The sequence below is a fragment of the Nocardiopsis gilva YIM 90087 genome (genome assembly GCF_002263495.1).
Lineage (GTDB): Bacteria > Actinomycetota > Actinomycetes > Streptosporangiales > Streptosporangiaceae > Nocardiopsis_C > Nocardiopsis_C gilva.
Map to the genome: position 1 here is coordinate 4,277,802 of NZ_CP022753.1, position 57,671 is coordinate 4,335,472.

Genomic DNA, 57,671 nt, shown 5'->3' on the forward strand with positions numbered 1-57,671 from the left:
CCCGTCAGGGGGTCGCCGCCCGACGCGGTCTTCGGGAACGCGATGACATCGCGGATGGACTCGCTGTGCGTCAGCAGCGCGATGATCCGGTCCCAACCGAAGGCGATACCGCCGTGCGGCGGCGGGCCGAACTTGAACGCCTCAAGCAGGAAGCCGAACTTCGCCTCGGCCTCGGCCTTGCTGATCCCCAGCACGTCGAAGACCCGCTGCTGGACCTCGCCGCGGTGGATACGGATCGAGCCGCCGCCGATCTCCGAGCCGTTGCACACCATGTCGTAGGCGTAGGCCAGGGCGTTGCCCGGGTCCTTGTGGAAGGTGTCGGCCCACTCGGGCTTCGGACCGGTGAACGGGTGGTGCACCGAGGTCCAGCCGCTGTCGCCGTCCTCCTCGAACATCGGGGCGTCGACGATCCACAGGAAGGACCACTGCGACTCGTCGATGAGACCGAGCCGGTGCCCGATCTCCAGGCGAGCGGCGCCCAGCAGCTCCTGGGAGGGGCGGCGCTCCCCGGCCGCGAAGAAGACCGCGTCGCCCGACGTCGCACCGACGGCGTCGACCAGACCGGCGCGCTCCTCCTCCGAGAGGTTCTTGGCGACCGGGCCGCCGAGCGTGCCGTCCTCCTGGACCAGCACGTAGGCCAGGCCCTTGGCGCCGCGCGCCTTGGCCCACTCCTGCCACCCGTCGAGCTCCTTGCGGGTCTGGGTGGCGCCGCCGGGCATCACCACGGCGCCCACATAGGGCGCCTGGAAGACGCGGAACGGCGTGTGGGTGAAGAACTCGGTGAGCTCGGTGAGCTCCTGGCCGAAGCGCAGGTCGGGCTTGTCCGAGCCGAAGCGGTCCATGGCCTCGAGGAACGGCATGCGCGGCAGCGGCAGGGGGACCTCGTACCCCAGCACCTCGCTCCACAGGCGCGCGATCAGCTCCTCGCCCACCTGGATGACGTCGTCCTGGTCGACGAAGCTCATCTCGATGTCGATCTGGGTGAACTCCGGCTGCCGGTCGGCCCGGAAGTCCTCGTCGCGGAAGCAGCGGGCGATCTGGTAGTAGCGCTCCATCCCGCCGACCATCAGCAGCTGCTTGAACAGCTGCGGCGACTGCGGAAGCGCGTACCAGTGGCCGGGCTGCAGGCGGACGGGGACCAGGAAGTCGCGCGCGCCCTCGGGCGTCGACCGGGTCAGGTTCGGCGTCTCGATGTTGACGAACCCGTGCTTGCGCATGACGTCGTGCACCGCATAGGTGGCCGTGGAGCGCGTGCGCAGCGCAGCGGCCCGTTCCGGACGCCGGATGTCCAGGTAGCGGTAGTGGAGCCGGGCCTCCTCCGAGATGTCCTGCGAGCCGTCCAGCGGGAACGGCAGCGGGGCGGCCTCGCTCAGCACCTCGATCTCGTTGGCGACGACCTCGATCGCGCCCGTGGGGATGTCGGGGTTCTCGTTGCCTTCCGGGCGGACGCGAACCTTGCCGGTCACCTTGATGCAGTACTCGGCACGCAGGTCGTGGGCGAGGTCGTCCTCGCGCACCACGACCTGCACCACACCGGAGGCTTCGCGCAGGTCGAGGAAGACCACGCCGCCGTGGTCGCGGCGGCGCGCCACCCACCCGGCAAGGACGACGGTCTCGTCAGCATGCTCGGCGCGCAGGGCACCGGCGTCATGCGTGCGGATCAACGGGGTTCTCCTTCAACGTTCTCAAGTATCTACTCATCTTGCCTGACGTGCGCGAAGTGCCGGTCCATCGCAGCGGGCGCGGTGATCACACCGATCACGGCGACCGGCCCCGGTGGCGGCCCCGGCCAGGACGGTCCGGGCCGCCGCATCGGACCGATCGCACGCACCACGGTGACCGTTGTCATCGTGTGTCATCGAGGCGATCGCGGACCTGCGACAACAGCCGGCGCCGCCACCCCGGTCCGCGCGGACGCACCGGGCTAGCGGCCGGTGATATCTCGCAGGAACGGGTTGGTGGCGCGCTCGCGGCCGATGGTGGTCTGCGGACCGTGGCCGGGAAGCACCGCGGTGTCCTCGGGGTGGTTCGCGCAGACCTGGTCCAGGCTGTGCAGGATCTCCCCGTGGTCGCCGCCGGGGAAGTCGGTGCGGCCGATCGAGCCGGCGAACAGCAGGTCGCCGGTGAACAGGACGCCGGGGTGGTCGTCGGCGCCCGGAAGGGCGAAGGCCACCGAACCGGGCGTGTGGCCGGGGACGTGCTCGACGCCGATGCGGAGCCCGGCGTACTCCAGCGTCTCGCCGCCCGCCAGCTCCACCAGGTCGTCGGGTTCGCCCGGCGTGGCGTCGCCGAGCAGGCCCGACAGCTGCGCGGCCAGGGCGGCGTCGAGCCCCTTGCCGGGGTCGGTGAGCAGCGCGCGGTCGGCGGAGTGGATGTGGACGGGAACGCCGTAGGCCGCGCCCACCTGCGCCGCCGACCACACGTGATCGAAGTGGCCGTGGGTGAGCAGGACCGCCTCGGGACGCAGGCCGTGCTCGTCCAGCATCTTCTTCAGGCCACTGGCGGCGTCCTGCCCGGGATCGATGACCACGCACCCCGCGTCCTTGGCCGGGGCGGCCACGTAGCAGTTCGCGGCGAGCGGACCGGCGGGGAAGGCGGCGATGAGCACGGCGGGGCTGTCCTCGATTCACTGTCTGCGTGTGCGGATCCCGCGGCCCGCGCGTCGATGGCGGCAAAATGGCGGCAAGGTCGCGTGGATGGGCGGGGAGACGGCGGCCCGGCGGCCGTGTCTCTCCCCTGAGGGTACCGAGGACGGGCGGACGGAGCGACCGGGTATCCGACCGGTGCGGAGCGCCGCCGTGAGCCGGTGGACCTCTGCCGGATCTCCGGGAGGTACCGCTTCATCACCATTCGATCACCGCGCGCCACTTGGCCCTTTGCCAAACGGCCCGACGATGCCATATTGGTCGTCGTCATATCGGCCAGCGTCCCTGAACGAGGTGTCCGGGACGGGCCGACATCCCGGCGCTGCGACCACTGCGTTCCACGCCCCCGGTCGACCCCGCTGAGATGCGATAACAGTAGTCAGACGACGTCGATATCCGACAGTGTGTACGGATATTGTGCATATGCATCGTCGTGTCAGTCCCCGTCGACCGGAGTGCACAACCGGACGCCGGGACCTTCAGGATGTAGGCTGCCGCGACAAACACGACCTGGCGCCGCCGCGTCAGGCACATCACAGCTGGAGGACACGGTGACCACGGACCCCTGGGGCCGCGTAGACGACGACGGCACGGTCTACGTGCGCACGAGCGAGGGCGAACGTGTCGTTGGTTCGTGGCAGGCCGGTGCGCCCGAGGAGGCCCTCGCGTTCTTCCGCCGCAAGTACGAGGCCCTGGTGACCGAGGTCGACCTGCTGGAGAACCGGCTCCGCACCACCGACCTCTCGGCGTCCCAGGCCCTGTCCAGCGTGGAGAAGCTGCGCACCGCCGTGCGGGAGGCCCACGCCGTCGGCGATCTCGACGCGCTGACGCGCAGGCTGGACGTGCTGACCGAGCGCGCTGAGGAGCGCAAGGTCGAGCAGAAGCACGCCCAGGAGGCGGCCCGCAACGAGGCGCGCGACATCAAGGAGCGCATCGTCGCCGAGGCGGAGCGCGTGGCCGCGGAGACCACGCACTGGAAGACCGGCGGCGAGCGGATGCGCCAGCTCATCGACGAGTGGAAGGCCGCGCCCCGCGCCGACCGCCCGACCGAGCAGGCGCTGTGGAAGCGCATGTCGGCGGCGCGCAACGCCTTCTCCAAGCGCCGCAAGGCCTACTTCGCCGGGCTGGACCAGCAGCGCGAGCAGATCCGCCAGGACAAGGAGCAGATCGTCGCCGAGGCCGAGGCGCTGGCCGACTCCACCGACTGGGGCCCCACGGCCGGGCGCTACCGCGACCTGATGCAGCAGTGGAAGTCCGCCGGCCGCGCCGACCGCGCCAGCGAGGACAAGCTGTGGGCACGGTTCAAGGCCGCCCAGGACACGTTCTTCCAGGCGCGCAACGCCGTCTTCGCCGAGCGCGACGCCGAGCTCCAAGTCAATGCCGAGGCCAAGGAGAAGATCCTCGAGGAGGCCCGCCAGGAGATCTCCACGATCTCCGACCCGCGCGAGGCCCGCGCCCGGCTCCGCGCCTTCCAGGAGGCCTGGGAGGAGACGGGGCCGCTGCCCCGCGACGCCCGCGACCGCCTGGAGGGGGCCTTCCGCAAGATCGAGGAGGGCGTCCGCAAGGCCGAGGAGAAGGAGTGGGACCGCACCAACCCCGAGGCTCGCGCCCGCGCCGAAGCCACCATCGCCCAGCTGCGCGACTCCATCGGTGAGCTGGAGACCAAGCTGGAGAAGGCCCGTGCCAGCGGCAACGACCGCAAGATCCGCGAGGTCGAGGACGCCCTGACGGCCCGCCGCTCCTGGCTGGCCGAGGCCGAGAAGACCCTGGAAGAGATGAGCTGAGCCGCCAGGCTCCGCGCGCTCCGCGCGGCCCGGTCCCGTCAGCGGGACCGGGCCGTGTCATGTCCGAATGCCCGCTCCGACCGCACCGCGGTGCCTTCGGATCGGGGGTGCGCGAGAGCGCGGAGCCGTCCCGAACCCGTGGCCCCTCAGGCGCTTGTGCCCCTCATCGCGGACGCGGACCCGTTCGTGCTCTCCCCGGTCATTGCGACGGTCAGCACGACGACGGCCTCCTCCAGCGCCTCCAGGCTGTGCTCGGCGGAGGGGAGGATGAGCAGGTCACCCGTGCGTCCCTCCCAGAAGTCGAGGTCGGCGGTGAGCCGTACCCGGCCGCTGAGGACGTACAGGGTCGCCTCCCCCGGGGTTTCGTGCCCGGACAGGGAGCTGCCGCGCATCAGCGCGACCAGGGTTTGCCGCAGGACGTGTTCATGGCCGCCGTAGAACGTCTCGGCGCTGCGTCCGGCCGATGACCGCGCCGCGGTGTCCAGGTGCTTCCGGGCCAGAGCGTCCAGTGAGAACTTCAACATATTCGGCAGTATCGCTGCCCAGGGGCGACCATATGCCCGACACGCCGCCACCGGTCGCGGTTGGTCCTGCGATCGTGCCACCCCGCCGACCTGGGACGGCGGCAGAACGGCCGCCGATGGCGCGGGTCCCCCGGCCGCGGACCCAGTGCGCGGTGTCCGCGTTCCTGACAGTGGCGGTCCCGCTCAGTTCTTCATCCGGTAGACGTCGTAGACGCCGTCGACCCCGCGCACGGCCCGCAGCACGTGACCGAGGTGGGTGGGGTCGGCCATCTCGAACGTGAACCGGCTCAGCGCCACGCGGTCGCGGCTGGTCTGCACCGTCGCCGACAGGATGTTGACGTGCTGGTCGGACAGGACGCGGGTGATGTCGGACAGCAGGCGCGACCGGTCCAGCGCCTCCACCTGCAGGGCCACCAGGAACATGGAGTCCTCGGTGGGCTTCCACTCCACGTGCACCATGCGGTCGGGGTCCAGGGCACGGGTGTTGACGCAGTCGCGCCGGTGCACCGAGACGCCGTTGCCGCGGGTCACGAACCCGACGATGTCGTCGCCCGGCACGGGCGTACAGCACCTCGACAACCGCACCCACACATCGGAGTCGCCCTCGACGACCACCCCGGGGTTGCCCCCCGGGCGCTGCTTGGGCTTCGACCGGGTGGGCAGGGAGGACTCGGCGATGTCCTCTTCGGCGCTCTCGATCCCGCCGAGGGAGTCCACCAGCTTCTGCACCACGTTCTGCGCGCCGACGTGCCCCTCGCCGACGGCGGCGTACAGCGCGTCGACGTCGCTGTAGCGCAGGTCCCGGGCCAGGGCGATCAGCGCCTCACCGCTGAAGAGCCGCTTGATGGGCAGCTCCTGCTTGCGCATCACCCGGGCGATGGCCTCTTTGCCCTGCTCGATCGCTGCCTCGCGGCGCTCCTTGGTGAACCACTGCCGGATCTTGTTGCGCGCCCGCGCGCTCTTCACGAAGTTGAGCCAGTCGCGGCTCGGCCCGGCGTCGGGTGTCTTGGAGGTGAGGACCTCCACCGTCTCGCCGTTGTGCAGCTCGCTCTCCAGCGCGACGAGCCGCCCGTTGACGCGCGCGCCCACGGTGCGGTGCCCGACCTCGGTGTGCACCGCGTAGGCGAAGTCGACGGGGGTGGCGCCCTGCGGCAGCGCGATGACGTCGCCCTTGGGGGTGAAGACGAAGACCTCCTGCACCGAGAGGTCGAAGCGCAGCGCGTCGAGGAACTCCCCCGGGTCCTTGGTCTCCTGCTGCCAGTCGATGAGCTGGCGCAGCCAGGCCATGTCCCCGGCGCCCTTGGACTTGCCGCTCTCCTTGCCGCCGGTGGTCCGGTCCTCTTTGTACTTCCAGTGCGCGGCGATGCCGTACTCGGCGCGGCGGTGCATCGCGCGGGTGCGGATCTGGAGTTCGACCGGGTTGCCCGAAGGACCGATGACCGTCGTGTGCAGCGACTGGTACATGTTGAACTTCGGCATGGCGATGTAGTCCTTGAACCGCCCGGGGACCGGGTTCCACCGCGCGTGGATGGTGCCCAGTGCCGCGTAGCAGTCGCGGACGCTGTCGACCAGGACCCGCACCGCGACGAGGTCGTAGATCTCCTCGAAGCCGCAGTTGCGGGCGATCATCTTCTGGTAGATGGAGTAGTAGTGCTTGGGGCGGCCGCGCACCGTCGCCTTGATCCTGGCCTCGCGCAGGTCGGCGGAGACAGCCTCGATGACGTCCTGCAGGTAGACGTCGCGCCGCGGGGCGCGCTCGGAGACCAGGCGGGCGATCTCGTCGAAGCGCTTGGGGTACAGGGTGGCGAACGCCAGGTCCTCCAGCTCCCACTTGATGGTGTTCATACCGAGCCGGTGGGCCAGCGGGGCGAAGATCTCCAGCGTCTCGCGCGCCTTCTGCTCGCGCTTGCGCTGCGGGAGGTAGCGCAGGGTGCGCATGTTGTGCAGCCGGTCGCACAGCTTGATGACCAGGACCTTGATGTCGCGGGACATGGCCACGACCATCTTGCGGACGGTCTCGGCCTGGGTGGCCTCGCCGTACTTGACCTTGTCGAGTTTGGTGACGCCGTCGACGAGTTCGGCGATCTCGTCCCCGAAGTCGGCGCGCAGCTGGTTGAGCGTGTAGGAGGTGTCCTCAACGGTGTCGTGCAGCAGCGCGGCGGCGAGCGTGGGCTCCTGCATGCCCAGTTCGGCGAGGATGGTGGCGACGGCGAGCGGGTGGGTGATGTAGGGGTCGCCGCTCTTGCGCTTCTGATCCCGGTGGTGGTGAGCGGCCACGTCATAGGCGCGCTCCAGCAGCCGCACGTCGACCTTGGGGTGGGTCGCGCGTACGGTCTTGATCAGTGGTTCGAGAACCGGGTTCATGGTCACCCCCCGCTGGGCTCCGAGTCGCGCGAGCCGACGGCGTACTCGCACGGTAGACGACGGACCAGGCGGGCCGGGGGAGGCGGGCCGTCCGGTGGGATCACCACCCGGTTCCGCGGCGGAACCGTCCGCGGCCGCAGGGCTGTCCACCTCCGGCCGTCCTGTGGCCGGAGCCGTATGGGTTTCCGGGTCCTGTTGCGCGGTGGGCGCCGCGGATTCCGCGGCGCCCACCGGACACTCTGATCTTCGCGACCGTTCTTCCTGGGGAGATACCGAGGACGCGGGTCGTAGCGCGGGTGTCGGCGAGTCGTGGCCCTCGGGCACCGTCTTGGCCGAAAGTACCTCACGTGGCATGGACATCCCTCCCGCGGCTTGGCCCGGAAGCCCGAAAAGGAAACGGTCGTCGCCTTCGCGGCCCGCCGGGTTGACGTCTGCGTCGTGAACGATCGGCTCACCAGTACCAACGCGCCGTCGTAGCTCGGTTATGCCCGATAGTCTAATGCCCGGTTTGGGGGCGTCTCCGCACGTCGGAGGGCGGACCCGGGCAACCGGGACGCCGGGCCGGGCATGCGGGTTCAGACCACGGTGAGAGCGTGGACGTCCACGTCGGTCAGCTGATCGCGGCCCTGGAGGAATGCGAGCTCCATCAGGACCGAGAATCCCACGACGGTACCACCCGCTCTGCGAACCAACTCCACCGCGGCCCGTCCTGTGCCGCCTGTGGCCAGCACGTCATCGACGATGAGCACGCGGCTACCCGGAGTGATCGCGTCGGCGTGCATTTCAACCGTCGCGGTGCCGTACTCCAGATCATAGGATTCCCGCAGCGTCCGCGCGGGGAGTTTTCCCGCTTTCCGGACCGGAATGAATCCGGCGCCGAGCTCCAGCGCGATCGGGGTCGCCAGGATGAACCCGCGGGCCTCCAGGCCGACGACCGCGTCGACGCCGTCCGTCCCGTACTGCTCGGCCACGGCGGACACCACGGCCCGCAGCGCCTCGGGGGTCGCCAGCAGCGGGGTGATGTCCTTGAACGTGACGCCCGGCTTGGGGAAGTCGGGGATATCGCGGATTCCCGCCGCGATGAGGTCGCTCAGGTCCGCGCGTTGGGTCAGCTGTTCGGCCATGATCGGGGGTCGTCTCACCTTCTGCGGAGGAGTTTCGTGGGAAATGCGCCGCTCAGCGCGATCCTAGGGGTACGCGGGGGAGGTGACCGGACGGGGGACCACCACGTGGGTCCGGAACACGGCGCACCGGCCCCGCAGAGCGGGGCCGGTGCGGTCGCCGACCGGCGTGCGGCGGTCGACCCTAGGGTCGACCGCGGCAGGTCACCGGTGCGTCGTCTCCAGCGGTGGAGTGGTCAGCCCCTGGTGTCGTCGGAGCCGCCGGGGAAGTCGGGGCGGTCCTCGACGGGGGTGTCGTCCTGCGTGCCCTGCCCGGGGGTGACGACATCGCCGATGCCGACCTTGAGCAGCCGGATCCGGGCGCCGGGCGAGATCTCCAGTTCGACCTCGTTCTCCCGGACCTCGACCACGGTGCCGTAGAACCCGGCCTTGGTGAGCACCTCCACCCCCGGCCGCAGGGTGCTCTGCATCTGGTTCTCCTGCTGGCGCCGCTTCTGCTGCGGGCGCAGGATCAGCAGCCAGAAGACGACCGCGATGAGCAGGAACGGGAGGATCATCCCAAGGATGCTGCCGCCGTCCTGCTGGGCGGCCGCTGCGAGAATGTCATGGCCCTGCACGGGGTGTCCTTCCTTACGTCTTTCCTCGTGGCCACCGCCACGCGGGCGTGGGACGCGAACGTCGCGCCCTGGTCAACGGGCGACGCGGGGCACATGTTCCCGGTCGCCCGCGCTCGCCGTTCCCTACGGCGCTCCCGGCCGCGAGGTGGGGGCGGCCTCGCTCCGGTGAGGTCCGCCACTTCAGCTTACGCGCTTCACAGCCGGCAGAAACCTGGAGGTCAGGACGGGTCCGGTGGTTCCACCGGCGCGGCGTCGGAGATCCCGGCACCGAACGCGGCGTCGGGCGGCGGGGTGAGGCCCATGTGCGCCCATGCCTCGGGGGTGGCCACGCGTCCGCGCGGCGTGCGGGCGATCAGTCCGGAGCGCACCAGGAATGGCTCGGCCACGACCTCCACGGTCTCGGGCTCCTCCCCCACCGACACCGCGAGGGTGGACAGCCCGACCGGTCCGCCGCGGAACCGGCGCATCAGGGCGTCGAGCACGGCGCGGTCCAGCCGGTCGAGGCCCTGGTCGTCGACCTCGTAGAGGGTGAGGGCGGCGCGGGCGGTGCCGAGGGTGAGGTGGCCGTCGCCGTGCACCTCGGCGTAGTCGCGCACGCGCCGCAGCAGCCGGTTGGCGATGCGCGGCGTCCCGCGCGAGCGCCCGGCGATCTCGACGGCGGCGTCGTCCTCCAGGTCCACCCCGAGCAGCCCGGCCGATCGGCGCAGGATGTGTTCGAGCTCGTCGGCCCGGTAGAAGTCCATCTGCGCGGTGAACCCGAAGCGGTCGCGCAGCGGGGCGGGCAGCAGCCCGGCCCGGGTGGTGGCGCCGACGAGGGTGAACGGCGCGATGTCGATCGGGATGGCAGTCGCCCCGGGCCCCTTGCCGACGACGACGTCGACGCGGAAGTCCTCCATGGCGACGTACAGCATCTCCTCGGCGGGCCGCGCCATGCGGTGGATCTCGTCGAGGAAGAGCACCTCGCCCTCCTGCAGGGTGGACAGCACCGCCGCGAGGTCGCCGGAGCGCTCGATGGCGGGGCCGGAGGTGATCCGCAGCGGGGCGCCGAGCTCGGCCGCGATGATCATGGCGAGCGTGGTCTTGCCGAGGCCCGGCCCGCCCGACATCAGGATGTGGTCGGGGGCCCGGCCGCGCCGCTGGGCGCCGCGCAGCACCAGGGACAGCTGCTCGCGGACGCGTTCCTGGCCGACGAAGTCCTCCAACCGCTTGGGCCGCAGGGCGCCCTCGACGGCCCGGTCGTCCAGGTCGGCGTCGGGTGAGACCATCTCACGTTCGTGCTCGGTCATGGCGGAGGCGGTTTCCTTTCTCCGGGCTCGAGCCCGCGGTGGTCAGGGGGCGGGGTGGCGCGGTCCACCCCCGGCGGCCGCCGCCCGGGCGGTGGGTCAGGCCCGGCTGAGGCTGCGCAGGGCGCTGCGCAGGAGGACGGCGACGTCGGGGTGTTCGTCGGCCTCGGGGGCGACGGTGTCGGCGGCGGCCTCGGCGTCCTTGGTCGACCAGCCGAGGTTGACCAGCCCCGAGACCACCTGGGGGCGCCACGGCGCGGTCACCGCGAGGCTGGGGGCGGCCGCGCCGTCGCCCGCGACCGGGACACTCGCCGGCACGCCGAGCTTGTCCCGCAGTTCCAACACGATGCGCTGGGCGCCCTTCTTGCCGATGCCCGGCACGCGGGTAAGCGCGGCGGTGTCCTCGGCGGCCACGGCCTGGCGCAGGGCGTCGGGGGTGTGCACGGCGAGCATGGCCATCGCGAGCCGGGGTCCGACGCCGCTGGCGGTCTGGACGCGTTCGAACACGTCGCGCTCGTCGTCGTCGGCGAAGCCGTAGAGGGTGAGGGAGTCCTCGCGGACCACGAGGGAGGTGGCGACCGTCGCGCTGTCGCCCACCCGGAGCGTGGCGAGGGTGGCGGGGGTGCAGTGCACGGTCATCCCGACGCCGCCCACCTCGATGACGGCGGTTTCGATGCTCCGGGCCGCCACGCGGCCGCTGAGGAACGCGATCACGGCTTCCCTCTTCCTCTCTGGTTGCTGCTGGGGTGGTTCCGATGGCGCGGGAGGTGGGCGGGGCCCCGGCCGTCCGTCATCTCCGGACGCGCCGCGCCATCTCGACCTTGCGCGCGAACTCCTGCTGGGCCTTGGCCACCCGGTCCTGGGCGCCGCCCCGCCAGATGTGGCAGATGGCCAGCGCGACCGCGTCGGCGGCGTCGGCGGGCTTGGGCGCGGTGTCGAGGTTGAGCAGCCGCGCCACCATGTGCTGCACCTGGGCCTTCTCGGCGCGGCCGCTGCCGGTCACCGCCGCCTTGACCTCGCTGGGGGTGTGCAGGACAACGGGCAGGCCGCGGCGGGCCGCGCAGGTGATGGCGATGGCGCTGGCCTGGGCGGTGCCCATCACCGTGCTGACGTTGTGCTGGGCGAAGACGCGCTCGACCGCGACCGCGTCGGGGCGGTGCTCGGTCAGCCACGCCTCCATGCCCTCCTCGATTCCCAGGAGCCGGTCGGGCAGGTCGGTGTCGGCCGCGGTGCGGACGACACCCGCGGCGACGAAGCGCAGCGGCCGTCCGATCGCGCCGTCGACGACGCCGACGCCGCACCGGGTGAGCCCCGGGTCGACTCCCAGAACCCGCACGCGGAATCCTCCGTTGTCCTCGAAAGGGTGGTGGCCCTGGACGCAGGGCGCACGCTGTCTCGAAAAAGGGGGCGCAACGGGCATCGAACGCCCGTTCGCAGGCTGAGCCTACCGTCACGTGCGGACAGCGGGAGATCCCGACATGCGCGGGACGACCGCCCCGCGCATGTCCGGAGTGAACGGGACCGCCGCGCGGTCCGCGGTGGACGTCACGGTGTGCTAGAAGCCGCCGCGCTTGCGGATGGCCGAGAGGTCCTCACTGATACGGAAGACGACGATGAGCAGCTCCAGCCCGACGCGGGTGATGAGCACGGCGATCGCGCCGCCCAGGATGGTGCCGAGCAGGCCGAGGAAACCGCTGACGGGCTCGATCGCCATGAAGCCGAAGGAGGTGATGACGCCGCTGAGGGTGAAGATGCCGATGAGCACCAGCCACAGGATGTACAGCAGCTTGATGATCTTGGATGTGACGAACTCCCGGAAGGAGAAGTCGAAGAGCGACCCGAAGAAGCCCTTCTCCGTCGGCATCGGCTGCCCGGGCGCGCCTGGTGGCGGGGGCGGGGTGCCCGGCCCGTAGGGACCGCCTGGCGGTGGGGTGCCGGGGCCGCCGGGCGGTGGCTGCTGCTGGTATCCGTACTGCTGGGAGGGGTCGTAGGGGTACTCGCCGGGGGCATTCATCAGCCTGGTTCCTCACCATTGTTCGGAGGGGGACTGCGGACGCCGCGGCCGATGGACACGGCGGCCGCGATTCAGCGTCGCCCACCATATCGACCGCCGCCCTGCTCACGATGCACGCCCGCCGCGTCACACGCCGTCCTTCTTTCGTTGATCTCGGGGATATCGACCGAATACTCGCCGGTACAAGGTCGATATCCCCGAGATCAACGGGAACGCCGCGGGCCCCGCTGTTTCCAGCGGGGCCCGCGGCGGAAGTGCGCGTAAGGCGCCGTCAGCCGATCTTCTCCATGATCTCGTCCGGGATGTCGGCGTTGGTGAACACGTTCTGTACGTCGTCGGAGTCCTCAAGGGCGTCGACGACGCGCATCACCTTCTTGGCGTCGTCCTCGCCGAGGGGCACCTCCATGCTCGGCAGGAACGAGGTCTCGGCCGACTCGTAGTCGATACCGGCCTCCTGCAGCGCCGTGCGGACGTCCACCAGGTCGGTGGCCTCGCAGACGACCTCGAAGGACTCGCCCAGGTCGTTGACGTCCTCGGCACCCGCCTCCAGCACCGCGAGCGTGACGTCGTCCTCGGTGGTGCCCTCCTTGGAGACGATCACCACACCCTTGCGGCTGAACAGGTAGGACACCGAACCGGCGTCGGCCATCGAGCCGCCGTTGCGGGTGACCGCCACGCGCACCTCGGAGGCCGCGCGGTTGCGGTTGTCGGTGAGGCACTCGACGAGCAGCGCCACGCCGCCGGGGGCGTAGCCCTCGTACATAATGGTTTCCCAGGTGGCCCCGCCGGCCTCCTCACCGGAGCCGCGCTTGCGGGCGCGCTCGATGTTGTCCAGCGGAACCGAGTTCTTCTTCGCCTTCTGGATGGCGTCGAACAGCGTCGGGTTGCCATCCGGGTCGCCACCACCAGTGCGCGCGGCCACCTCGACGTTCTTGACCAGCTTGGCGAAGAGCTTGCCTCGCTTGGCGTCGATGACGGCTTTCTTGTGCTTCGTGGTGGCCCACTTGGAGTGGCCGCTCATGCGTTTCCTTTCACCATGTCGACGAAGAGCCGGTGGATACGCGCGTCCCCGGTGAGTTCGGGATGAAATGAGGTGGCCAGCAGAGCCCCCTGCCGTACCGCGACGATCCTACCGGCCCGTTCTCCGCGGGTGACCTGGCCGATCACGTCGACGTCGGCGCCGACCGACTCGACCCAGGGCGCGCGGATGAACACCGCGTCCAGCGGTCCTCCGTCGACCCCCTCGATCTCGATCGGCGACTCGAAGGACTCGGTCTGCCGGCCGAAGGCGTTGCGCCGCACCGTCATGTCGATCCCGCCGACGGTCTCCTGGTCCGCGGCACCGTCCAGGATGTGGTCGGCCAGCAGGATCATCCCCGCGCACGTGCCGTAGGCGGGCAGCCCCTCGTGGATGCGCTTGCGCATCGGTTCCATCAGCTCGTAGCGCACCGCGAGCTTGGACATCGTGGTCGACTCGCCACCGGGGAGGACCAGGCCGTCGACCTCGTCGAGTTCCTCGGGACGCAGGACCGGGCGCGCGGGAACGCCGAGTCCTTCGAGGACACGCAGGTGTTCGGCGGTGTCGCCCTGGAGGGCGAGGACCCCGATGGTGGGTGTGGCGGACAACGAACTACCTCGCTCGAGATTCGCGGTGCTGGGGCGTGGGCCGGGTCGCGCTGTGTCCGGCTGCCCAATTCACCAGCCTAGGTGCTCTGGCAATCCGGACACGACACGCGGCGGCCGGGCTGAAGGCGCCGATCCGGCCGCCGGATCGTGGACCTGGAGACGCAGACACGACCGGACGCGCCGACCGAAAGCGACCGTCGTCGACGGTCAGCCTCGGTGCGGCGCGCCCGGGTACGCCGACGGGGAAACGACGAAACGACGACCGGCTACCAGCCGCGCCCGGCGTAGCGCTGGGTCTCGTCGAGCTCGTCGAGGTTGATGCCGACCATGGCGTCGCCCAGGCCGCGGGAGACCTTGGCAATGACCTCGGGGTCGTTGTAGTGCAGGGTGGCCTGCACGATGGCGTCGGCGCGCTTGGCCGGGTCGCCCGACTTGAAGATGCCGGAGCCGACGAAGACGCTCTCGGCGCCGAGCTGGCGCATCAGGGCCGCGTCGGCCGGGGTGGCGACGCCGCCGGCGGAGAACAGCGGGACCGGGAGCTTGCCCAGGCGCGCGACCTCCTTGACGATGTCGTACGGCGCGCGCATCTCCTTGGCCGCACCGAAGAGCTCGGCTTCGTCGAGGGTGCCCAGGCGCTTGATCTCGGAGCGGATCGACCGCATGTGCCGGGTGGCCTCGACGACGTTGCCGGTCCCGGCCTCGCCCTTGGAGCGGATCATGGCCGCGCCCTCGGCGATCCGGCGCAGGGCCTCACCGATGTTGGTGGCGCCGCAGACGAACGGAACGGTGAAGGCCCACTTGTCGATGTGGTGGGCCTCGTCGGCCGGGGTGAGCACCTCCGACTCGTCGATGAAGTCGACACCGAGGAACTGCAGGACCTGCGCCTCGACGAAGTGGCCGATGCGGGCCTTGGCCATGACCGGGATGGAGACGGCCTCGACGATGCCGTCGATCATGTCCGGGTCGGACATCCGGGCCACTCCGCCGTCCTTGCGGATGTCGGCGGGGACGCGCTCCAGGGCCATGACCGCGACGGCACCGGCGTCCTCGGCGATCCTGGCCTGCTCCGGAGTGACCACGTCCATGATCACGCCGTTCTTGAGCTGCTCTGCCATGCCGCGCTTGACGCGGGTGGTACCCACGGTGCTCTCGGTCGAGTTCTCAACGGTGTTGGCCACGGTGGCGGACTCCCAAGTTCTTCAGCGGAGAGGGGATTACCCGCCCGCGATGCGTCGAGGTTGGTCCGCATCCGGGCTTCTTCACTCTCCATACTAGATCCTCTCCTCCCCACCTTTCTCAGGACATTTCGGTGCCTTTCGCCTACGCGGCTCGACACTCTGTCCTCCTCCGCTGCCCCGTTGCCGTCCCTCAGTCCCGGCTACCCCAGGCCGGAGGCTCGTCGTCCATCTCGAAGAACTCCGGCATGGGCGCGTGCCCGGCCAGCCGGAAGACGGTGACCAGACGGCTGGAGCGGGCCTCGCGGATGCTCGCGACGCCGTCGTTGTAGAAGCGCCGCGCCAGGTGCACGCGCTTGGCCGCGGCCTCGACCTCGGCCAGCAGGTCGTCACCGGCGGGGTCGCGGACCGCCGCCATTGCCTCGGTGAAACCGGGCTGGTCCACCACCGCGCGCAGCGCCCGCGACAGGTTGCTCTCGGCCATCTCCCGCGCGGCGCGGTCGGTGGCCCGGCGCGCCTTGCCCGCGGCGTCGGCCAACAGCACCGCGGAGGCCGGCTCCAGTTCGGCCGCGGAGGCGAGCTCCAGGACGACGGCGCCGCGTCGTTCCAGCGCGGCGTCCAGGGCCGCCTGCGCCGTCTCCACGCGGGTGTGCAGCCGGTCCAGCCGGCCGGCCCGCCAGGACATGTAGAAGCCCGACAGCACCAGCAGCGCGAAGACCGCGGACACGGCGGCCAGCAGCTCGGCCATCCGCCTATGCCTCCTCTCGCCGTCCCGCCGTCACCGGCCCGACCGCGGCACCGGCCAGGACGGTCTCATAGACCCGCAGCACGTCCTCGGTGACCGTGCGCCAGTCGTATCCGCGCACCGCGGCGCGCGCCGACGCCGACAGGGCGCGGCGGCGCGACGGCGAGTCGAGCAGCTCGGCGGCGCCTCCGGCCAGGGCGGCGGAGTCGCCGACGGCGAACAGGCGGCCCGCCTCGCCGCCGCGCAGGACGTGCCGGAACGCGGGGATGTCGCTGGCCAGGATGGCGGCTCCGGCCGACATCGCCTCGGTGAGCACGATGCCGAAGCTCTCCCCGCCCAGGTTGGGGGCGCAGAACAGGTCGACCGAGTGGTAGGCGCGGACCTTGTCCTCGTCGTCGACGCGTCCGAGCATCTCCACCCGGTCGCGCAGGTCCACCGGGACGCGGCTGAGCGCCTCGCCGGCGTCGCCGGGTCCGGCGACGAGCAGGCGCAGCCCCGCACGTTCGCGCCCCAGGGAGGTGAACGCGTCCAGCAGCACACCCAGTCCCTTGCGCGGCTCGTCCAGGCGGCCCACGAAGCCGATCGCGCCGCCCGCGCCGGGCCAGCCGTCCAGCGGCTCGGCCTTCTCGAAGCGCTGCACCGCGACCCCGTTGGGGATGAGGACCGCGTCGCCGCCGAGGTGCCCGACGAGTGTTTTCCGGGCGGCTTCCGACACGGCGATCCGGCCGCTGATCTTCTCCAGGGCGGTGCGCAGCGCGGCGGCCGACACCGACATCGCGCGCGAGCGGGGGTTGGAGGTGTGGAACGTGGCGACGATCGGGCCGTCGGCCACCCAGCAGGCCAGCAGGGACAGGCTGGGGGCGGCGGGTTCGTGGACGTGCAGGAGGTCGAACTCGCCGTCGCGGATCCAGCGCCGCACGCGGGCCGCGACCCGGAAGCCGAACGCGAGTCGCGCCACCGACCCGTTGTAGGGCACGGGGACGGCGCGTCCGGCGGGGACGATGTGGGCGGGAAGTTCGGTGTCGGAGTCGCACGGGGCCAGGACGGAGACCTCGTGGCCGAGCTCCATGAGGGCTTCGGCGAGGTCGCCCACGTGCTGCTGGACGCCCCCGGGGACGTCCCACGTGTAGGGACAGACCAGGCCTACGCGCATCCCGTCACCGCCTCCGGCCGACGTCGTCATCGCGCGGCGGGGCCGGATCCGCCGACACGTCGGGGGCTGCTTCCACGGTAGTCCCGGAGAGCCCCGCACGCCCGGCAGCCGGGCCGGTGTCGGGCGAGTCGAAGGGAATCGGGTGCGCGCCGGACAGGTCCGCGGTGAACACGCGCTGCAACATGTGCCAGTTCTCCGGGTGCTCGGCGATCGCGCCCTCGAACTCCTCGGCAAGCCGCTGCGTCAGCGCACGGACCTTGGACTCGCGGTTGCCCTCCACGGGCTGGGGGATCTCGTCATGGATGTGGATGAGCATGGCATCGTCCTCGTACCACAGGGACACCGGCAGCAGCGCGGCACCGGTGCGCTCGGCCAGGGCGGCCGGGCCGACGGGCATGCGCGCGGGCTCGCCGAAGAAGTCGACCTCGACCCCGTTACGTGTAAGGTCGCGGTCGGCGAGCAGGCAGACCAGGCGACCGTCGCGCAGCCGCCGGGCGAGCGTGCCGAAGGTGTCGCCGTCGCCGCCGGTGAGCGGCAGCACCTCGATGCCGATGCTGGCGCGGAACGCCATGAAGCGCTGGAAGAGGCGTTCCGGGCGGACGCGCTGGGCGACGGTGGTGGGCCGGATGCCATACATCGCGATCCACGCCCCGGCGAGATCGTAGTTGGCCATGTGCGGCAGCGCCCCGACGACGCCCCGGCCACGGCCGAGGTTCTCCTCGACCTTCTCGATACCGGTCACGTGCACGCGCCCCATGACCTGTTCCCGGGGCATCGCCGGAAGGCGGAACATCTCGTAGTAGTAGCGCATGTAGGAGCGCATGGTCGCGCGCGAGAGCGCGCGCAGCTGGGACAGGGTGATGTACGGTCCAGCGACCCGCCGCAGGTTGGCCTCCAGCTGCTGGACACCGGCGACCCGCTTGCGCCAGGCACGGTCGGCGATCCGGTCGAACACGTGCCGTCCGGCCCCCTCGGGCACCTTGCGGATCAGTGCCCAGGCCGCGGTGAATGCCGCCGCGGAGGTCCGTTCATCCATCGCCCGTCTCTGCCTCTTCCCTCGTCATGGGTGGTGGTGAATGCCGCGCCATCCTCGCCCCCTCCGGGAACAGCTTCAGGGACGCGCCGCACCGCTGGTGAAAGCTCAGTCGTCGGGGGGCTGGGTCAGGCGTTCTCGGAGTCGCCCGCGTGCTGGCGCGGCGCGGTCAGCCTGGCCCGTGTCTCGACCAGGCGCTGGGCGATGGTCACCGCGCTGAGCGCGGCCAGCACCCACAGGCCGCCCGCCAGGACATAGGGGACGCCCAGGCCGCCCAGGCCGGCGGCGACGAGAACGAGGATGAGGCGCTCCGTGCGCTCGGCGATGCCCACGTCGCAGTTGGCGCCCAGCCCTTCGGCCCGGGCCTTGATGTAGGAGACGCCGAACCCGGCGATCATGCAGAACAGGGTCAGCCCGGCCAGGACCGGGTCCTTGCCCTCGCCGATGAACCACCACAGCAGTCCGGCGAAGATCGCGGCGTCGGACAGCCGGTCCAGCGTGGAGTCGAGGAAGGCCCCCCACTTGCTGTCGGCGCCCGTGGAGCGCGCCACGGCACCGTCCAACATGTCGAACAGCACGAACACCGTGACGACGATTGTGCCGACGTAGAGCTCGCCGCGCGGGTAGAAGTACATCGAGCTCGCGACGACACCGATCGCCCCGATGATGGTGACCGTGTTGGGGGTGAGGCCGATGCGTGCGAGCCCCTGCCCCACGGGGCGGGTGACTCGGGCGACGGCAGGACGCAGGATTCGCAGCATGACTTCTCTAGATCCTAGAGCGGATGGTCCGTGACACGCGGGGTGCGCCACGCTCACCGTGGGGTGCGCGTGTCTCCCCTCACTCGGGCGGACGGATCCGGCAGGCGGCGGTCCCACCCGGCATCCGGTGGCGGTTGGCCGCCACCCAGCGGTAGGCGATGGCGCCCACCGCACGCAGCGGGCCGGTCCGCAGCAGGAGGCCGAGCGGTCGCCACACGCGCCGCGGCGACGCGAGCAGGAGCACGGCGACGGCGTCGATGCCGCCCCACACGCGGCGCCCGTCGGGGTGCAGCACCAGGATCTCGCTCTGGGCGCGGCTCGCCAGCTCATCGCTGAGGCCGCCGTCCTGAAAGGGCACGGCCACGATGTCGGGAACCACGTGACGCAGCGCGAACTCCACGCACGAGCTGCAGAAGGCGCAGTCGCCGTCGAAAACCAGCACCGGTGTGGACATGCCGCCTCCGTCGTCCGACCGTCTCTTAGTGTTCTGGCCAGTGCTCGGCCAGTGCCGCGCGGGTCTGGGCCAGCATCTCCGGCAGCACCTTGGTCTGGCCGATCACCGGCATGAAGTTGGTGTCGCCTCCCCAGCGGGGAACGATGTGCTGGTGCAGATGCGCGGCGATGCCCGCGCCCGCGGGCGTGCCGAGGTTCATCCCCACGTTGAACCCCTGCGGTCCGGCGGACCGGCGCAGTGCGGTGATGCCGTCCTGGGTCATCGCGGCGAGTTCGGCGGTCTCGGCCTCGTCCAGCTCGGTGTAGTCGGCGACGTGCCGGTAGGGGCAGATCATCAGGTGCCCGCTGTTGTAGGGGTACAGGTTGAGCACCGCGAACGTGGTCTTCCCGCGGGCCACGACGAGGCCTTCCTCGTCCGGCAGCCCCGGCGCGCGGCAGAACGGGCAGCCGTCACCGGCGGCCGACGTCTTGGGCTTGTCGCCCTTGATGTAGGCCATGCGGTGCGGTGTCCACAGGCGCTGGAAGCCGTCGGGATCCACGGCGCCGCCCGAGACGTCCTCCCGCTCCGACCCGCTCATCGCCCGCTCACCCCATCGAATTCGCTCATGCCGTCATTCTCCCGCTGCTTGGCGGTTTCCAGCATAGGAGGCCCCCGCTGCCCCATGCGCCACAGGAGGCCACGGTTCCGCCACGGTTGACGGTCACGCGCCCAGGAGGGTGCGCAGATGGCGCGGGGAAGGAGAGCCGTGGGCGAGCATCGCGTCGTGGATCTCCCGCGGATCGGCGCCGGGGCTCGCCTCCTTAAGGTCCCGGGCGAGGTCGGCGACCTCGCGATAGCCCACGTAGTAGGTGGACAGCTGGGCGCTGGTGAGCTGGGCCCGGCGCCACTTGCCGGCGGCCTCGCCCTCCTCCTGGTGGCCGCGCTCGGTGAGCAGCGCCATGGCCTCGGACTCGGTGAGCCCGAGCGCGTGGGTGCGCACGTCGAGGATCGCGTTGATGATCATCCGCAGCCGCATCTTGAGCTGGATCAGCCGCAGCGCGAGGTTGTCCCGCTCGGCGCCCTCGGCCCAGCCGTGCCCGGCCAGGACCTCCTCGGTGTAGACGGCCCAGCCCTCGACGAACGTGCCGCTCATCAGGGCGCGACGGATACGGGTGCCGCCCTCGTATCCGGCGGCGTGCGCCAGCTGCAGGGCGTGGCCGGGAACGCCCTCGTGCACCATGAGGTTGCGCAGCATGGTGGCGTTGTACTCGCGGTAGAAGGAGTCCTGCCGCTCGGTCGTCCAGTCGGCGGGCGGGGGCGCGACGGCGATGAGCGTCGGCTCGCCCGTGGTCGGCGACAGCGGGCCGGGCGGGTCGCAGTAGGCGACGGCCACGCCGCGCCGGGACTCCGGCATGGTGATGACCTTCACCGGGTGGTCGGGGATCGAGGCGAGGTCGATCTCGCGCATCCGGCCGAGCAGGTGGTCGAAGGCCTCCTCGGCCAGTGGCCGGATGGTGTCGGCGCTGGTCGCGGTCGCGGCGGCGATCCGGTCGAGCACCGCGCGGACCTGCCCCTGGTAGCGAGGCGTGCCGTCGTACTCGGCCGCGGCCTCGGCGATCTCCTCCTCGGTGGCCAGCAGATCGCTCTCGGCGCGGGTCAGCAGCGCCTCGCGGGAGATCTCGGAGTCGAGGGTGTACCAGAGCTGTGCGGCGTAGGCGCGCTCGCCGAGCCGGGGGTCGGCGGTGGCCCCGTCGAGGCGCGTGCGGAGCCAGTCGATGTGCTCGCGCACGGCGGCCACGGCCCGCTCGCGCGCGGCGCCGACCTGCGCCCGGAGGGCAGGGGCGTCGTCCAACAACGCGTCGACCTCGCGGCCGAGCATCGCCACCGCGCCCTCGGCCTGGGCGATGGCGGTCTCCACGTGGACGCGCGGCATGCCGGGGCCGCCGTCCAGGCGGGTGCGCGCGGTCGCGAGGAAGTCGGGCACGGCGTCGCAGCGCGTGGCCAGCGCCGTCAGCCGCTCCTCCAGCGGCTGCGAGGAGCGGACGATGAGCCCGTAGAGGGCGTCGCCCGGCAGCTGGAGGAGGGGGTCCCAGGTGTGCGGCCGCAGCTCGGTGAGCCGCCACAGGTCGGCGGAGACGCGGTTGCGCAGCATCTCCAGGTCCACCCGGTCGGCGGCGGGCAGCAGCAGGTCGTCGATCTCGTCGAGCGCGCCGAGGGCGTCGCCCAGCATCCCCGCGCGGCGCGCGTCGGCGTCGGCGGAGTGGTCGGTGAGCCGGTCGGCGAACCGGTGGTCGCCCAGTTCGCTCGCCCATTCGGGGGACTCGGCGAGCAGCGCGTCCAGCACGCGCTCCCCGACGTCGTGAAACCGGTCGGTCATGGCATTGGCGCCGGGGTCGGGCTGCCCCTGCGGAACGTTCTCAGTCATCGCCGTTCATCCTGCCCTGTCCGGGGGCGCGTCGCACATCCCCAGGTTGGTCCGCCCACGTTGGTCCGCCCACGTTAGTCTGCTACGCCGGAGGAGGGCCCGACCGGCGGGTGAAGGGGAGAAAAAGGAAAGGCGTGTCATGCGCGCGACACGAATCGTCGATCTGAGCCGCCCTGTGGGTCCGGACACCCAAGTCTTCCCTGGCGACCCGGAGCCGTCACTGGAGTCGTCGGCGACCGTCGCCGTCGAAGGGTTCAACTTGACGGAGCTGCACCTGACGTCGCAGACCGGGACGCACGCCGACGCCCCGTTCCACTTCCTCTCCGACGGAGCGCGGCTGGAGGAGCTGCCGCTGGAGCTGTTCTGCGGCCCCGCGGTGGTGGTGGATGTCACGGGCAGAGCGGACCGCTCCCCCATCACCCGGGCCGATCTGGCGCCATGGGGGGAGGAGTTCGGGCCGGGGGTGATCGTGCTGCTGCGCACGGGCTGGTCGGCCTATTACCGGACTGAGCGGTACTTCGACCATCCCTACCTGGACGGTGACGCCGCCCGGTGGCTGGTGGGGTTGGGGGTGCGCACGATCGGCGTGGACGCGCTGAGCCCCGACGAGACGCCCTACGGCGGCCACGAGGGCAGCGGATGGGACGCGCACCTCGCTGTCCTGGGCGCGGGCGGGACCATCATCGAGAACCTGTGCGATCTGGACCGGATCGATTTCCCCGACCCGGTGTTCAGCGCGTTTCCGATCCGCCTCGCCAGCGGCGACGGCGCGCCCGTTCGGGCGGTGGCGATGCGCATGGCGGCGTGACGCGAGGGCGATCGAGTGAGCGAAGTCGTCGATCCCCCACGGCCGCAGGCCCGACAGGATCGGCGGCGAAGCAAACGAAGAGCCCGAGCGCACAAAAGGCACTGACGCGAGGGCGATCGAGTGAGCGGAGCCGTCGATCCCCCACGGCCGCAGGCCCAACTGGATCGGCGGCGGAGCAAACGAGGAGCCCGAGCGCACAAAAAGCACAGACGCGAGGGCGATCGAGTGAGCGGAGCCGTCGATCCCCGACAGCCGCAGGCCCAACTGGATCGGCGGCGAAGCAAACGAAGAGCCCGAGCGCACAAAAGGCACTAAGGTGATGGGGGGCGGGCGTCGTCCTGCCCCCTGTCCCGCCTCGTTCGTCACGTCCCGCAGGAAGGACCATGCTCCCGGGCTCTGGTTCTCCCAGGAGCACAGCGTCACCGCCAGGAGCTCTGGCCTCCGGTGGAGGTCGGCTGACCAGCGCCACCCGGGTCGCCCACAGTGATGGCGTGCTCGACCAGGGTGATGAGCGTCGACTTGGTGGACGTGCGGTCGCGGGCGTCCACCTGGACGATCGGGATCTCCGGGCTGAGCGTCAGCGCATCGCGGACCTCGTCCGCGGCGTGCGGGTAGTAGCCGTCGAAACCGTTGATCGCGACGATGAAGGGCAGGCGTGCCTCTTCGAAGTAGTCGATCGCGGGGAAACAGTCGGCGAGCCGGCGGGTGTCGACCAGGACGACGGCGCCGATGGCGCCCTTGACCAGGTCGTCCCACATGAACCAGAACCGGTGCTGACCAGGCGTACCGAACAGGTAGAGGATCAGGTCCGAGTCCAGGGAGACCCGGCCGAAGTCCATGGCCACGGTGGTGGTCTGCTTGTCCGGCGTCTTGGCGAGGTCGTCGACCCCGACACTCGCGCTGGTCATGACCGCTTCGGTGGTCAGCGGCACGATCTCGGAAACGGAGCCCACGAACGTCGTTTTACCGACACCGAAGCCTCCGGCGACAACGATCTTGACCGACGTCATCGCGCTCGCCGAAGCACCGCCCCCATCGGCCGCGCTAGAGCTTGCGAAGTCCACTGAGCACCCTTTCAAGCAGGTTGACGTTGGGCCGGCTGTCGGTGTTGAGCGACGAGCGGATCTGGACCAGACCCTGCTCGGACATGTCCGCGACGAGCACCCGGGCGACACCGAGCGGGATCCGCAGCAGCGCGGAGATCTCGGCCACGGAGCGCCACTCCCGGCACAGGTCACTGATCGCCTGGCACTCGGGTGTCAGGGTGCCCTGTTCGTTGCGGGCCGTCGCCGTCGACGAGATCAGGGCCTCCAGCGGCAGCTGGGACTTCGGCTTGGTCCGTCCCTTGGTGACAGCGTAGGGCCGGACCAGCGAGCTGGGGCCGTTGGGAGCCGCCGGCCGTGGTTGTTGGTCGACTGATTGCTGGCTAGGTCGTGGAACATCTCCGCTCGGACCGTCCGCCAGCGCTCTGTGGGCACTGACGGCTTCTTGTCCGAACCACGAGGCGCTCCCGGCATCTCGACTGTGAGGTGCCACCACTTCCTCCTGTCCGTGGTGGTTCAGTGGATTCACGAGGTACGCGCCGCCGGAGTCAGTGCCCGCCCGGTTCGCTCGACGAGCAGGGTCATCTCGTAGGCGACCAGCCCCAGATCGCAGTTGGCCGAGGCAAGGGCGGCGAGGCAGGAGCCGTCACTGATCGACATGATGAGCAGCAGCCCGCGCTCCATCTCGACGACGGTCTGGGCGACCGCCCCGCCTTCGAAGACGCGCGAGGCACCCTGGGTCAGGCTGGACAGCCCCGAGGCGATCGCCGCCAGCTGGTCCGCCCGGTCCGCGGGGAATCCGGACGATGCCGCGAGCGGGAGCCCGTCCGAGGAAACGACGATCGCGTGGGCGACGTCCGGCACACGGTTTGCGAAGTCAGTGATCAGCCAGTTGAGCTCATTCACCGGTTGACTCATCTGCTCTCCTGTCCGTCCCGGCCTTCGCGCGGGCCACCCAAGCAGGGGCCGCCAGTCAGCCAAGTGTTCTTCGATAGTGACTTTATGGGGAACGAATGTCCTGGAAGTGCGGATGATGCTAATTCATGGCCCATCCGTGATCTTCGGCCGCCCCGCGTTCCGGGTCCGCGGACCCGGACGCAGCGGGCCGGATGATGACCGGCCGAGGTCGCACTGGGCACTGCTCACTTCTCCTCTGACGACCGGCCGCCACCCTGCTGACGTCCTTCTTGGACGCCCTTCTGCAACCCGGCGAACCGGTTTCGGACCCGGTCGGCGGACCGGGCGGGGATCTGCCGAACGTTGTCCGGTTGGGGAACCGTACCGGGCACAAGGTTTGCCTTGGGAACGCGTTTTGGCAACCCCGATGACGTCAACCCGCCCGCCATGGGCTCGGCCGCGGAGCGCGCGGCCTGCCAACCGCGGTCGGCGTCCGAGCGCCATTCGTCCTCGGGCTGCGGTTCGGGAGTGGTCTCCCTCGGTGCCGAGGATCCGGGCGTGGCCTGCGGCATCGCAGCGGCCGGAGCCTCGTCGGCGACGGCGCCGTTGGTCTCGCCCATGCTGGCCATGGGGCCGGTCTCCGGCTCGGCCGCGGTGGGGCCGCCGCTGCGGCGGCGGAACCAGTTCGACTCGATCGCGTCGAAGATCGGCAGTGCCTCGCCGCCGCCGTCCGGCGACGGCGGGACCACGGTGCTGTGCCCTGCTCCGCCATTGCCGTAGCGGCGGGACAGGTAGGCGGTGGAGCCGTAGCCCTCGCGCGAGTCGGGCTCGGCGACCGGGCGGGGCTCGGGCTGTTCCGAGCCGTGCGCCCACGGGTCGACCACCGGCTCGCGCTCACTGCGCCAGTCGTCGGCCCTGTCCGGCGCCGCGGAGGCTCCGGCCGAGGTCCACCCCGGGGCGGGGGGTTCCGGAGCCGCAGCGGGCGGCTCGGGCGCGGCGGACGGCGGCTCGGCGGGCGGCGCGGACTCGGCCGGGAACGCCCCGGTGTCGCCCGCGCCGAGGCGGTCGCCGCCGAAGGCGTCGAAGCTGGACGGGGTCGACTCGCCGCCGAACGCGTCGCCCGTGAAGGAGTCCGCGGACCACTGCGAGGGGCGCTCCTGCGGGGTCTGGGGCCCCGTGCCGAAGCTCCCAGTGGTCGAGGGGTCGGCGGACGGCGCCGCGGGCCACTCCTCCGACACCGCCGGGGGCTCGGGTGCCGGGGGCGTGCTCGGGGGCAGGGACGGCGACTCCATCGGGGTGGACGGCCCGGTGTTCCACCCGGCGCCGCCCCACAGGTCCTCGCCGCTGGGCGGGTGCTCGTCGGACCGGGTACCGGCGCCGGGCTGCCGCTTGGGCAGCCGGGAGCGGCTCTCCTCGCCCGAGTCGCCCGTCTGCCAGATGTCGCCGGGCTCGGCGGGCGCGGGGTTGGCCGCGAAGGCGGCCGTGGCCTCGGCGTAGGTGTCGGGGACCGGCGGCAGGGCGCTCGGCTGGCCGCCGGTGGGCTCGACCGGCGTGATCAGCAGGTCCGACGGGAAGACCGCGGTGGCCGTAACACCGCCGTTGTGGGCCGGGTGCAGGCGCACCTGGATGCCGTGGCGGGCGGCCAGGCGGCTGACCACGAACAGGCCCATGCGGCGGGAGACGGCGACGTCGATGACGGGCGGCTGGGACAGGCGCTCGTTGATCTCGGCGAGCTCGTCGGCCTCCATGCCGATGCCGCTGTCGGTGACCTCGACCCGCACGCCGCCGTTGTCGAGGGCCTCGGCCTCGACCGAGACCTCGGAGTCGTTCGGGGAGAAGGAGGTGGCGTTCTCCACCAGCTCGGCGACGAGGTGGATGACGTCGTTGACGGGGCGGCCGAGCACCGAGATGTGCGAGGGGGCGCGGACGTTGACGCGCTCGTACTGTTCGACCTCGGAGGAGGCGGCGCGCAGCACGTCGACCAGCGGCACCGGCTGCGCCCACTTGCGGGTGTTGTCCTGGCCGGAGAGGACCAGCAGGTTCTCGTTGTTGCGGCGCATACGGGTGGCCAGGTGGTCCAGCGAGAACAGGTCCGACAGCCGGTCGGAGTCCTGCTCGCTCTGCTCCAGCCCGTCGATGAGCCGCAGCTGCCGTTCCACCAGCGTCTGGCTGCGCCGGGAGAGGTTGACGAACATCGCGTTGACGTTGCTGCGCAGTGCCGCCTCTTCGGAGGCCAGGCGCAGCGCCACGCGGTGGACTTCGTCGAAGGACCGGGCGACCTCGCCGATCTCGTCCTTGGTGCCGACCTCGATCGGCGCGACCGCGACCTCCTCGGGCGCGGAGCTGGTCTCCTGCATCCGGGTGATGGAGTCGGGCAGGTCCTCCTCGGCGATCCGGATGGCGCCCTCACGGAGTCGGCGCAGCGGCCGGACCAGTGAGCGGACCACGAGCGAGGTGATGACGAAGACCGCGATGATCACGAGCAGCACGACCAGCGTCTCCACCGCGGCCCGCCACAGGGCGCTGGATTCGAGGGCCGAGGCCCGGGAGCCGACCGCCCCGGCCAGCTTCCGCTCGACCTCCTCCATCTTGTCGAGGGTGGCGCCGGAGGCCTCGTCGTAGCTCTCCGGGTCGTCATTGGCCGTGACGCCGGTCAGCTTCTGGTCGGTCTCCAGGCGCATCATGACGCGCAGCCGGGTGGTCTCCATCCGGCTGACGTCGAGCCCCTTGAAGGTGTCGTCGAACATCTGGCGCTGGCCGACCGTGGCCGCACCGGTGAAGTTCTGGATCTCGTTGTCGTAGCGCGCCCGGCTGCTGGAGATGGCCTCCTGGACACCGCTGGACATCGATCCGCGCATCAGCGAGTGCAGCATGAGCGCCGACTCGTACGACAGGTGCTCGCGGGCGCGGCCCACCGCCGTCATCGCGCGCACGCTCTCGCGCAGGCCGGTGTCGTCGGTGGATTCGGCGATGGTCTGGTTGAAGTCGGTGAGGGAGTTGATCACCTGGCGGTACTTGGTGGCCGTGGGCAGCACCGTGATGCGGGAGTCCTGGACCTCGTCGCGCACGGTGTCGAGGCTGTCCAGGTTGTTCAGCATCTGGGACATCCGGTTGCGGCCCAGGTCGGTCCCGGGGTCGCCCAGCTCCTGGATCTTGCTGTCGACCTTCTGCTTGGCCTGCTTCGTGTTCTGGATCCGGTCCTGCAGCTCGCGCAGGAGCTTCTCATCGCGCTTGTCCGGATTGGGATCGTCGGCGATGTAGACGGCGCTGGCCGACCGCTCCTGGCCCAACCGGTTGCCCAGGTTGACGACCGCCTCACCCAGCGACGCGGTGCTCTTGATGCGGTCGTGGGTGACCGTGTTCACGACGCTCTCGGAGATCCGCAGACCACCCAGCACCAGCGCGACAGCGGTGGGGATGACGATCAGCGCGACGAGCCGGGAACGGACTCGCCAGTTACGTGGCGCGAACCAGCGACCGCGGCGCTTCGGCGCGGCTTCGACGCTTTCCGTCGGCTCCTCGGCCGGGGCGCCGGCTCCATGTTCTGTCGCTCGTGTCGACACGGACCCTCGCAACCTTTCGTGTCACCGCCTCGGGTGATGGGGACGTGGACCCTCATGAGTAGTCGGGTCCGGCAACGCTTGGGAGAACCCTGAGTGACGCGGGGAAGCCGCTCGGGCCTACTGCCGCCGGCGTCGGCGCGCAGAAAACTGGGAGGCTCTTTCGCACCGGGACTCGCCTCATGAGGGGTGAGAGGCGTTGTGCTCCATAAACCATCAATGGTGCACGTGAGGTGGATAGCGTATCAATCCACACAGAGACCTCGGATCCCGCGATCCGCCCACTCCCGTGATCCACTTGGGGCAGATCGTTCCCGATGCCCGGATCATCCCCTCGGTTGGGCCGATTCCGCAGGCTATGCCCCATGCGCCCCACCATTCCCAACGCATCGATAACTTTTCGAACACGCCCCGGACATGCTCGGCGGCACGTGGTACCGGCTGTCAATGTGACTACTGCACACGTGGGTTTCGGGGGGAACGGTCGTGAATCAGTGGAAGACGTTGGCAGATCGTCCAGGTTGGTCCGGCTTGCCCGATGTCGGTCGCGTAGTCCGGGCAACCTGCTCCGCGGCCATCGGCGCGGGGCTGGTGGTGCCGCTGTCGGCCGCGGCGTCACTGACACTCGGGGCGCCCGCGTACGCCGATCCTCCCGACGGCACCGGGACCACGGGGAGCGAGCGAGGGAGTCCGGACGCGGGCGCTGACCCCGCGGCCGCGGACGAACTCGCGGCCGACGACTCGGTCGGGGCGCTCAAGGCGCGGTTCGCCGCCGTCCGCTCGCAGCTCGACGACCTCTACGCCGACGCCGACCGGGCCATCCTCGACTACCTGCAGGAGGAGGACCGGCTGCAGGACGCCGAACGGGCGCTGAGCTCGGCCCGTCGTGCGGCGGACCACGCGCGGGAGCGCCAGGCGGAGTCCAGGAGGGCCGCCGTACGGCATGCGGTCTCCGCCTACAAGGGCGCCGAGCTGCACCCCGCTGGGGCCTTCGCGACGCCCGGCGGCCCCCAGGAGTTCCTGGACCGCTCCGCCTACATCGCGATGCTGGCCGACCGGCGCGGCCAGGTCCTCGACCGCGCGAAGGCAGGCGACATCGCCGCCGACACCCTGCGGTCCCTGGCCGATTCCGCGGCCGAGAAGCAGCAGGAGGCCACCGCGGCCGCCGCCGATGCGAAACGGGAGGCCTTCGACATCGTGCGGGCGGAGGAGGACGCGATTTCCGCCATCCTGGCGCGGCAGTCGCGGGTGCATGCCCGGCTGAGCCATGCCCAGGGCGACACTTCCGGCCGGGAGCAGCGGCGCAGCCGCGCACTTGTGCGCGCGGAGCAGGCGGCCGCGAACACCTCCGGCGCACGGGAGCTCGCGACGCGAGGCCACAGCGGCGGAAGCACCGCGGCGGACACGGCGGCGGGCGGAACCAGGGCCGCTGAGGCGGCCGGAGACGGCGGCGAGCGGGTGCGGCAGCTCGCGGAGGACACCCGCGCGGGTGACGGGGGCGGCTCCGGGACATGGGACGGCGCCGCGGACGGGGATTCCGCGGCCGATGCGGATTCCCTGTGCACCGGCGGTGACCTGAGCGCGTATGCCAACGGGAGGATCCCCAGGTCCGCGCTATGCCCGCTCCCCCAGCCCGGCGAGATGCTGCGCGCCGACGCGGCGGCGGCGTTCATCGAGCTCGACGGCGCGTTCCAGGACAGGTTCGGCCGCCCGATGTGCGTGGCGGATTCCTACCGTCCGCTCGGCGAACAGGTCCGCCTGTTCCGCGAGATGGCGGCCGGCATGGCCGCCCATCCCGGCACCAGCACCCACGGACTGGGCGGCGCGGTGGACCTGTGCGGCGGCGTCAACGAGTACGGCTCGGTCGAGCACGAGTGGATGCTGGCCAACGCGCCGGACTACGGCTGGGAGAATCCGCAGTGGGCGCGCCATGGTTTCGAGCCGTGGCACTGGGAGTTCACCGGGCGATAACGGTGCGGCGGCATGAGGCGTCCGGCCCCGTTGACCCGGCCGACGCCGCGCACCGCGCCGTCTCCCGTGTCAGGCGCCGGAGCCGACGCGGATCTCGAACATGCCCAAGGGGCCGCCGTCGATGAGCAGCTCCTCGCCGTACTCCAGCGGCCGGGTCTCGGCGGGCAGGTCGGCGCGGAGGGCGCCGGTGGGTCCGCCGGTGCGCTGCGGTCGACCGGTGACGGGGGCGCTGGCCAGCGTCTCCTCCCCCACGGTCGCGGTCACCGTGAGGTCGCCCCCGCCGAGGTCGTCGGGGGTGACGACCGCCGGGCCCAGGGTGAGCGCGGCCGGGCCGCGCTCCGGCGTGCGCCACAGGCAGGCCAGGGTCGAGCCCGCGTGTCCCCCGTGGCCGTCGAACACGGCGGCCACGCCCACGGCGGCCGACAGCGCCGCGGTTCCCTTCGGGAGCAGGACGCCGTCGTCCGTGCCGCGCACCAGCTCCGGTGCGGCCTCGGTCCACGCGCCGTCCACCCGGAGCGGGATGGGGTGCGCCGGGCGGATCGGCGGGCAGTGGCAGGCCTCGAACCGCACGATGATCTCCACCGGGTCGGCGAGCGCCCGGTCGAAGGCCCGCTTCGGGGTGTCGCCGCCCGCGGCCAGTAGCTCGGCCACGCTCTCCGGTCCCGGATAGCCGAAGACGCAGCCGTCGTCGATCGTGCCGGTCCGCTCCGCGCCCCCACTGGGCGAGAGGTAGGTGACCCAGTACATTGCCGCCCCTTCCCCCGCGGCGTCCTCCTGCCGAACGCCGCCTTCGCGATCACGCTATCGGGTGTGTGCGCAAGCGCTGACAGCGATGGTCGCGGCCGGACGCGCCATGGGCGCCCGCGCACTGTGCGCGGGCGCCCATGGTGTGTGCGTCAGGTGCGACTCGTGTTACTCGGCATCGGCGTCGATCGGGGTGACGACGCCCTTCCACTGGTCCTCCATGTACTTGCGGACCTCGTCGCTGTGCAGCAGCTCGTCGAGCTTGGCGATGTCGGGGTCGTCGGCCTTGTCGGCGGCCACCACCAGACCGTTGGCGTACGGGTTGTCCTTGGTGCCCTCCCACGCCAGGACGTTGGCGCTCTCGGACAGGTCGGCCTCCAGCGCGTAGTTGCCGTTGACCACGGCCGCGTCCACGTCGGCGAGCGAGCGCGGCAGCTGGGCGGCCTCCACCGGGACGATGTCCAGGTCCTTGGGGTTGTCCTCGATGTCCTCCACCGTGGCGGCGCTGTCGGCGCCGTCCTTAAGGGTGAGCAGGTCGTTGTCGGCGAGGAGCTTCAGTGCGCGGCCCATGTTGGAGGCGTCGTTGGGCACGCCGACCTTGGCGCCGTCCTTCAGGTCCCCGACGTCCTTCAGCGAGTCCGAGTAGAGCCCGAACGCCTCCAGGTGAACGTCGTCGACCCAGGTCAGGTCGGCGTCGCTGTTGCCGTCGAGGTACTCCTGCAAGAACGGCTTGGTCTGGAAGTAGTTGGCGTCGATCTCGCCCTGCGTCAGCGCCGCGTTGGGCTGGTTGTAGTCGGTGAACTCGGTGACCTGGATGTTCAGCCCGGCGTCGGCGGCGAGGTTCTTCTGCACGTAGTCGAGGATCTTGGCGTGCGGGACCGGCGACGCGCCGACCTTGATGGTGGTCAGACCGGAGGCGTCACCGTTGTCCTCGGCCAGCTCGCTGGGGCTGCCGCACGCGGCGAGGGTGGTGGCCAGGGCCGTAACGGCGATGATTCCCCAAGTTCTGCGCACGGTGCGTGCTCCTTGCTGTTGGCGTAGCGGTGTCGGATGGATCGGTTGGAACAGTGGTCGGGGGGCGGCGCGTCGCGGCTCGCCGACGGTCCGGGCGTCCGGTGTCAGCGGTGGGAGAGGCGCCGGATCAGCAGGTCGCCGAGGCTCTGTGCTGCCTGGACGATGATGACCAGCAGGACGACCGTCGCCCACAGGTAGTAGTCGTCGAACTGCTGGTAGCCCTTGCGGATCGCGACGTCGCCGAGTCCGCCGCCGCCGATCGCCCCGGCCATGGCCGAGTACGAGACCAGCGCGACGACCGTCATCACCAGCCCGGCGACCAGGCCGGGGAGGGCCTCGGGAAGCAGTACCTTGCCGACGATGGTGAGCTTGCGGGTGCCCATGGCGTGGGCCGCCTCGATGACGCCGCGGTCGACCTCGCGCAGCGACGTCTCGACCAGGCGGGCGAAGAAGGGGATGGCGCCGATGCTCAGCGGGACGACGGCCGCGGTCGGGCCGATCGTCGTGCCGATGAGCAGCCGGGTCAGCGCGAGCACGGCCACCATCAGCACGATGAACGGCAGCGACCGGCCGACATTCACGACGGCGCTCAGGACGGCCCGCAGGACGGGCGCGGGGGTGAGGCCGCCGCGGTCGGTGGTCACCAGCAGCACCCCCAGGGGCAGGCCCACGAGGATGCTGAAGATGGTGGCCCACAGCACCATGTAGATGGTGTCGAGGGTGCCGAACCACAGGACCGGCCACATCTCCGGCAGCCGCTCGGCGAGTTCGCTCAGCCAGGTCATCGTCCCGCCACCTCCACCAGCAGCCCCTTGCCGTCCAGATAGTCCAGTGCCGCGTCCCGGTTGATCCCGCGGATCTGCACGTTGAGCCGTCCCACGGACTGGCCGGAGACCGTCTCGACGGCGCCGCCCAGGACGTTGACGTCGACGTCGAACTTGCGGGTCAGCTCCGACATCAGCGGCTCGTCGTAGGAGCGCGGGTAGGTGAGGGCGACCGCGTCGGGGGCGTCGGTGGGCGGGAGCGGGAACAGCGAGCGGGCCAGCAGCGAGCCCGGGGTTCCGATGAGGTCGAGCACGCGCCCCGCCTCGCGGACGGAACCGGCCTCCATGATGGCCGCGGAGTCGCAGATCCGCTTGATCACGTCCATCTCGTGGGTGATGAGCAGGATGGTGAGGCCCAGTTCGCGGTTGAGGTCACCGAGCAGCTCCAGGATGGACTCGGTGGTGGCGGGGTCCAGCGCGGAGGTGGCCTCGTCGCTGAGCAGCACCTTGGGTTCGGAGGCGAGCGCCCGGGCGATGCCGACGCGCTGCTTCTGCCCGCCGGACAGCTGCGCGGGGTAGGCGCGGGCCCGGTCGGCCAGTCCGACGAGGTCCAGGAGCTCCATGACGCGTCGCTTGCGCTGCGCCGGGGCGACTCCGGCGACCTCCAGCGGGAAGGCGACGTTGCCCGCGACGGTGCGCGAGGACAGCAGGGCGAAGTGCTGGTGCACCATGCCGATGCGGCGCCGCGCCGCGCGCAGCCGGGCCGGGCGCATCGCGGTGAGGTCCTCGCCGTCGACGCTCACGGTTCCCTGGGTGGGGCGTTCCAACAGGTTGACGCAGCGGAGCAGGGTGCTCTTACCTGCGCCGCTCTGGCCCACCACGCCGAAGATCTCGCCTTGGCGGACGTTGAGATCGACGTCGTCGAGCGCGAGTACCTCGCGGTCCTTCAACCGGTAGACCTTGCGCAGGCCCACAGCTTCTATCACTGGTTTCCTCGTGGGTCGGGTGGAGCTTCCCGCGGTGTCCCGCGGTATCCGGCGGTGGCCGGGTACGGCCGGGGAGGCGGACAGCGGGCACGCCGAACCGATCCGGCCGGCATGTGCCCAGGTCAGAGCGTAGGGGGCACGGGTCATCGGCGGGCATGGCGACGCACCAGCCAGGGCGGTCGGGAGCACCGCTGCGGGTGTAGGATCGGCGGCCGTCGGGTCGGGCCGCCAGCGATCCGGACACCGGCGCGCGGGCCGCGCACAGACGCGTGCGGGTGAAGGCCTAACGACACATTCGACAGCGGCCGTCGGCCGAGCGGTGCCGCATGGAGCAGCGCCGACGTCCGCCGCGCGTGGAGGCGCGGGAGGTCACGTTGCCACGATCGAATGTGTTCACGCCCTCTACGAAACCATACCGGAGCGGTGTGAAATAGGCGGTTTCGCCCCGATCCCGGGTAACGTTCGCCACAGTTATCGGCTGCTGTAGCCGAATTCCCCTGTTCCCAGGGGGTTTCTCCACTGGAGTCGGAGAGCACCCGCCACGCACGCCCCGACCTTGCCTACACTCAAACAGCGTCCCAAGCACGAACAATCGATTGGCAAACAGACCGAACTCCCTTAATGTGCCTGGGGCGTCACGCCGGACAGCGCGGTCGAGGAGGAGCGACCCTCGCCGCCGAAAACCGGCCCTAGTACGGACCGCGGCCCCGGTCCCGGCCCCATGCGAGAGCCGACGCGTTCCGCGAGGGAGGACCCCCTCACTCGGACGTCGGCTGAGAACCGAGGAGCGATCCACGTGGAGCCCGACCGATCATCCGGACCGGACGACTTTGCCGACTTCTGGGCGGCCGACCCACGCGTCGGCACGACCCTCCTCTCCCCAGCGGCGCGGCGTCGCCTCCGCCTCGCCCTGCCCGCGGTGGCCCTGGCCGCCGCGCTCGGCCTGGCACCCCTCACCGCGAGTACCGCCAACGGCGCGGTGGCCCCCCAGGAGAGCCTGAGCTCGCTGCAGGAGCGGGCCGATGCCCTGGGCAAGGAGTACGGCGGCCACCTCGTCGACATGGAGGGGGTCATAGAGGAAGCCGAGAAGGCCGAGAAGCGCGCGAAGAAGACCCAGGAGAAGGTCGACGCCGCACAGGACCAGGTCCGTCAGCTGGCCGTGGCCAGCTACACGCGGGGCGGCATCGACCCCGCCTTCTCGCTGTTCGTCGAGGACGACCCGCAGGAGGTCATCGACCAGGCCTCCCTGGTCGGACACCTGTCCAGCAGCCAGCGCGACAAGATCAACCGCCTGGAGCGGGCGATCAACCGCGACAAGAAGGCGCAGAAGAACGCCGAGAAGAAGGTCGACAAGGTCAAGAAGGACCTCGACGAGCTGGAGGGCCGCCGGGAGAAGGTGCAGGAGCTCATCGCCAAGCACCCCGTCCAGGAGATGGGCCCGCCGGACAGCCTCACCCCGCGCACCCGGCAGATGAAGGAAATCGTCATCGAGAAGTTCGGGGAGGGGAAGAAGCAGGGCGGCGTCGGCTGCTACCGCCCGGACGGGGGTTTCGTCGTCGGCGAGCACCCCAAGGGCCGGGCCTGCGACTTCATGGTGAACAACGAGGGCGAGATGCCCTCACAGGAGCAGATCGACCGCGGGTACGACATCGCGAAGTTCGCTCAGGACAACGCGGAACGGCTCGGCGTCATGTACATCATCTATCGGCAGAAGATCTGGGACGTGCGCCGCAGCGGCGAGGGCTGGCGCGACATGGCCGACCGCGGCAGCATCACCGAGAACCACTTCGACCACGTGCACATCTCGATGATGTGACGCGCCCTTCCGCCTCGCGGGCGGGCCGCGGCCCGCCCGCGAGGGTGTGCGGCTTCGGGCCCATCAGCCCCCGGTGAAGATCGGGGCGTACAGGACGGTCATACAGCCGCCGATGAGGGCCAGCATCGAGCCGACGGCGAGGATGAACACGAGCCAGGCGAGGAAACCGTGCCGGGGACGGTGGTCCGGACGTTGCGGGGAAGACGACGACACTGTTGCCCTTCACATCACTGGTCCGCCATCGGCGGACGTCGAGGGATAGGGATACCGCGGATACCCACCGTATCCCCCGGCACACAGAGGCGGGCGCCGGACGGCTGACCGGCCCCGGAACCCGATCTCGATCCCGCAACGATCCCGCCGGATTCGTCCCGTTTTCTTGGCGTGACCGCCACCCTGAACGTCAGGGTCCGAACCTTTGGCCCGCGCGGCAGCGCACGGGACGACATGCACCGTTTCCACCCCCATTCCCACCACAAAACGGTGACGATCCATGACGATTCCCCGGGACACCGGAACCGCGGCCGATTGCGGAAGCTAAGATTGCCGAGTCCTGCCCCCTGACGCACATGCGGCAACCCGTCGGGTGCCAGGGGTACGCAGCAGAGCGATCGCTTCCGCCCGAGGTCGAGCCGCGGTCACGGATGGCCACATCCCGGCCCGTGGTGTGCGCACCTCGCGCGGATCCTAGCGAGCGGATCCACCCGTATCAGGCCATTCCAGATGGAACCGACAACGCGCCGACGCGCGTCTGACGGACAGTTCATATACGCAGCTGGCGCGAGGGGAGTCATGAGCGACAACGGACCCTACACACAGCCTCCGCAATTCCCGCAGGATGGCGAAGGCGGCTCCGGAGGACAACCGCCCTACGGCGGCGGTGCCTACGGCCAGCCCGGGCCCGAGCAGGGTGGCCCCCACCCCGGTCAGCAGTACCCGAGCGGCCCCTACCAGGCGCCCTACGGCGGCCAGAACACCGGGGGACAGCCGGGCTACGGCCCACCGCAAGGCGGGCCGCAGTACCAGCAGCCGCAGGAGCAGCCGATGTACTCCGGCCCCCAGGGGCCCCAGCCGCCCTACGGCGGTCCCGGTATGCCCGGTGGCTACCCGCCGCCCCCGCCGCCCAAGAAGAGCAGCGCCGGGATGTGGATCATCATCGGCGGCGGCGCCGTCATCCTGATCCTGGTGATCGCGGTGTTCATCGTGGTGCTGCGGCCCAGCGACGACAAGCAGTCCGTGGCCCCGCAGCCCGAGGAGCAGTCGCAGTCGGACGACAAGCCCAAGGACGAGCCGGCCGACGAGCCGGAACCCAAGGCCAAGGGTGAGCCGCCCTACAAGCTGCCCGAGGACGCTTGCAAGACCTACACCGAGGACAAGCTGAGCGAGTACTCGATCTCCGACGGCAGCAAGAACCTCAGCGACAACCGCTCCACCTGCCGCTGGCGGGTCGAGGGCGAGGGCGACACGTGGGGCACGTTCTCCCTGGAGTACCAGACCCCCTACGCCGGCTCCGACTCCGTCGAGGGCGCCAAGGACGACTTCAAGTCGGCCGTCAAGTACGCCACCGACGAGAGCAATGACTACATCAAGCGCGAGGTCCACGAGGAAGAGGACGTCAAGATCGGTGAGGAAGCCAAGCTGATCTTCGCCACGGAGAACTCCATCGGCTCCAACTACTCGGTGGCCACGCTGCTGATCCGCGACGGGAACATCAACACCGAGGTGAAGCTCTCGATGTCGCCCGGTCTCGGCGCCGACGAGAGCGTCCCGGCCCCGCTGGAGTTCTCCGACGTGGAGGACATGATGCTCGACCTCGGCAAGGCGTCGCTGACCCCGATCGGCTCCTAAGGACCGATCGCGGCGAGCGCGCCGGAGACGACGACGGGGGTGTGCGGGCCTGAGCCCGCACACCCCCGTTTTTCCGTGCTCCCGGCCCGATCGCGCGCCGCCCGCTGTCGGGGACACCGGGCGGCGCCTCAGGCGGCCGGGACGGCCGGCCGGATCAGCCGGGCAGGTCGGCGCGCACGCGGCGGGCCGCCTCGACCATGTTGCGCAGGGCCGGTTCGACCTCCGCGTAGCCGCGGGTCTTCAGCCCGCAGTCGGGGTTGACCCACAGCCGCCCCGGATCGACCGCCCGCAGGGCGTCGCGCAGTGCCGCCTCGATCTCGTCGGCCGTGGGCACCCGGGGCGAGTGGATGTCGTAGACACCCGGGCCGATGCCCCGCTTGTACCCCGCGACGGCCAGGTCGTCGACCAGTTCCATGTGGGAGCGGGCCGCCTCGACGCTGGTGACGTCAGCGTCCAGCTGTTCGATGGCGCCGACGATCCGCCCGAACTCCGAATAGCACATGTGCGTGTGGATCCGGGTGGTGTCGGCAACGCCGGAGGTCGCCAGCCGGAACGAGCCGATCGCCCAGGCGAGGTAGTCGGCGTGGTAATCGGCGCGCAGCGGCAGCAGCTCGCGCAGGGCGGCCTCGTCGACCTGGATGTGCCGGATCCCCGCCCGCTCCAGGTCGGAGACCTCGTCGCGCAGCGCGAGCGCCACCTGGCGGGCGGTGTCGCCCAGCGGCTGGTCGTCCCGCACGAACGACCAGGCCAGCATGGTGACCGGGCCGGTGAGCATGCCCTTGACGGGCTTGGACGTGCGCGACTGGGCGTAGGTGATCCACTCGACGGTCATCGGCTCGGGCCGGGAGACGTCGCCGTAGAGGATCGGCGGGCGGACGCACCGCGACCCGTAGGACTGCACCCACCCCTTCTGGGTCGTGACGAAGCCGTCCAGGCGCTCGGCGAAGTACTGCACCATGTCGTTGCGCTCGGGCTCGCCGTGGACGAGGACGTCCAGGCCGATGTCCTCCTGCAGCGCGAGGACGCGGTCGATCTCGGCGCGCATCCGCCGCGTGTACTCCGCGTCGTCGATCCGCCCGGCGCGGTGGTCGGCGCGCGCCTTGCGCACATCGGCGGTCTGCGGGAACGAACCGATGGTGGTCGTCTGCAGCGGCGGGTCGTCGGTCCGGGCCGCACCGCGCTGGTCGTGCCCGTTGCGGGCCACGTCGTCGCCCAGCGCGTCCAGCCGTGCGCGCACCCGGCGGTTGACGAACGCCCCGCTGTCCGGGGCTGAGGCACGCGCCCGCTCCAGCTCCGCCGCGATGCCCTCGTCCCCGGCCGACAGCGCCCGGCCGAGCAGCACGACCTCGTCGAGCTTCTGGCGGGCGAACGCCAGCCGCTCGCGGATCACCGGGTCGAGCTCGGTCTCGGCGTCCAGGTCGATGGGCACGTGCAGCAGGGAGCAGGAGGTGCCGACGACGATCCCGCGGGCCAGGCCCAGGAGCGAGCCCAGGGTGGACAGCGCCTTGGGCAGGTCCGCCCGCCACACGTTGCGGCCGTCGACGACGCCCGCGACCAGGGTGGTGTCACCCAGGCCCGAGATGGCGGCGATCTCGTCGACCGACTCCGGCCCGGCCACCAGGTCCAGGCCGATCCGCTCCACCGGGGTTCGCTTGAGGACCTCCAGCGCCTCGGTGCCGATCGACCCGAAATAGGTGGAGACGAGAATCTCGGGGCGGTTGGTGAGCTCGCCGAGCCGACCGTAGGCGCGCTCCAGCGCCACCAGCTCGGCGCGGCCGTCATCGGTCGCCAGGATGGGCTCGTCCAGCTGCACCTGGCGCGCGCCGGCGGCGGCCAGGAGCTCCAGCAGCTCGGCGTAGCGGCCGAGGAGGTCGTCCAGGAGCTCCAGCGGCCGCCAGCCCTGCGGGGCGTCCGCGGCGGGCTTGGCCAGCATCAGGAAGGTGAGCGGGCCGACGAGCACCGGCCGGGTGACGATGCCCAGCCCCTTGGCCTGGGCGAACTCCGAGAGGGGCTTGGTGGAGGCGGCCAGGCGGGGCCGCTGGTCGGGGGACAGTTCCGGGACCAGGTAGTGGTAGTTGGTGTCGAACCACTTGGTCATCTCCAGGGGCGCGATGTCGTCGGAGCCCCGGGCCATCGCGAAGTAGCGCCGCAGCTCGGCCTCGCGGTCGTCCCCGGCGAAGTCGGGGGTGCGGAAGCGCTCCGGCACCAGGTCGAACAGGACCGCGGTGTCGAGCATGTGGTCGTAGCAGGAGAACGTGTTGGACGGGATCTCCGCCACCCCGGCGTCGCGCAGGGTCTCCCAGACGCCGCGGCGCAGCCGGGCCGCGACGGCGTCCAGTTCGGAGGCGGGGACGCGTCCCGCCCAGTAGGCCTCGCTCGCCCGCTTGAGCTCGCGGTTGGGGCCGATGCGGGGGTATCCGTGCACGGTGGTCGTCATCGGACGGCACCGCCTCGAAGCGAGGTTCGGGTTCTCATGGCTTCTTCTCTCCCTCGTCGAACAGCCGTTGGCGGTCCAGCCGTGCCGTTCGGGAGCAACGCATGAGCGCGTGCGCGGTGAAGCGCCCGTCGCCCGCGGCCCTCCCTCGAGGCACGTGGACCAACCGCGGACGCGGGGGCGTCCACGGGCGGAGGGCAGGTATTCGGACTCGTGGGCGTACGTGCCGGGGTGCCGACACGCGGGCCTACCGGCCGTCGCTTCCCAGGCGGGTCGTGCCCAGTGCTGTTGACGGCTCTCGTTCCCACTCACCGCTGCGGGGCAGTCCCGGATTCGCACCGGGTTCCCTCTTTCGACACGCGCGACTGCTGCCGTGCGTGTACCGACCGCGGCTGCCAGTATAGGGATCCGTTTGCGCGCGGCTCGGTCGGGCATGCCCTCATGCGCCCGAAACATCCCCGTTCCTGCGGTTTTGCGTTTCGGACAGCGGGTGTTGACGCTCTTATTGCCCGCCATGTCAGCGGGCAGGCCCTTGACCGTTCTAAGCTCGTTCGGTGGGCCCGGTTGCACCTGCTGAACACCCCCTGGCGAAGGCGATCCGGACCCTTGAGCAACCGAGAATTCGGGTCTGAAAAACTCCCCACCAATTGCGAAAGACGTTCCTTCCCTTGCAGACAGAGCCCGGCGAACCCGACGCGCCGTTCACCACACCCAACTCGCCCGCGCCGACTTCGGCAGGTCGGCGCACCCCACGCCTCCCGCGAGCCTCCGCTCCGATCGCGCTCGCACTCGTGACCGCCCTGGCGCTCGCCGCCTGCTCCTCCCCGGACGCCGAGCACAAGTCCGACAAGCCCGAGCGGGCCAAGGCGACCGGCAAGGCCGACGAGCTCACCGTCGTCGATCTCGACAACGTCCCGGACGTGACCGAGGAGACGAAGGAGACCGAGGAGTCCGGCGTCACGGCGGAGCTGGCCTACCCGAAGATCCCCAACGCCGACCCGCTGACGAAGCGGCTGGGCGAGATCACCGGCCAGGAGCGGGACGACTTCCTCGGCGCCAACTCCAAGGCCAAGGACATCAAGATCGGCTGGAACCTGAGCGTCGCGGGCGACGACGTCGTGGCGGTCCGGCTCACCCAGGACGAGAAGGACGACGAGGGCGAGCACACCGCCTACGCGACCTACTGGTACGACACCACCACGGGGACCACCGCCTACTCCACCGAGCTGCTGGCCGGGCAGAAGGAGCTGGAGACCCTCGACGGCCTGGTGAAGAAGGCGCTCAAGGACAAGGACGCCGCGGACACCTCCCAGCTCTACCCGATCCTGCGGTCGTACGACTCGATGGGCTTCAACCCCGACGGCGACCTCGTCGTGGAGTTCGACGAGGGCCAGGTGGCCCCGGTGAAGTCCGGCCGGATCTCCGCCGTCATCCCGAAGGAGGACGTCGACCCGCTGCTGTCGGACTTCGGCAAGAAGGCCCAGGCCGCGGCCGTCGTCGTCACCCCCGACTACCGGATCGAGAAGGCGGCGACGCCCCCGAAGGACGGCGCCGACGCCGAGATCCCCGGGATGATGCCGGTGCGCGACGACAGCGTCGACTGCTCCGACCCCGCGTCCAAGTGCATCGCGCTCACCTTCGACGACGGCCCGGGCGAGCGCACGCCGGAGCTGCTCGACGCCCTCGCCGAGTACGACGCCAAGGCCACCTTCTTCCTCACCGGCGAGCCCGTGCAGGAACACGCGTCCACGGTGCGGCGCGAGTACGCCGAAGGCCACGAGCTCGCCAACCACACCGTGCACCACCCCGACCTGACCCGGCAGGCCGAGGTCCGGGTCCGCGCGGAGCTCGACACGGTCAACGACCTGGTCCGGCGCGAGACCGGGTTCAGCCTGGAGCTCATGCGCCCGCCGTACGGCGCCACCAACGACATGGTCTCCAAGATCTCCAAGGAGAAGGGGCTCGCGGAGATCATCTGGAGCGTCGACACCAACGACTGGAAGGACCGCAACGCCTCCATCGTGTCCAAGCGCGCGGTGCAGGGCGCCCAGCCCGGGTCGATCATCCTGATGCACGACATCCACGGCACGACCATCGACGCCGTCCCCTCCATCCTCAAGCAGCTGGATGAGAAGGGCTACAAGATGGTCACGGTGTCCCAGTTGCTCGGTGACACCGAGCCGGGCAAGTCCTACTTCAACGGCCACCCTGAGGAGAAGAAGGACGGCGCGGACTCCAAGGAGGACAAGGAAGACAAGGGCGAGAAGGACGGCAAGGACGAGAAGGGCACCGAGTCGCCCGCCTCGGACGCGTCCGACTCCAAGGACTGACCGCGGCACTTCTGAGACGGACCGGCGCGCCCCGCGAGAATGCGGTGCGCGCCGCGTCATATAAGAAAAGGGTGTCCCCCGTACAAGGCACCCCCTACCCAGGCGTAATGTGGGACGCCGTGGACGCCGCCACGACGTTGTCGTGTCGGCACTGTCGCACTGTGACGGCGATGTCCGGGGCCCGCGATCGAGACGTGGGCGGATACCCGGAATCGCCCTCCCCAATCCCATACCGGTGTCCTGAAGTGGCCCGCTTAACCGACCTCCCCGAGGGAAAACGTCAAGTGGGCGCACTTCCCTTTCCGGGCGGAACCCCCCGCACACAAAGGCCCATGAGAACGCAGAAGGGAAAGGCCGATGGCTGTCGCGTGTCCAGGTGACTACGCCTGGCTGCGAGAGACGCAGCCGGATCTGGCCGAGGCGTACTGCCTCTCCTATGTCCGGGGACTGACCAAGGCCGAGGCGCTGGGCCGCCTCGGCGTGGCCGAGCGGCACCTGCGGTGCCTCCCAATCGCCGAGGCCGTCGAGGCGGGGCTGAGCGCCGAGGACATTCCGCCGCTCACGGTGCACGCGCTCACCGTCCACGGGTGGACCGTCGTCGTGGAGCCCACCGGCTGCCGCGCCACCCGCCCGGAGTGCTACCGCCAGCTCTCCGCCGAGACCGAGCTGGTGTCGGTGCGCGTCCTCATGGAGCAGCGCTGCGAGTTCCGCTGGGTCGTCGACGGCGTGCTGCAGACCTTCTTCGACGCCGCCACCCCCGCCGTCCGCCGCGGCACTCGCCCCGACGCGCTGGAAGACCAGATGCGGGCCGTAGGGCTGACCGACGAGGCCGACCTGCCCGACCCGGGCGCCGCGCTGCTGGCCCTGGCCGAGCGCGTCACCGGCGTCCGGATCCGCCCCGAGCACCTGGACGGCCCGCTGCTGGGCGCGGAGCTCGACGCCCCCGCCCCGCTCGCCAGGACCTGAGGCACCACCGCGACGACAACGGCGCCCCTCCCGGATTCTCCTCCGGGAGGGGCGCCGTTCGTCATATCCGACTACAGACCTTTCACCGACAATGCCGCCGGATCCTCCGTTGATCTCGGCGAAGTGCACCGAATACTTGCGAGTATTCGGTGCACTTCGCCGAGATCAACGGAGGGAGCGCTCAGCCGTGTGCCTGGTCCTCCGGCACATCGGCGTCCACACCCACCGCGTCGGCGATCGAGGCATACCCCGCGGCGCGGGCCAGCCGGGCCAGGCCCCGGTGCATCGTGCGGGGCCACAGCGGGCCGCCGTAGATGAGCCCCGTGTAGCCCTGGACCAGGGTGGCACCGGCGCGGATGCGCTCCCAGGCGTCCTGCGGCGTTTCGATGCCGCCCACCGCGATGAGCACCAGGCGGTCGCCCACGCGGGCGCGCAGGCGCTTCAGCACCTGCATCGAACGCCACTTCAGCGGCGCTCCGGACAGCCCTCCGGTGCCGGCCTCGCGCACCGTGTCCGCATCGGAGCGCAGGCCGTCGCGGGCGATGGTGGTGTTGGTGGCGATGATGCCGTCGAGACCGAGGTCAAGCGCGAGGTCGGCGACGGCGTCGATGTCCTCGTCGGCGAGATCCGGCGCGATCTTGACCAGCAGCGGCAGCGTGGAGTGCCCCTCGGCGTCGAGGGTGGCCCGCACCTCGGCCAGCAGCGGGCGCAGCCGCTCCACGGCCTGCAGGTCGCGCAGGCCGGGGGTGTTCGGGGAGCTGACGTTGACGACCATGTAGTCGGCGAAGGGGGCGAGCCGTCGCGCGCTGGTGGTGTAGTCGCCCACCGCCTCGGACTCGGGTGTCACCTTGGTCTTGCCGATGTTGATGCCGACGACCGCCTCGCTGCGGGAGCCCCGCTGGCGGCTGCGCTCCAGCAGCCGGTCGGCGACCACGACGGAGCCCTGGTTGTTGAAGCCCATCCGGTTGACGATGGCGCGGTCGTCGACCAGGCGGAACAGCCGCGGCGCCGGGTTCCCGGGCTGCGGGTGCGCGGTCACCGTGCCGACCTCGACGTGGCCGAAGCCGAGCACGGTGAGGCCGTCGATGCCCTCGGCGTTCTTGTCGAACCCGGCGGCCAGGCCGAGCGGCCCGCGGAACTCGCGGCCGAGCGCGGTGACGGCCAGTTCCTGCTCACGCGGGCCCAGCACCCGGCGCATGGCGTCGGCGGCGCCGGGGACGGCGGCGACGCAACGCAGCGCGGCGAAGCTCAGCCGGTGGACCGCCTCCGCGTCGGTGTGCCGCAGCACGGCGTGGAAGAGCATCTGGTAGAGCAAGGATCAACCTTCCGAGCCACGCTCGCGCTCGGCGAGGTAGCGTTCGAGTTCCGCGCCGAGTTCATCGGCCGTGGGCAGGGCGGTTTCGTCACCGGCCAGCAGACCGTCCGCGTTGTCCGAGGCCTGGCGCGCCGTCATGATGTCGTCGTACTGGCGCTCCAGGTTGCTGACCACGCGCTGGACCTCCTCGGAGGCGGCGACCTGCTCGTCGATCTCGGCGTCGGTGCCCTTCGCGCTCTCCTCCAGGCTCTGGACGGGCAGCGCCAGGCCGGTGGCCCCGGCGACGTAGGAGAGGGCGGCGATGGCGGCGCGCGGGTACTCCGACTGGGCGAGGTAGCTGGGCACGTGCACGCCGAAGCCGATGACGTCGTGGCCCGCCTCGCCGAGCCGGTACTCCAGCAGGGCGGCGGCGCTGGAGGGCACCTCGACCCGGCCGATCCAGGGGCTGTGCGCGGCGACGAGTTCGGGGCGGGTGGCGTGGGCCGTGACCGTGGCGGGGCGGGTGTGCGGGACGGACATGGGGATTCCGTGCATGCCCACGGTGAGGCTCACCGAGAAGTGCTCGACGAGGCGGCGCACGGCGGCGGTGAAGGCCTCCCACTCCGTGTCCGGCTCCAGGCCGTAGAGCAGGAGGAATGGGGTGCCCTCGTCGTCGTGCATGAGGTAGAGGTTGAGCTTGGGCGGGGTGTAGTCGGTGTAGGCGTTCTCGACGAAGGTCATCTCCGGGCGCCGGGAGCGGTAGTCCAGCAACCGGTCGATGTCGAAGGTCGCGACCACCTCGGCGGAGTACGCGTCGAAGAGCGCGCTCGCGGCCTGCTTTCCGGTCGACCCGGCATCCACGAACCCGTCGAGGACGACGAGCATGACGGCGCCGCGGATGTCGAAACCGGGTTGCAGCTCGTAGAGGTCGGCATGGTCACGCACCTGGACAGGTCTCCATTCGCGAGTGAGCAAGGGGACCGGGGCCCGTGGCCCCGGGGGCTCGACGTGGGAGGAGTGGTTCCCGCGGGGCGGTCGGCGGGACCTCGCCCCAGGATAGCGACGCGGGGCGACGTTCCCGTCCGGTGCCGTGGCGGGAGACCACTCCTTCATCCTTATTCGTAGCGAACACGGCCGAAGGGCCGCTCATTCCGCCCCTGGGACGGGAGGCGCGGCCTCATTCGTGTTCGGCCGGCCGCTCCAGGCGGGCGATGCGCAGGGAGCGCAGGCGGTTGAGCGTGGCGGCGATCTCGAAGCGGCGGGGCAGCGCGTAGTCGCCGAGGTAGCCGCGGCCGAGGGCGGTCACGCCGCCGGTGGCGAGCCGTTCGTCGAGGGCGTCGAGCCCTTCGGACAGCGTGCGTCCGCCGTCGAGCAGGCCGCCCTCGGCGAGCAGGCGCATCGCCAGGCCGACGCCGGTGATCTGGCCGGGGTCGACGAGCTGGGCCAGGCTGCGGACGTCGATGTCGTTCTCACCGAAGGTGAGGACGTCCATGTCGCGGCGCTTGAGCCGGGCGCGGCCGCGCGCGGTGGCGTTGACCGAGCGCGCGTCGACGACACGGTGGGCCGGGAGGGTGAAGTCGGCGTCGACGCGCTCGGCGGCGAGGCGGCGCGCCCGTTCGGTGACGTCGGAGGGGCGGTAGCCGTCGAGCATGATGACGGTGTCGGCGACGTCGAAGTAGTCGCCGCTGCCGCCCATGACGAGCACCGTGGACACGCCGTGGTGGCGGTGCAGGGGCCGCACGAGGTCGACGAAGGGGGTCAGCGGTTCGCGGTCGCCGTGGACGAGCTTCTGCATCCGGGCGTCGCGGATCATCAGGTTGGTGGCGGTGGTGTCCTCGTCCACCAGCAGGGTGGCCGACCCGGCTTCCAGGGCCTCGGAGACGTTGGCGGCCTGGGAGGTGGAGCCGGAGGCGTTGTCGGTGGAGAAGTCACCAGTATCGGCGCCGGTGGGCAGGTTGCGCACGAAGGAGCCGACGTCGGTGCGCTCGACGCGGCGGCCCTCCTCGGCGCGGATCTTGACGGCGTCGGGGCGGGTGGCGACGAGTTCGCGGCCATCGCCGGGGACGTGGTCGTAGACGCCGCGTTCCAGGGCGTGCAGGAGCGTGGACTTGCCGTGGAATCCGCCGCCGACGATCAGGGTGATGCCCTCGGGCACGCCCATGCCCTGGACCTCGCCGCGGTGGGGGAGGTCGACGGTGACCCGCAGGGTCTCGGGCGCGGTGAACGGCACGGCCTTGCCCTCGCCGTCCATCGGGAGGTCGCTGACGCCGCTGCGGCGCGGCAGCACCGAGCCGTCGGCGACGAACGCGACGAGGCCGAGGCCGGGGAGCTGGTCGCGCAGGGCCGCGGTGTCCTCGACGGTGTCGGCGAAGGCGACGGCGGCGCGGGTGTCCAGCTCGGGCCAGCACAGTGCGTCGACCAGGTCGGGGAGGCGTTCGCACAGCTCGTGCTCGGCGGTGCGGCCGTCGATGCGGCGGCCGTGGCCGGGCATCTCGATGCCCAGGCGGAGCCGGAGGGCCCCCTCCTCGATCTGCACGGACGCGCGGTCGATGACCTCCTGGCCGCCGACGTCGATACGCAGCCGGGAGCCCTTGAGCACGCGGAAGGCGCGGCGGGCCAGGAAGTCGGCGGTGGCGCGACGGCGCACCGGCGAGCGCCAGGCGGACTCGGGCAGCTCGGCGACGTCGGCGGGGATGAGCACGGAGACGCGGGAGGGCGGGGCGAACGGGTCGGACTGGACCTTGTCGATGGTCAGGGTGAAGTCGCCGAAGTCCCAGTCTCCCTGCAGCGACTTGTAGCGCCCGTAGGAGGCGCCGGACATGTCGCGCAGCTCGGCGGAGAGCCGCGCGTCGTCCCGTCGGCCGCGGATCTCCTGCCGCGGCCCGCGGTCGTTGCGCCGCCCCTGGTGCGCCCGCCCACGGTGATCCGGGCGCCCCCCTTGGCGTCGCCCCTGACCCCCGTACCGTTCGGACATCACTGAACTCCTCTTCTCTCCCCCGGTTGCAAGGTCCCTGTCGAAGGATGCCATGCATGGCCCACCGCCCGGTGCGGTCGTCCACAGCCGGGCGGGTGCGGTGGGCGGGATACATAGGGCGGCGAGTGCCTGCGCGCGCGTTCGCGGGCGGGGAGACGGAGGATGTCGCGGACTCCGGGTGCGGAAGGGGCAGGCACGCACCACTCCTGTGACGTCCGCCTCGATCGCTCAGGGGTCGAATCGACGCCCCGGCCCACGTCCTCGTCGCGCGTACCGTGCCCCATGAGGCCCCATATCGCCCGCGGAGCTATCAGCGGCCGATCGGCCCTCGGACACCGACCCCAGGTGGGGCTTGTCCGAGGTGCGCGGACCGGTGTCCCGGCAAGCGAAATCCTGGTCGGCGCGGGCAGGACCGGCCTCGGTGAGCCGCGCAGGCCCCGCAACGCCGGGCGAGCTGGGACGTCGCGTTGCCCGAAGTGAGCTTGTGATTTAGTTTGTTCGAGGTTATGCCCGATTTCTGGCCGGGTGTATGTCCCGTGCGTCCGCTTGTCCCGGCGGTCTCGACGCACCCGATCAAGATCACGGAGGGGCCGGTTGAGTCCGCGCAATTCGTCAGGCGTTGCCTCCCGGTTCCCCCGGTTCGAGCGGTTTCTGGCCCGTTCCCGCAGCGAGGTGATGTACCGACTGCGCGACCTGGCCCGTCTGCGCCGTCCAGCGTCGCTCGTGGTGCTGGCGTTCGCGACGATCATCGCCTTCGGTACCGTCCTGCTCGCTCTGCCCCAGGCGACGGAGAGCGGGGAGTCGGCCGGGTTTGTGACGGCGCTGTTCACCTCGACGTCGGCGGTCTGTGTGACCGGGCTGATCGTGGTGGACACTCCGGGATACTGGTCGACCTTCGGCGAAGTGGTGATCCTCGGGCTGATCCAGATCGGCGGCTTCGGGATCATGTCGTTGGCGACGGTGTTGAGCCTGCTGGTCACCCGACGCGTGCGGCTGCGGATGCAGATCACCGCCGGCACCGAGACCAAGAGCGTCACCCTCGGGGACGTGCGCCAGCTCGTCTCCGGGATCGTCCGGGTGACGCTGATCTTCGAGTCGGTGCTGTGGCTCATCCTCACGCTGCGGCTGTGGACCTCCAACGGCGACTCGATCGGACACGCCGCCTACATGGGCCTGTTCCACTCGATCTCCGCGTTCAACAACGCGGGGTTCGCGCTGTACAGCGACAGTCTCGAGGGTTTCGCGACCGACCCGTGGATCATGATCCCTGTGGCCCTGGCGGTGATCGCCGGCGGACTCGGCTTCCCCGTGTGGGTGGAACTGTGGCGTCATACCCGGCACCGCAGGGAGAACCCCAGCTGGACGCTGCACGCCCGGATCACACTGGTCACGACAGCCGTGTTGCTGGTGGTCGGCTGGGTGGCCTTCCTGCTGCTGGAGTGGAGCAACCCGGACACCATGGGTCGGCTGGGGGTCGGTGAGAAGGTGCTGACCGGTTTCTTCCAGTCGGTGATGCCGCGCACGGCCGGGTTCAACTCGTTGCCGTTCGGCGAGATGAACACGCAGACGCTGTTCGTGACCGACATGCTGATGTTCGTCGGCGGCGGTAGCGCGGGCACGGCCGGTGGCATCAAGGTGACGACCTTCGCCCTGCTCGCCTTCGTGCTCTACGCCACCATCCGCGGCGAGCCCTCCGTTCACGTCGGCAACCGCCGCCTCGCGGCCGGTGTCGCCCAGCAGGCCATCACGATCGTGCTGCTCGCCATCGGCCTGGTCTTCTCCGCGACCCTGATCCTGATGATCATCACGCCGTTCACCCTCGACGAGATCCTCTTCGAGGCGATCTCCGCCTTCTCGACGGTCGGGCTGTCCACGGGGATCACCGGCCACCTTGGCACCCCCGGCGAGCTGATCATCATCGCCCTGATGTTCATCGGCCGCCTCGGCCCCATCACCCTGGCCTCAGCCCTCGCCCTCCGCCGACGCGTGCGCCGGTTCGAGCTCCCGGAGGAGCGCCCGATCGTCGGTTAGCTGCTGGCACGAGCGGCCTAGGGAGCCATGGGGTGGGTGATCTTACCGCCCCCAGCAGGCCACTTTTCGCAATCAGCAACAATTGACCGAAACCGGCATAATCACGGAACGTGTCGGTGCGGAGCGATATACGTATCCGCATGACCGCCGAGACGACTGACCCTCCTCCCGACCACACCGTCTTCTGGGGAAAGACCGGCAAGGGCAGCCGGACGTATTCACCCTCCGACTGGCATCCCCTCGCCGCCCACATGGTCGACACACTGCACGTGGCCGACCAGCTCTGGGAGCACTACCTGTCCCCCGCCCTCAAGCGCAGCTTCCTTCCGGGAGCGGCCGACGAGGAGCTCGGCCGGGCGGCGTTCCGCTGGGTGGCGGCCCTCCATGACCTCGGCAAGGCCGCCCCGGGGTTCCAGTACCTCAGTGACCCACACTTCCAGCAGGTGACGCGCTCCCTGCCATGCTCCGCAGGGCCCCGGCATATGCGCCACGAGCTGATGTCCGCGCAGCTGGTGCGGACCTTCCTTGGCGAACTCCGGTGGCCGGACGAATCGATCGACTGGGTCGCCGACATCGTCGGCGGGCACCACGGGGTCTTCCCGAAGCCCGCGTTCCGCACCGCGATGAAGAGCAACGACAGTCTGGGCGACGCCGCCTGGCGCGCCCGGCAGCGTGAGCTGTTCCTGTTCGCTACCCGCGCCTCCGGGATCGACCTCGACGAACTCGCTGACCATGTGCCGGGCATCGGCGCGCAGATGGCGTTCTCCGGGGCGGTCATCCTGGCCGACTGGCTGGCCAGCAATGACGACATGTTCGGCTACCGGAACGGCTGGCCGCCGGGGTACCAGGCGACCTCGGAGAAGACCGCCGAGGGGTTCCGGACCTTCATGGAGCTGGGCGAGGTCTGGCACCCCGCCCCTCCCGCGAACGCCGAGGAGCTGTACGCCACCCGCTTCGGCATCGCCACGCCGCGCGGCACCCAGCTCCTCGCCGACGAGGTCGCACGCGGCGCCGAGCACCCGGGACTCATGGTCGTTGAGGCTCCCACCGGGGAGGGTAAAACCGAGGCCGCACTCGTCGCCGCCGAGATCCTGGCGGCCCGGTTCGGCTTCAATGGGCTCTTCTTCGCGCTGCCGACCCAAGCCACGACGAACCACATCTTCGACCGGGTACTCGACGGCTGGATCCACTCTCAGAGCCCCAAGCCGACCATCGGCCTGGCACACGGCAAGGCCCAGCGGCACGCACGCTACGAGAAGCTGCTGGAGGGCATCGGCGAGGATGAGAACGAGGCGCTCACGGCCTCCCAGTGGATGCGCGGCGCCAAGCGGGCGCTCCTCTCGCCGGTGGTGATCGGCACCATCGACCAGCTGCTGTTCGCCGGTGTCTCGGCCAAGCATGTCATGCTCCGGCACACCGGCCTGGCCAACAAGGTCGTGGTGATCGACGAGGTCCACGCCTACGACGCGTACATGTCGGAAATCCTGCACCGCGTCTTGCACTGGCTCGGCTGGCACAGGGTCCCGGTCGTGCTCCTGTCCGCAACGCTGCCGAGCACCCAGCGAGACGCGCTGCTCCGCGCTTACACCGGCGCCGACGAGGTCGAGGTCACCGGAGCGGGTTACCCGCAGATCACCTGGGCTCCCGCTCTGGACGTCGAAGAGCGGGAACGCTTCGGCGAGCCGTCCGATCCGTTCGAGGCGGAGAGCCACCAGCCTCTTCCGCTGAAGGCGCAGGCCACGACGTCATCGCGAGGCGGTGAACTCGCCGTCGAGTTCCGCCCCGAGCCCGCCGACACTCCGGAGGCCGTCACCGCCCTCGTGGACGAACTGGTCGGCGACGCATCACCGACCTCGGGCCGGGGCACCGTACTGGTCCTCCGCAATACCGTGGCCCGCGCCCAGGCGACCTTCGCCGCACTCGAGGGACGGTTCCCCCGTGAGGTCTCCCTCGCCCACGCCCGGTTCACCACGGCGGACCGGCGACGACTGGACGCGGACCTCACCCAGCGGTTCGGACCGCCGCGTCGCGACGACGGATCCGGCGCCGTCACGGAGAACCCGCACCGGCCCGCGCGACACATCGTGGTCGCCACCCAGGTCGCCGAACAATCGCTGGACGTCGATTTCGACGTGCTCATCAGCGACCTCGCCCCGATCGACCTCCTGCTCCAACGCGCCGGCCGCTGCCACCGGCACGCCCGCCCGCAACCGCGGCCAGTGGGCCTGGACACGCCCCGCCTCGTCGTCACGGGCTACACCGACCCCGACGGCGACGGCCGCGAACTGCCGACGGAAGGGGCCCTACCGGTACTGCCGACTGGCGACGCCCGCCCCTATCTGCACCACCTGCTGTTCCGCACTCTGGCCCATCTCGCCGAGCATCGTGAGCACAACGGCCGACTGACCGTGCCAGCCGATGTTCCCTCCGCCATCGAGGCCGTCTACGGCGACCGTCCACTCGGACCGGACGCCTGGCAGGAGGCCATGGGGGCAGCGGCGGAGGCAGCCGAACGGCACATCAGGGAGCTGGCGGGCAAGGCGGGAGCCGTCCTCATCGCCCGCCCCGATCTCGACGAGTTCGGCCTTGGCGAGGTCCAGCACTTGGGCGGCGACCACAACGTCGACGAGGACGAGGAAAAGGTCGCCCAGATGCTCCCGGTCCGGCACGGAGCGACGAGCATCGAGGTCATTCTGCTGCGTCGCGTCGACAAGAACACAGCGGAGACCGTCTCGCTGCCGCAGGCGGGCACGGCCCGGCGGCGTGTCCCGCTCAACCGAATGCCCTCGGATGCCGAGAAGGAGGCCATCCTGGACCAGGCCATCCGACTCCCGCTCTGGCAGGTGGACACCGAGAAGCTGTCCAGCCCATCGGGCTGGAAGCGGGCTCCCTGGTCTTCGCGCCTCCGCGTGCTGCTCCTCGACTCGTCCACCGGCGAGGCCCAGAAAGGCAACCGCCGCGCAACCTACAGCACCGAGACGGGATGGACCGACATCACGTGAGCGACGACCACTTCTCCTTCAATCTCGTCGACCAGGTCTGGTTGCCCTACGTGGACACCGGCGGGGGCACCGGCACGGCATCCCTCCGCCAGGTGCTCATCGACTCCCCTGCGATCAAGGACCTGACGGTCGACACCCCGACCCAGTACCCGGCGATCCTCCGCGTCCTGCTCGCGGTGCTGCACCGGTCGATGGGAACGGCGCACGGCAAGCACCATGGGTCCTATCCCCGGGACAAGCGGGGGTGGAAGAAGCACTACGCGAGCGGCCCTCCCGCCACTCAGATCAACGAGTACCTGGACACATGGCGGGACCGCTTCGACCTGTTCGGCATCGAGGCCCCGTTCCTCCAGGTCTCCGACCTGAGGTCGACCAACGGCGACCGCAAGCCCTCCAGTCTGCTCATCCCCTACGCAGCAGCGGGCAACAACGCGCCGATCTTCTCGGCGCACCGCGACGCCTCACCGGAGGCGCTGACTCCCGCCCAGGCGACCCGTTGGCTGATCCACGCGCACGCCTGGGACACCGCGGGGATCAAGACGGGCGCCGCCCGCGACACCCGGGCCAAGAACGGCAAGACGACCGGCAACCGCACCGGGCTGCTCGGCAACCTCGGCGTCATCGTGCCCACCGGGGACAACCTGTGGGAAACGCTCATGTTCAACCTGCTCGTCCTCGACGACGCGCTGTCCCCCAGACACGACGTGCCGGTGTGGGAGCACGACTCTCCCTTGACCGCGAACTGGCAGGAACGCTCATCACGCGGGCTTCTAGACCTCTACACCTGGCCGGGGCGGCGCATCCGGTTGTTCCCCGAGCAGGTGGACGGCGAGGTCCGGGTGCGCGAGGTACTGGTGTGTGCCGGGGACCGTTTGCGCACCGACGAGCCGCTGCACGGCAAGGAGCCGCACACGGCCTGGTACAGCACGGCTAAGAAGGCTCAATCCGCGACGTCGTCAGCGAAGGCGCCGCTCCTCCCCTACCGGCCGATCACGCACGAGCCGGGGCAGCAGCTCTGGCGCGGCCTCGGCGGCATCCTGGGGCGCGGCCGGGACGGTACACAGCGCGACCAGGGCCTCCCCCTCCCCAAAGCCCTGGAGCAGGTCGGCATCTTCCAGCGCGCCATTGGCCGGAAGCTCGTCCGGGTCCATGCCTCAGGGATCGCCTACGGCCTGCAGAACGCGGTCATCGACGAAACCTATGCCGACGTGCTGCCGCTTCCGGTTGCGCTCTTCGAGGTGGAAGGCGAACAGGAGCTCGCGAAACTCGCGATCGCCGCCGTCACCGACACCGGCAACGCGGCCTGGGCCCTCGGCAGGTTGGCGGCCGACATCGCGTTTGCGTCCGGGGCCGACGAAGACACCCAGAAGGCACGGGAGCCGCAGGCGAAGAACCGGCTGTACGCAGCACTCGACCAGCCGTTCCGCGCCTGGGTGGCGGGACTCCAGGACGAATCTCGGATCGAGGACTACCGCGCCGACTGGCACCGGACCGCGCGGCAGGCGGCGTGGAAGATCGCGAGTGACCTGATCGGCCAGGCCCCTCCCTCGGCGATGCGCTCCCGTACGCGAAAGGAGAAGCCGAAAGGACAGAAGGGGGAACCAATGCCGATGAACCTCGCGCTGGCAGAGCGCGAGTTCTCCCGGCGGCTGCGGTACCGGCTCCCGAGCGCCTACCCCCAGCAGGACAGCAGCCCTGAGCAACTCCCCTCAGACGACCAGAACGGAGACGCGGATTGACGACACCGACACCCCCTTCGGCACAACCACAGCGGGTCCGTGACGAGCCGTGGCAGCGCAGGATGCGCGACCTCATCGGCGAGCTGTACCTCAAAGAGGGCGGCTTGACCCGCGATGCTCCCGGCACGCTGGCCCGCTGGCGGCGTGCCCTCGGGCGGACGACCCAGCAATCCCCCGTCCTGAGTATGGAGATCGCCCGCGTCATCGGTACCGGCGAGAACGACGGGCGGGAACCGCACCTGGACGCGATCCACCACTCCCTGGCTCTCCTCGCCGCCCATCAGCAGTCCGCGTCGCAGCCGATGCATCACGACCATGGCTCCGCGTCGCTGGGGGCGCAGTGCCGGGAGCTGTGCCGACGTGTCCAGGCCGAACAGGCGAGCGGTAGCGGCAGAGAGAAGAAGGATCCGCGGGGGCCGCAGTACGCCGACGAGAGCAAGGGCGTCGTCCGCCGGTTGGAAGCCGCCGTCAGCGCACGTTCGGTGAAGGAGCTCGTCGGTCACGTGCGTGGACTCGTCCCGATGCTCCGCAAGGCCGAGCTTCCGCTCGACTATGTGCGGCTGGCCGCCGAATTCGACGCTTGGGCATCCCCGAATCGGCGTGGTCGGGTCGCCCGCCGCTGGGGGACCGACTTCTATCGCCCTTTCCCGAAGCCCCAAGACGCCGCCCCCTCCTCCTCGTCCTGACGACCCTTCAAGGAGTTAGACCATGCCCTTCCTGGACATTCACGCGATTCAGTCTGTTCCTCCCGCGAACATCAACCGGGATGAGAACGGCAGCCCCAAGACCGCGATGTACGGGGGCGCGCAGCGACTGCGCGTATCTTCCCAGGCGTGGAAGCGGGCCGCACGAAGGGAGATGGAGTCCAACGGCGCCGATATCCCGGAGTCGCGACGTACGAAGCGGCTCCCGGAGGAAATCGCCGAGGCGATTGGGACGCGTGCCCCCGCACTTGCGGAGCACGCCAGCACCATCGCCCAGGCTGCTCTCTACGACGTCTTCAATGTGAAGAGTACGGCCAAGAAGAAGGGCAACAAGGCACGCGTCTCCACCGGATACCTGCTCTTTCTGGGCGTCGATCAGCAGGCGCGTCTCATCGACAAGCTCCTCGCGGCACAAGACGACCTGCTCGGAGCGGCGGGAAACAGCAAGAACCTGGAGAAGGTTCTGAAGGACTTGAAGCTGCGGGATACCGTCGCAACGGGACATGCCCCAGCGGTCGCCCTGTTCGGGCGGATGATCGCCGACGATCCCTCCATGAATGTCGATGCGGCCTGCCAGGTCGCACACGCGATTTCGACGCATGCGGTCGAGGCGGAGTTCGACTACTACACGGCCGTCGACGACATCGACAACGAGGCGGACGAGACCGGCGCCGGGATGATCGGCACCGTCGAGTTCAACGCCGCGACCATGTACCGGTACGCCACCGTCGACCTGCGATCGCTGGTCGACAACCTTGGCAGGGACACCGACTACGCGGCGGAGATCGCGATCGCATTTGCCCGGGCGTTCCTGTTGAGCATGCCGACCGGTAAGCGCAATACGTTCGCCAACAACACCCGGCCGGACTTTGTTCTGCTGTCGGTGCGCGACGACCAGCCGGTGAGTCTCGCGGGGGCGTTCGAGCGACCGGTCGGAGGCGAGTCGGGTCACGTGGCAGCATCCGTGGGGCGGCTGCTGAAGCACCACGCGAAGCAGGATGAGGCCTACGAGACCGCGCCTGTCCTGAGCACCGCCACCTACCCCGTATGGCTGTCCGACAAGGAGGCGGGGTTCGGCACCGGCCTGCCGGTATCCCAGCCCTTGCCCTCCGCCTTGAACACTGTCCGCGGCAAGATCAGCCAGCTAATGGGGGCGGCCGATGCCTGATGTGCTCGCGCTGCGGCTGAGCGGCGCGCTCCAGTCGTGGGGAGCGGCGACACGGCACAACACGCGGGGCACGCTCACTCACCCCACCAAGTCGGGAGTGATCGGGATGTGCGCCGCCGCACTGGGACGGCCGCGCGGCGCGGACCTGTCCGACCTGGCGGCCCTGCGGTTCGGTGTCCGAGTAGATCAGCCCGGAACACTGCTGATGGACTTCCACACGATGTCCGCAGCTTCGCATGGCCCGTTGGAGCCGAAGGCGCAGCAGCTGCCCACTGCGGACGGCGGCCGGTTGAAGCGCGGGGAGGGCAAGGTCTCCCGACGCTGCTACCTGCAGGATGCCGTCTTCGTCGCGGCGTTCGAAGGGGAAGGCGAGGGGGAGCGCGCCCTGCTCCGGGACATCGAGGCCGCACTTCGTCGGCCGCGCTACCCCCTGTTCCTCGGCCGGAGATCGTGCCCACCGGACCGACCGGTTCTGATCGGACTGCTCGCCGAGATGCGGCTCCTTGACGCCCTGTCGAGCGGCATCGGGTGGCAGTCATGGCGGCGGACACGTGATGAGAACGCCATGCCACGAGAGCCGCTGGCCATCGTCATCGACGCTGCCGCGGACCGCCCCATCGAGGGGGCGCCGGAGGAACGCGAACACGAGGAGCTGCTGCCGGACCAGCCGGACGGTGGCCGGGCGTCCAACCCGACGTTCTCCCAGCGGTTGGTAAAGCACCGTCACTCCGGGCTGTCCTCCAATGGTGAGCAGGCCGAAGTCCTTTTCGACGGTGACGACGCCATGAGCCTGCTCGACGGCGCGGAGGGCTGAGCATGTATCTGAGCAGGACTTTTATCAATCCGCGCCGTAAGGGCGCTGTTCCGTTCCTGGGGAATCCCCAGAAGATCCACGCGGCGGTGCTTCAGGCGTTCCCGCAGGCCCCGCCGACGGACGCGAACCAGGGGCCACGGGTGTTGTGGCGATTGGACACCGACGATTGGCGACGGCCGGTGCTGTGGACGCTGGCACCGCAACGTCCCGATTTCAGCCACGTGGTGGAGCCCTTCGGCTGGCCGAATTCCGGTACCCCGGCTGAGACCAGGGAGTATGCCCCGCTACTGAATCGCATCGCCGAGGGGCAGCGCTATGTCTTTCGGGTGACGGTCAATCCGACAAAGGCCAAGGTTCCCAGCTCAGCGAAAGAGTGGGACAGCGACGGCAAGCTGAAGCGCGGCACTGTTGTCCCGCTGGTCGGTGCGAACAACCAGATCACCTGGTTCGCCGACCGTGCCCCGAAGTGGGGATTCGAGCTGCTGCCAGGTCCGGTTCCCATGCCCGAGACCGACGATCCGGGGAGTACGCCCCCGGCCTATGCAGTGGAGATCCGCGACAGCCAGAAGCTCAAGTTCTGGCGTGGCAAGGGACAGGGCAAGCCGGTAACGCTGCTCGCGGTGACCCTTGAGGGAATGCTGCGGGTGAAGGACGTGGAGGTGTTCCGGCATTCCCTCACCCACGGCATCGGCCGTGCCAAGGGCTACGGCTGCGGTCTGATCAGCTTGGCCCCTCCGCGCTGATCACCGCATACCGCCGAAGGCAAACCGACAGGGCGGCGGGTGGATTTACTAGAGCTCGTCGCCCTTGGTGGCCTGGAGGAACGCGTTCCATTCCTGAGCGGTGAAGGTGAGGTGGCCTGCCTCCTGGTGCTTCGAGTCGCGCATAGCGCGATGGAGTGGGAAGTCTGCCACCTCAACGCACGCGCCGTTGGGCTGGCTATAGCTCGACTTACGCCAGTTCTCCTGAAGGATGGACGGCTGGTCAGCGAAGGCGGTTACTTCCACACACTGACCTCCGGTCCCGCTGTAGCTAGACTTGTACCAAATTGGAGTGGAAGG

48 protein-coding genes, 1 pseudogene and 1 riboswitch (2 of these 50 cut by a window edge) are annotated in these 57,671 nt (G+C 70.4%); of the genes and pseudogenes, 14 read left to right on the forward strand and 35 right to left on the reverse strand.

The annotated features are described in order from the left end of the window. Positions 1-1,664, reverse strand: partial view of an aspartate--tRNA ligase gene (gene aspS / locus CDO52_RS19245; protein ID WP_094932591.1) — the 5' portion only. 115 nt of this gene lie to the left of the window's left edge; only the first 1,664 of its 1,779 coding nucleotides appear in the window; its start codon is at positions 1,662-1,664; the stop codon falls past the left edge of the window. A 260-nt stretch (positions 1,665-1,924) separates the two neighbouring features. Next, positions 1,925-2,608, reverse strand: a complete 684-nt coding sequence (locus CDO52_RS19250) for an MBL fold metallo-hydrolase (RefSeq protein WP_017619171.1) — start codon at positions 2,606-2,608, stop codon at positions 1,925-1,927. A 588-nt stretch (positions 2,609-3,196) separates the two neighbouring features. Here CDO52_RS19250 and CDO52_RS19255 point away from each other — a divergent pair. Beyond that, entirely contained in the window at positions 3,197-4,429 is a 1,233-nt protein-coding gene (locus tag CDO52_RS19255) for a DUF349 domain-containing protein (RefSeq protein WP_017619172.1), read from the forward strand. Positions 4,430-4,575: 146 nt separating this feature from the next. On the opposite strand, the gene CDO52_RS19260 is transcribed toward CDO52_RS19255, so the two are convergent. The 18 genes from CDO52_RS19260 to CDO52_RS19345 form a co-directional block, all read right to left on the reverse strand. After that, on the reverse strand, positions 4,576-4,953 hold the full coding sequence (locus CDO52_RS19260) for a cupin domain-containing protein (protein WP_017619173.1): 378 nt from the start codon (positions 4,951-4,953) through the stop codon (positions 4,576-4,578). Positions 4,954-5,136: 183 nt separating this feature from the next. Then, the gene (locus CDO52_RS19265; RefSeq protein WP_026125887.1) at positions 5,137-7,317 is read right to left on the reverse strand and encodes a RelA/SpoT family protein; all 2,181 of its coding nucleotides are present in this window, start codon (positions 7,315-7,317) and stop codon (positions 5,137-5,139) included. Positions 7,318-7,892: 575 nt separating this feature from the next. After that, on the reverse strand, positions 7,893-8,441 hold the full coding sequence (locus tag CDO52_RS19270) for an adenine phosphoribosyltransferase (protein WP_017619175.1): 549 nt from the start codon (positions 8,439-8,441) through the stop codon (positions 7,893-7,895). A 233-nt stretch (positions 8,442-8,674) separates the two neighbouring features. Further along, positions 8,675-9,055: a preprotein translocase subunit YajC gene (yajC, locus tag CDO52_RS19275; RefSeq protein WP_017619176.1), complete on the reverse strand. Its 381-nt coding sequence runs from the start codon at positions 9,053-9,055 to the stop codon at positions 8,675-8,677. A 218-nt stretch (positions 9,056-9,273) separates the two neighbouring features. After that, positions 9,274-10,341: a Holliday junction branch migration DNA helicase RuvB gene (gene ruvB, locus CDO52_RS19280; RefSeq protein WP_017619177.1), complete on the reverse strand. Its 1,068-nt coding sequence runs from the start codon at positions 10,339-10,341 to the stop codon at positions 9,274-9,276. Between the two features lie 96 nt (positions 10,342-10,437). Further along, on the reverse strand, positions 10,438-11,052 hold the full coding sequence (gene ruvA / locus CDO52_RS19285) for a Holliday junction branch migration protein RuvA (protein WP_017619178.1): 615 nt from the start codon (positions 11,050-11,052) through the stop codon (positions 10,438-10,440). A 76-nt stretch (positions 11,053-11,128) separates the two neighbouring features. After that, entirely contained in the window at positions 11,129-11,674 is a 546-nt protein-coding gene (ruvC, locus tag CDO52_RS19290; protein ID WP_017619179.1) for a crossover junction endodeoxyribonuclease RuvC, read from the reverse strand. A 219-nt stretch (positions 11,675-11,893) separates the two neighbouring features. Then, positions 11,894-12,352, reverse strand: coding sequence for a DUF4282 domain-containing protein (locus CDO52_RS19295; RefSeq protein ID WP_017619180.1), 459 nt, complete (start codon positions 12,350-12,352; stop codon positions 11,894-11,896). Positions 12,353-12,623: 271 nt separating this feature from the next. Beyond that, a complete protein-coding gene (locus tag CDO52_RS19300; protein ID WP_017619181.1) occupies positions 12,624-13,373 on the reverse strand; it encodes a YebC/PmpR family DNA-binding transcriptional regulator in 750 nt (249 codons plus the stop codon). After that, complete coding sequence (gene pdxT / locus CDO52_RS19305; protein WP_017619182.1) at positions 13,370-13,978, reverse strand: pyridoxal 5'-phosphate synthase glutaminase subunit PdxT; 609 nt, start codon at positions 13,976-13,978, stop codon at positions 13,370-13,372. The genes CDO52_RS19300 and pdxT overlap by 4 nt, the downstream gene beginning before the upstream one ends. Before the next feature lie 266 nt (positions 13,979-14,244). Beyond that, positions 14,245-15,156, reverse strand: a complete 912-nt coding sequence (gene pdxS, locus CDO52_RS19310) for a pyridoxal 5'-phosphate synthase lyase subunit PdxS (protein ID WP_017619183.1) — start codon at positions 15,154-15,156, stop codon at positions 14,245-14,247. Between the two features lie 190 nt (positions 15,157-15,346). After that, entirely contained in the window at positions 15,347-15,901 is a 555-nt protein-coding gene (locus tag CDO52_RS19315) for a LemA family protein (protein WP_094932592.1), read from the reverse strand. A gap of 4 nt (positions 15,902-15,905) precedes the next feature. Then, positions 15,906-17,051, reverse strand: coding sequence for a glycosyltransferase family 4 protein (locus CDO52_RS19320; protein WP_026125889.1), 1,146 nt, complete (start codon positions 17,049-17,051; stop codon positions 15,906-15,908). 4 nt (positions 17,052-17,055) lie between these two features. After that, entirely contained in the window at positions 17,056-18,087 is a 1,032-nt protein-coding gene (locus CDO52_RS19325; RefSeq protein WP_017619187.1) for a phosphatidylinositol mannoside acyltransferase, read from the reverse strand. A 125-nt stretch (positions 18,088-18,212) separates the two neighbouring features. Continuing rightward, complete coding sequence (gene pgsA / locus CDO52_RS19330; protein ID WP_017619188.1) at positions 18,213-18,845, reverse strand: phosphatidylinositol phosphate synthase; 633 nt, start codon at positions 18,843-18,845, stop codon at positions 18,213-18,215. A 79-nt stretch (positions 18,846-18,924) separates the two neighbouring features. Continuing rightward, on the reverse strand, positions 18,925-19,299 hold the full coding sequence (locus tag CDO52_RS19335) for a thiol-disulfide oxidoreductase DCC family protein (RefSeq protein ID WP_017619189.1): 375 nt from the start codon (positions 19,297-19,299) through the stop codon (positions 18,925-18,927). Positions 19,300-19,324: 25 nt separating this feature from the next. Next, on the reverse strand, positions 19,325-19,876 hold the full coding sequence (locus tag CDO52_RS19340; RefSeq protein ID WP_017619190.1) for an HIT family protein: 552 nt from the start codon (positions 19,874-19,876) through the stop codon (positions 19,325-19,327). A 123-nt stretch (positions 19,877-19,999) separates the two neighbouring features. Beyond that, positions 20,000-21,703 (reverse strand): DUF885 domain-containing protein, encoded by a 1,704-nt coding sequence (locus CDO52_RS19345; protein ID WP_017619191.1) that lies wholly within the window; start codon positions 21,701-21,703, stop codon positions 20,000-20,002. A gap of 139 nt (positions 21,704-21,842) precedes the next feature. Here CDO52_RS19345 and CDO52_RS19350 point away from each other — a divergent pair, with 139 nt between their 5' ends. Next, a complete protein-coding gene (locus CDO52_RS19350) occupies positions 21,843-22,511 on the forward strand; it encodes a cyclase family protein (RefSeq protein ID WP_017619192.1) in 669 nt (222 codons plus the stop codon). Positions 22,512-22,930: 419 nt separating this feature from the next. On the opposite strand, the gene CDO52_RS19355 is transcribed toward CDO52_RS19350, so the two are convergent. The 4 genes from CDO52_RS19355 to CDO52_RS19370 form a co-directional block, all read right to left on the reverse strand. After that, positions 22,931-23,521 carry a GTP-binding protein gene (locus CDO52_RS19355; protein ID WP_017619193.1) on the reverse strand — a complete coding sequence of 197 codons (591 nt, stop codon included), beginning with the start codon at positions 23,519-23,521 and terminating at the stop codon, positions 22,931-22,933. 34 nt (positions 23,522-23,555) lie between these two features. Further along, the gene (locus tag CDO52_RS19360; RefSeq protein ID WP_232524251.1) at positions 23,556-24,050 is read right to left on the reverse strand and encodes a DUF742 domain-containing protein; all 495 of its coding nucleotides are present in this window, start codon (positions 24,048-24,050) and stop codon (positions 23,556-23,558) included. A 29-nt stretch (positions 24,051-24,079) separates the two neighbouring features. Further along, complete coding sequence (locus tag CDO52_RS19365) at positions 24,080-24,472, reverse strand: roadblock/LC7 domain-containing protein (protein ID WP_026125892.1); 393 nt, start codon at positions 24,470-24,472, stop codon at positions 24,080-24,082. A 224-nt stretch (positions 24,473-24,696) separates the two neighbouring features. Further along, complete coding sequence (locus CDO52_RS19370) at positions 24,697-28,014, reverse strand: sensor histidine kinase (RefSeq protein WP_094932593.1); 3,318 nt, start codon at positions 28,012-28,014, stop codon at positions 24,697-24,699. Positions 28,015-28,542: 528 nt separating this feature from the next. Here CDO52_RS19370 and CDO52_RS28860 point away from each other — a divergent pair. Further along, positions 28,543-29,982, forward strand: a complete 1,440-nt coding sequence (locus CDO52_RS28860) for a M15 family metallopeptidase (RefSeq protein WP_017619197.1) — start codon at positions 28,543-28,545, stop codon at positions 29,980-29,982. A 69-nt stretch (positions 29,983-30,051) separates the two neighbouring features. Here the strand turns inward: CDO52_RS28860 and CDO52_RS19380 are convergent, their stop codons facing one another. The 4 genes from CDO52_RS19380 to CDO52_RS19395 form a co-directional block, all read right to left on the reverse strand. After that, positions 30,052-30,729 carry a hypothetical protein gene (locus tag CDO52_RS19380; RefSeq protein ID WP_017619198.1) on the reverse strand — a complete coding sequence of 226 codons (678 nt, stop codon included), beginning with the start codon at positions 30,727-30,729 and terminating at the stop codon, positions 30,052-30,054. Between the two features lie 165 nt (positions 30,730-30,894). Further along, a complete protein-coding gene (locus CDO52_RS19385; RefSeq protein WP_017619199.1) occupies positions 30,895-31,740 on the reverse strand; it encodes a MetQ/NlpA family ABC transporter substrate-binding protein in 846 nt (281 codons plus the stop codon). Positions 31,741-31,844: 104 nt separating this feature from the next. Beyond that, positions 31,845-32,525, reverse strand: coding sequence for a methionine ABC transporter permease (locus CDO52_RS19390; RefSeq protein WP_094932594.1), 681 nt, complete (start codon positions 32,523-32,525; stop codon positions 31,845-31,847). Beyond that, positions 32,522-33,478: a methionine ABC transporter ATP-binding protein gene (locus CDO52_RS19395; RefSeq protein ID WP_017619201.1), complete on the reverse strand. Its 957-nt coding sequence runs from the start codon at positions 33,476-33,478 to the stop codon at positions 32,522-32,524. The genes CDO52_RS19390 and CDO52_RS19395 overlap by 4 nt, the downstream gene beginning before the upstream one ends. Before the next feature lie 808 nt (positions 33,479-34,286). Between CDO52_RS19395 and CDO52_RS19400 the strand changes: the two genes are divergently transcribed. Next, positions 34,287-35,306, forward strand: a complete 1,020-nt coding sequence (locus CDO52_RS19400; RefSeq protein WP_017619202.1) for a coiled-coil domain-containing protein — start codon at positions 34,287-34,289, stop codon at positions 35,304-35,306. A gap of 63 nt (positions 35,307-35,369) precedes the next feature. Here CDO52_RS19400 and CDO52_RS28225 read toward each other — a convergent pair whose 3' ends face one another. Further along, entirely contained in the window at positions 35,370-35,519 is a 150-nt protein-coding gene (locus CDO52_RS28225; protein ID WP_193373676.1) for a hypothetical protein, read from the reverse strand. A 579-nt stretch (positions 35,520-36,098) separates the two neighbouring features. Here CDO52_RS28225 and CDO52_RS19405 point away from each other — a divergent pair. Then, positions 36,099-37,154 carry a hypothetical protein gene (locus tag CDO52_RS19405; protein ID WP_017619203.1) on the forward strand — a complete coding sequence of 352 codons (1,056 nt, stop codon included), beginning with the start codon at positions 36,099-36,101 and terminating at the stop codon, positions 37,152-37,154. A gap of 154 nt (positions 37,155-37,308) precedes the next feature. Here the strand turns inward: CDO52_RS19405 and metE are convergent, their stop codons facing one another. Then, positions 37,309-39,591 carry a 5-methyltetrahydropteroyltriglutamate--homocysteine S-methyltransferase gene (gene metE / locus CDO52_RS19410; protein ID WP_094932595.1) on the reverse strand — a complete coding sequence of 761 codons (2,283 nt, stop codon included), beginning with the start codon at positions 39,589-39,591 and terminating at the stop codon, positions 37,309-37,311. A 176-nt stretch (positions 39,592-39,767) separates the two neighbouring features. Beyond that, positions 39,768-39,990, reverse strand: a riboswitch (cobalamin riboswitch). 266 nt (positions 39,991-40,256) lie between these two features. Here metE and CDO52_RS19415 point away from each other — a divergent pair. Continuing rightward, complete coding sequence (locus CDO52_RS19415) at positions 40,257-41,918, forward strand: polysaccharide deacetylase family protein (RefSeq protein WP_232524252.1); 1,662 nt, start codon at positions 40,257-40,259, stop codon at positions 41,916-41,918. Between the two features lie 357 nt (positions 41,919-42,275). Further along, positions 42,276-42,884: a DUF6461 domain-containing protein gene (locus CDO52_RS19420; protein WP_017619207.1), complete on the forward strand. Its 609-nt coding sequence runs from the start codon at positions 42,276-42,278 to the stop codon at positions 42,882-42,884. A gap of 181 nt (positions 42,885-43,065) precedes the next feature. Here the strand turns inward: CDO52_RS19420 and CDO52_RS19425 are convergent, their stop codons facing one another. The 3 genes from CDO52_RS19425 to CDO52_RS19435 all read right to left on the reverse strand — a co-directional run bounded on the left by CDO52_RS19425 (position 43,066) and on the right by CDO52_RS19435 (position 47,152). Next, the gene (locus tag CDO52_RS19425) at positions 43,066-44,199 is read right to left on the reverse strand and encodes a quinone-dependent dihydroorotate dehydrogenase (protein WP_017619208.1); all 1,134 of its coding nucleotides are present in this window, start codon (positions 44,197-44,199) and stop codon (positions 43,066-43,068) included. A gap of 3 nt (positions 44,200-44,202) precedes the next feature. Beyond that, positions 44,203-45,123 (reverse strand): proteasome assembly chaperone family protein, encoded by a 921-nt coding sequence (locus CDO52_RS19430; RefSeq protein WP_017619209.1) that lies wholly within the window; start codon positions 45,121-45,123, stop codon positions 44,203-44,205. 232 nt (positions 45,124-45,355) lie between these two features. Next, complete coding sequence (locus CDO52_RS19435) at positions 45,356-47,152, reverse strand: ABC-ATPase domain-containing protein (RefSeq protein WP_017619210.1); 1,797 nt, start codon at positions 47,150-47,152, stop codon at positions 45,356-45,358. A gap of 675 nt (positions 47,153-47,827) precedes the next feature. Between CDO52_RS19435 and CDO52_RS19440 the strand changes: the two genes are divergently transcribed. The 7 genes from CDO52_RS19440 to cas6e all read left to right on the forward strand — a co-directional run bounded on the left by CDO52_RS19440 (position 47,828) and on the right by cas6e (position 57,353). Continuing rightward, positions 47,828-49,183 (forward strand): TrkH family potassium uptake protein, encoded by a 1,356-nt coding sequence (locus CDO52_RS19440; protein ID WP_017619211.1) that lies wholly within the window; start codon positions 47,828-47,830, stop codon positions 49,181-49,183. A 140-nt stretch (positions 49,184-49,323) separates the two neighbouring features. Further along, on the forward strand, positions 49,324-52,185 hold the full coding sequence (locus tag CDO52_RS19445) for a CRISPR-associated helicase/endonuclease Cas3 (protein WP_017619212.1): 2,862 nt from the start codon (positions 49,324-49,326) through the stop codon (positions 52,183-52,185). After that, on the forward strand, positions 52,182-53,924 hold the full coding sequence (casA, locus tag CDO52_RS19450) for a type I-E CRISPR-associated protein Cse1/CasA (RefSeq protein ID WP_017619213.1): 1,743 nt from the start codon (positions 52,182-52,184) through the stop codon (positions 53,922-53,924). Before CDO52_RS19445 ends, casA begins: the two co-directional genes overlap by 4 nt. Continuing rightward, on the forward strand, positions 53,921-54,610 hold the full coding sequence (casB, locus tag CDO52_RS19455; RefSeq protein WP_152471652.1) for a type I-E CRISPR-associated protein Cse2/CasB: 690 nt from the start codon (positions 53,921-53,923) through the stop codon (positions 54,608-54,610). Before casA ends, casB begins: the two co-directional genes overlap by 4 nt. A gap of 22 nt (positions 54,611-54,632) precedes the next feature. Further along, positions 54,633-55,796, forward strand: coding sequence for a type I-E CRISPR-associated protein Cas7/Cse4/CasC (gene cas7e, locus CDO52_RS19460; protein ID WP_017619215.1), 1,164 nt, complete (start codon positions 54,633-54,635; stop codon positions 55,794-55,796). Continuing rightward, positions 55,789-56,610, forward strand: coding sequence for a type I-E CRISPR-associated protein Cas5/CasD (gene cas5e / locus CDO52_RS19465; protein ID WP_017619216.1), 822 nt, complete (start codon positions 55,789-55,791; stop codon positions 56,608-56,610). Before cas7e ends, cas5e begins: the two co-directional genes overlap by 8 nt. A 2-nt stretch (positions 56,611-56,612) precedes the next feature. Then, positions 56,613-57,353 (forward strand): type I-E CRISPR-associated protein Cas6/Cse3/CasE, encoded by a 741-nt coding sequence (cas6e, locus tag CDO52_RS19470; RefSeq protein ID WP_026125896.1) that lies wholly within the window; start codon positions 56,613-56,615, stop codon positions 57,351-57,353. Between the two features lie 48 nt (positions 57,354-57,401). On the opposite strand, the gene CDO52_RS29550 is transcribed toward cas6e, so the two are convergent. Both CDO52_RS29550 and CDO52_RS29555 read right to left on the reverse strand, forming a co-directional pair. Beyond that, positions 57,402-57,497 (reverse strand): DUF397 domain-containing protein, encoded by a 96-nt coding sequence (locus CDO52_RS29550; RefSeq protein WP_394340794.1) that lies wholly within the window; start codon positions 57,495-57,497, stop codon positions 57,402-57,404. Between the two features lie 102 nt (positions 57,498-57,599). Continuing rightward, a pseudogene (locus tag CDO52_RS29555) lies at positions 57,600-57,671 on the reverse strand (DUF397 domain-containing protein); its annotated part runs 15 nt beyond the window's last position; the annotation flags it as partial.

Coding starts and splice junctions, on each gene's coding strand:
- CDO52_RS19260 (WP_017619173.1), bottom strand. CDS start 4,953: ATGTTGAAGTTCTCACTGGACGCTCTGGCCCGGAAGCACCTGGACACC.
- CDO52_RS19265 (WP_026125887.1), bottom strand. CDS start 7,317: ATGAACCCGGTTCTCGAACCACTGATCAAGACCGTACGCGCGACCCAC.
- CDO52_RS19270 (WP_017619175.1), bottom strand. CDS start 8,441: ATGGCCGAACAGCTGACCCAACGCGCGGACCTGAGCGACCTCATCGCG.
- ruvB (WP_017619177.1), bottom strand. CDS start 10,341: ATGACCGAGCACGAACGTGAGATGGTCTCACCCGACGCCGACCTGGAC.
- CDO52_RS19295 (WP_017619180.1), bottom strand. CDS start 12,352: ATGAATGCCCCCGGCGAGTACCCCTACGACCCCTCCCAGCAGTACGGA.
- CDO52_RS19300 (WP_017619181.1), bottom strand. CDS start 13,373: ATGAGCGGCCACTCCAAGTGGGCCACCACGAAGCACAAGAAAGCCGTC.
- CDO52_RS19315 (WP_094932592.1), bottom strand. CDS start 15,901: ATGGCCGAGCTGCTGGCCGCCGTGTCCGCGGTCTTCGCGCTGCTGGTG.
- CDO52_RS19320 (WP_026125889.1), bottom strand. CDS start 17,051: ATGCGCGTAGGCCTGGTCTGTCCCTACACGTGGGACGTCCCCGGGGGC.
- CDO52_RS19325 (WP_017619187.1), bottom strand. CDS start 18,087: ATGGATGAACGGACCTCCGCGGCGGCATTCACCGCGGCCTGGGCACTG.
- pgsA (WP_017619188.1), bottom strand. CDS start 18,845: ATGCTGCGAATCCTGCGTCCTGCCGTCGCCCGAGTCACCCGCCCCGTG.
- CDO52_RS19335 (WP_017619189.1), bottom strand. CDS start 19,299: ATGTCCACACCGGTGCTGGTTTTCGACGGCGACTGCGCCTTCTGCAGC.
- CDO52_RS19340 (WP_017619190.1), bottom strand. CDS start 19,876: ATGAGCGGGTCGGAGCGGGAGGACGTCTCGGGCGGCGCCGTGGATCCC.
- CDO52_RS19345 (WP_017619191.1), bottom strand. CDS start 21,703: ATGACTGAGAACGTTCCGCAGGGGCAGCCCGACCCCGGCGCCAATGCC.
- CDO52_RS19350 (WP_017619192.1), top strand. CDS start 21,843: ATGCGCGCGACACGAATCGTCGATCTGAGCCGCCCTGTGGGTCCGGAC.
- CDO52_RS19355 (WP_017619193.1), bottom strand. CDS start 23,521: ATGACGTCGGTCAAGATCGTTGTCGCCGGAGGCTTCGGTGTCGGTAAA.
- CDO52_RS19365 (WP_026125892.1), bottom strand. CDS start 24,472: ATGAGTCAACCGGTGAATGAGCTCAACTGGCTGATCACTGACTTCGCA.
- CDO52_RS19380 (WP_017619198.1), bottom strand. CDS start 30,729: ATGTACTGGGTCACCTACCTCTCGCCCAGTGGGGGCGCGGAGCGGACC.
- CDO52_RS19390 (WP_094932594.1), bottom strand. CDS start 32,525: ATGACCTGGCTGAGCGAACTCGCCGAGCGGCTGCCGGAGATGTGGCCG.
- CDO52_RS19405 (WP_017619203.1), top strand. CDS start 36,099: ATGAGCGACAACGGACCCTACACACAGCCTCCGCAATTCCCGCAGGAT.
- metE (WP_094932595.1), bottom strand. CDS start 39,591: ATGACGACCACCGTGCACGGATACCCCCGCATCGGCCCCAACCGCGAG.
- CDO52_RS19420 (WP_017619207.1), top strand. CDS start 42,276: ATGGCTGTCGCGTGTCCAGGTGACTACGCCTGGCTGCGAGAGACGCAG.
- CDO52_RS19435 (WP_017619210.1), bottom strand. CDS start 47,152: ATGTCCGAACGGTACGGGGGTCAGGGGCGACGCCAAGGGGGGCGCCCG.
- CDO52_RS19440 (WP_017619211.1), top strand. CDS start 47,828: ATGTACCGACTGCGCGACCTGGCCCGTCTGCGCCGTCCAGCGTCGCTC.
- CDO52_RS19445 (WP_017619212.1), top strand. CDS start 49,324: ATGACCGCCGAGACGACTGACCCTCCTCCCGACCACACCGTCTTCTGG.
- cas7e (WP_017619215.1), top strand. CDS start 54,633: ATGCCCTTCCTGGACATTCACGCGATTCAGTCTGTTCCTCCCGCGAAC.
- cas5e (WP_017619216.1), top strand. CDS start 55,789: ATGCCTGATGTGCTCGCGCTGCGGCTGAGCGGCGCGCTCCAGTCGTGG.
- cas6e (WP_026125896.1), top strand. CDS start 56,613: ATGTATCTGAGCAGGACTTTTATCAATCCGCGCCGTAAGGGCGCTGTT.
- CDO52_RS29550 (WP_394340794.1), bottom strand. CDS start 57,497: ATGCGCGACTCGAAGCACCAGGAGGCAGGCCACCTCACCTTCACCGCT.